The organism is Leifsonia sp. EB41 (genome assembly GCF_041262565.1).
In the GTDB taxonomy this organism is placed as follows: Bacteria; Actinomycetota; Actinomycetes; order Actinomycetales; family Microbacteriaceae; genus Leifsonia.
On sequence record NZ_JBGCCJ010000001.1, the window covers coordinates 734,629 to 789,739 of the forward strand.

Genomic DNA, 55,111 nt, shown 5'->3' on the forward strand with positions numbered 1-55,111 from the left:
CCGGCTGGTGTTCTCCAAGCTGCGCGCCGCGATGGGCGGCCGCGTGAAGTACGCGGTCTCCGGCTCCGCCCCGCTCGGCTCCCACCTCGGCCACTTCTTCCACAGCCTCGGCATCAAGATCCTGGAGGGCTACGGCCTCACCGAGACCACGGCGCCCGCGACCGTGAACCGGCCCGACATGTTCAAGATCGGCACCGTCGGCCCCGCCCTCCCCGGCGTCGACCTCCGGCTGGTCGAGGACGGCGAGATCGAGGTCCGCGGCATCAACGTCTTCAAGGAGTACTGGAAGAACCCGGAGGCGACGGCCGCGGCGTTCGACGACGGCTGGTTCCGCACCGGCGACCTCGGCTCCTTCGACGCGGACGGCTACCTGACCATCACCGGCCGCAAGAAGGAGATCATCGTCACCGCCGGCGGCAAGAACGTTTCCCCCGCCGTGCTGGAGGATCCGATCCGCGCCAACCCGCTGGTCGGCCAGGTGATCGTCGTCGGCGACCAGAAGCCGTTCATCGCGGCGCTGGTGACGCTCGACACCGAGATGCTGCCGACCTGGCTGGCGAACAACGGCGAGGACAAGGACATGACCCTCGCCGAGGCGTCCGTGAACCCGGCGGTGAACGCCGAGATCCAGCGGGCGATCGACGCGGCCAACGAGGGCGTCTCCCGCGCGGAGAGCATCCGCAAGTTCGTCATCCTCGCCACGGAGCTGACGGAGGCCAGCGGCCACCTCACGCCCAAGCTGAGCATCAAGCGCAACGTCATCCTCGCCGACTTCGCCGACGTGATCGACGGCGTCTACAGCGGCAACCCCAGCACGCAAGGAATCTCGCTCGCCCACTAGGCACGCAATTCGTGCCGAATGTCGCCTTTGGTGGCGCCAAAGGCGACATTCGGCACGAATCTGTTGAGTCGTTCCGCGAAAGCGTCGCGATCTCCGAAGAGGTCGTGCGCAGTCACGCGGACGACGCGCCAGTCGTGCGCCTCGAGAAGGTCCCGCCGTGCGATGTCGGCATGCCACTGCCGCCGTTCCACGCGGTGTCCGTCACCTTCGTACTCGAACGCGAGTCGGCGCTCCGGGATGCTGAGATCCGGATGCAGCACGAGACGACGCCCGACGGAAACCGGACGGTTGACCTGGAGACCTCTGTAGCCCTGATCCTCCAGGAAGAGACGCATCAGTGTCTCGGGACGCGAATCCGCGCCCGGACGAATTCGAGGGAGCGCCCAGGCACGCGCCCGTGCACCCTTGGTGCGGTTCAGCGCTGCCGATGCTGCGGCGAGCTCGTCGAGAGTTGCGAGCGCGGGGCGTTTGCGGGCGCCGACGAGATGGTCGCCCACGGCGACCAGGTCCTCGCGGGTGAGCACTCCGGAGAGCTGGCACCACAGGTGGGCCGGAGAGCTCACCGGTAGGCCATCGACTACGGTGCCGCTCACCGCGCCCAGACTGTGACCCACCACTCCGCGAGCCCGCGGGGGCGACCGCGGGAACTCCACGGCCACGTGCAGCGGCCCGTCCTGAGCCGATTCCGGAAGCGGGACCCCGAGAAGCACTGCGGCGGTCTCGTGGCTGAAGTAGACACCTTCGGTCAACAGCGGGAGGTAGGCGAGGCATCGTTCTCGGACCGTGATCGCCGGAATCGTCAGGTGAACGCCGTGGAAGGGATTGTGGAGGTCTCGCGCACGCAGGCGGGAGGCACTCACTCCGGCGCGACGCGCCTCCGACGGCGTGAAGGCGACACCGGCCAAGAGACCGGAAGCGGTTGTGGCGTTCGCATGCACCCATCGTGGCCGCCGCGCTCCGCGCCCCGTCGCCTGCATCCAAACCCGTGGACAACTCACATTCTCCACAGCCGCACGCGCGCACTCCCAGCACATTCGGCACGAATGTTGCGAATAGCGCTCGCTTACGCACCATTCGGCACGAATGCGCCGCGACGCATTCGGCACGAATGTCGCGAAAGGCGCGGGCATTCGCGACATTCGGCACGAATGTCGTTACACCTCGTCGCGCCAGGAGTGTTGCGGGGCGTAGCCCAGCACGCGGCGGGCCTTGTCGATCGAGAGGAGGGTGTCGTTGTTGTCGAGGTCGTCGCGCTTCAGGGGGACGCCGGGGAAGACCTCCGCGACGAGCTCCGCGTTCGAGCGGGTCATCACGGTGTCGGCGGCGGCGATGATGAAGCGGTCGAAGCCGGTGGTGTCCCACTCCAGGGCCTTCTGGATGGCGTGGGCGCCGTCGCGGGCGTCGATGTAGCCCCACAGGTTCCACTTCCGGCCGCGGGCGTTCTCGTCGTACGACGGGAAGGCTGCGTAGTCGGCCGGCTCCATCACGTTCGAGAAGCGCAGCGCCACGATCTTCAGGGACGGGTCCCAGCGCACCAGCTCGATCGCCATCTGCTCTTCGAGGTGCTTGACCAGGGAGTAGGTGGACTCCGGGCGGGCAGGGTAGTCCTCGTCCACCGGGATGTAGGGCGGCGGCACGTCGAACGGGAGGCCGAGCACGGTCTCGCTGGACGCGTAGACGATGTTCTTGATGCCGGCCCGGCGGGCGGCCTGGAAGACGTTGTAGGTGACCCGGATGTTGTTGTGGAAGGTGGCGACGTCGCTCAGGATGGCCGGCGCCGGGATCGCGGCCAGGTGCACGATGGCGTCGAAGCCGCCGTGCGCGTCGTCGACCCCGAGGATCGCGTCGATCGTCTGGCCGTAGTCGGTCAGGTCGACGCCGACGAAGCCGGGGCCGCGGTCCCCCGACGCGTCCAGGTTGACGACGGTGTGACCCGCCGCGCGTAGTTCGCGGACGACTGTGCGCCCGAGCTTGCCCGATCCTCCGGTGACTGCGATGTCCATGCAGTCGAGTCTACGGACTCAGAACCAGTCGCTCTCCCGGACCTGGCGCATGGCCTCGCGGCGGGTGTCCTTGTCGAGGCGGTCGAGGTAGAGCTTGCCGTCGAGGTGGTCGGTCTCGTGCTGCAGTGCCTGCGCCATGACGCCGGTGCCGCTGAGCTCGATCTCTTCGCCGTCGAGGTCGACGCCGCGGACCCGCGCGAACGGGTAGCGGGCGGTCTTGAACCACAGGCCCGGCACCGAAAGGCAGCCCTCGTCCACCAGTTCGGGCTCGCCGGAGACCTCCACGAGCTCCGGGTTGATGATGTAGCCGACCTCGCCGTCCACGTTGTAGCTGAACGCCCGGAGGCCGACGCCGATCTGCGGGGCGGCGACACCCGCGCGGCCCGGCGCGATGACGCTGTCGATCAGGTCCTCGACCAGGCCGCGGACGCCTTCGTCGATGGCGCCGACAGGCGCGGACGGGGTCTTCAGGACGGGGTCGCCGAACAGGCGGATCTGACGTTCGGTCACGGGGATCTCCTCGGGCGCGGGATGCGCGGGGTGGGACGGGAGCGGATCAGGCCCGCTCGGCGGGCAGGCCCTCCACCACGAGCGCGGCGAGCGCCCGGGCGGACAGCTTGGTCAGGGGCTTGAGGTCCTTCCAGTTGACCACGGAGCCGGCGGCGAGCTGCGGGTCGTACGGGATGCGGACGATCTCGCGCACGCGCGAGCGGAAGTGCGACTCGATCTCCTCGAGCTTCACCAGGTTGGTCGCGTGCGTCGCGGTGTTGAGGGCGACGACGGCGTTGCGGACCAGGTCCGTGTAGCCGTTCGCCTCCAGCCAGGTGAGCGTCTCGGACGCCAGCCGCGCCTCGTCCACGCTGCCGCCGGAGACGATCACGATCTCGTCCGCGCGCTGCAGGGTGGCCCGCATCACCGAGTGGACGATGCCGGTGCCGCAGTCGGTCAGCACGATCGAGTAGAACCGGGCGGCCAGGTCGGCGACGACGTTGTAGTCGTTCTCGTCGAACGCCTCGGACAGCATCGGGTCGGTGTCGGAGGCGAGGATGTCGAGCCGGGTCTCGTCGCGCGAGACGAGCGCGGAGAAGTCGGTGAACCCGCCGATGCTCGCCGCCTTGTGCACGACGTCGCGCACGGTCGCGCGGGTCTGCTTGGGGACGCGCTCGGAGAGCGTGCCGCGGTCGGGGTTGGCGTCGACCGCGATGATGCGGTCCTCGCGCGCGTCGGCCAGCGCCATCCCGAGCAGCGTCGTGACGGTGGTCTTGCCGACGCCGCCCTTGCGGGTGAGCACCGGCACGAAGCGCGTGCCGCCCTCGAACGCCTTCTGGATGCGGTGGTCGAGCTCCTTGCGGGCGCGCACCTTGGCGGAGTCGCCCAGGTTCACCGTGCGGAACGTCGTGTTGTAGACGAAGCGCTGCCACGGCCCCTCCGGGCCCGGCCGCGTCTTGCGGTTGACCTCGAGCAGGCGGTCGGCGGTCAGCATCGCAGCCGGCTCGGGCTGCGGCGAGTGCTCTCCGCGCAGGCGGTCGCGGCGCGACTGGGCGTAGGCGTCCTGGCCGGGCAGCGGCGCGACACCGTCGCCCTGCGCGGAGTCCTGCGTCGGCGTCGGGCCGGTCGCCAGCCGGGAGGCGACGATGGCGACGGACATCGTGGTCGGCTCGGTCGGCGACGCGACGAAACCGGGGTCGACCGGGACGTCGTCGATCGCGACGGCGGCCTCGTCCTCCGGCACCTCCTGGGGCGGGGCGGGAGGCAGGTCGACGGCGATGCTCAGCTTCGTGTCGATCTCGAGCGGGGACGGCCTGAACGCCGGCTCGACGTCCCGGGACGCGAGGTCGCCGTGTTCCGGCTCCTCCGGCTTGTCTGCCACGCGTGCACTCCTCCTGCCGCTCGACGGCGGCGACTGCGACAGTTTACCGGGCGGCCGCCCGCGTCGACAGCGAGCGATGCCCGCCGGACGTGCCGCAGCGCTCCCCGCACGGGCGGAGAGCGCTGCGGACGGGGCCGGTCAGGCCGGGGTGATGACGACCAGGAGGTCGCCCGCGTCCACCTGCTGGGTCTTCGGGATGGCGAGGCGCTCGATCGTGCCTGCGACGGGGGCGGTGATCCCCGCCTCCATCTTCATGGCCTCGATCGACGCGACGGCCTGGCCCGCGGCGACGACGTCGCCGGGGACCACGTGCAGCGTCACGACGCCGGAGAACGGCGCGGCGACATGACCGGGCTTGGCGGAGTCGGCCTTCTCGGCCGCCTTCGTCTCGACCGTGATGCTGCGGTCGCGCACGAACACCGGCCGGAGCTGGCCGTTGAGCGTGGTCATGACCGTGCGCATGCCCTTCTCGTCCGCCTCGCCGATGGCCTCCAAGCCGATGTAGAGCCGCACGCCCTTGCTGAACTCGATGACGTGCTCCTCGCCGGCGCCGAGGCCGTAGAGGTAGTCGATCGAGTCGACCACCGAGAGGTCCCCGAAGAGCTCCCGGATCTGCTCCTGGATGCGGGTCGGCGCCGGGAAGAGCAGCCGGTTGAGCGTCGCCCGGCGCTCGGCGCTGGAGCCCTCCAGCGCCTGCGCGTCGGCGGCGGAGACGTCCTCCACGCCGATCTTGATGTTCTTGCCCGCGAGCACCTTGGTGCGGAACGGCTCCGGCCAGCCGCCGGGCAGCTCCCCCAGCTCGCCGGCCATAAAGCCGACCACCGAGTCGGGGATGTCGTAGTTCTGCGGGTTCTCGGCGAAGTCGTCCGGGTCCGCCCGCACGGCCGCCAGGTGCAGGGCGAGGTCGCCGACCACCTTCGACGACGGCGTGACCTTGGGGATGCGGCCCAGGATCCGGTTCGCCGCGGCGTACATGTCCTCGACCAGCTCGAAGTCCTCCGCGAGACCCAGCGCCTTGGCCTGCTGGCGCAGGTTGGACAGCTGGCCGCCGGGGATCTCGTGCTTGTACACGCGACCGGTGGGGCCGGGCAGGCCCGACTCGAACGGGCGGTACACCTGGCGCACGGCCTCCCAGTACGGCTCGAGGTCCTCGACCGCGGTCAGCGAGATGCCGGTGTCGCGCTCGGTGTGGGCCAGGGCCGCGACGAGAGCGGAGGCGCTCGGCTGGCTCGTGGTGCCCGACATCGGCGCGCTCGCGACGTCGACCGCGTCGGCTCCGGCGCGCGACGCCGCGAGCAGGGTCGCGAGCTGGCCGCCGGGGGTGTCGTGCGTGTGGACGTGGACCGGGAGGTCGAACCGCTCGCGGAACGCGCTCACCAGCTTCTCGGCGGCGGACGGGCGCAGCAGGCCCGCCATGTCCTTGATCGCGAGGATGTGCGCGCCGGACTCCACGATCTGCTCCGCGAGGCGCAGGTAGTAGTCGAGCGTGTAGAGGTCCTCGGCCGGGTCGAGCAGGTCGGCGGTGTAGCAGACCGCGACCTCGGCGATCGAGGTGCCGGTGGCGAGCACCGACTCGATCGCCGGGCGCATCTGCGACACGTCGTTGAGCGCGTCGAAGATGCGGAAGATGTCGACTCCGGTCGACGCGGCCTCCCGCACGAACGCGTCGGTCACCTGGGTCGGGTACGGGGTGTAGCCGACGGTGTTGCGGCCGCGCAGCAGCATCTGGATGTTGATGTTCGGCAGCGCCTCGCGCAGCGACGCGAGCCGCTCCCACGGGTCCTCGCCGAGGAACCGGAGGGCGACGTCGTAGGTCGCGCCGCCCCAGGCCTCCACCGAGAGCAGCTCCGGGGTGAGCCGGGCGACGTACGGCGCCACGGCCAGGAGGTCCTTGGTGCGCACGCGGGTCGCGAGCAGCGACTGGTGCGCGTCGCGGAAGGTGGTCTCGGTGACCGCGAGCGCCGTCTGCGCACGCAGCGCCTCGGCGAAGCCCTTCGGGCCCAGCTCCAGCAGCTTCTGCCGCGAGCCGGACGGCGCGGGCACGCTGAGGTCGAGGTGCGGGAGCTTCTGTGCCGGGTCGGCGACCTCCGGCCGCGGGCCGTTGGGCTGGTTGACGGTGACGTCGGCCAGCCAGTTGAGCACCTTGGTGCCGCGGTCCTTGGACTCCCGGCCCTTGAAGAGCTGGGGGCGCTCCTCGATGAATGAGGTGGAGACGTTGCCCGCGATGAAGTCCGGGTCCTCCATGACGGCCTGCAGGAACGGGATGTTCGTGGCGACGCCGCGGACGCGGAACTCGGCCAGCGCACGCCGCGCGCGCAGCACGGCGGCCGGGAAGTCCCGGCCCCGGGTGATGAGCTTCGCCAGCATGGAGTCGAAGTGCGGGCTGATCTGCGCGCCGGGGTTGATCGTGCCGCCGTCCAGGCGGATGCCCGCGCCGCCCGGCGACCGGTACGTGGTGATCTTGCCGGTGTCGGGACGGAACCCGGCGGTCGGGTCCTCGGTCGTGATTCGGCACTGGAGGGCCGCGCCTCGCATCTGCACCGTGTCCTGGCTGAGGCCGAGGTCGGCGAGGGTGTCCCCCGCCGCGATGCGGATCTGCGACTGCACCAGGTCGACGTCGGTGATCTCCTCGGTGACCGTGTGCTCCACCTGGATGCGCGGGTTCATCTCGATGAAGACGTGCTCACCCGCACGGTCACCCGCGGTGTCGAGCAGGAACTCCACGGTGCCGGCGTTCTCGTAGCCGATCGACTTCGCGAAGGCGATGGCGTCGCGGTACAGCGACTGGCGGATGTCGTCGGACAGGTTCGGCGCCGGCGCGATCTCGACCACCTTCTGGTGGCGGCGCTGCACCGAGCAGTCGCGCTCGAACAGGTGGATGGTGTCGCCCTGAGAGTCGGCGAGGATCTGCACCTCGATGTGGCGCGGGCGCAGCACGGCCTGCTCCAGGAACATGGTGGGGTCGCCGAACGCGCTGTCGGCCTCGCGCATGGCCTCCTCGAGCGAGCCGCGCAGCTCCTCCTTGGTCGCGACCCGGCGCATGCCTCGGCCGCCACCGCCGGCGACCGCCTTGGCGAAGATCGGGAACCCGATCGCGTCGGCTCCCGCGAGCAGCTCCTCGATGTCGCGCGACGGCGGGGTGGACTTCAGGACGGGGACGCCCGCCGCGATGGCGTGCTCCTTGGCGGTCACCTTGTTGCCGGCCATCTCGAGCACCTCAGCGCGCGGGCCGATGAACGCGATGCCCGCCGCGCGGGCGGCCTCGGCCAGCTCGGGGTTCTCGGAGAGGAAACCGTAACCGGGGTAGATCGCGTCCGCGCCGGACTCCTTGGCGACCCTGATGATCTCCTGCACATCCAGGTAGGCGCGCACCGGGTGGCCCGGCTCGCCGATCTGGTAGGCCTCATCCGCCTTCAGCCGGTGCATCGAGTTGCGGTCTTCGTACGGGAAGACGGCGACCGTGGCGGCGCCCAGTTCGTAGGCGGCGCGGAAGGCCCTGATGGCGATTTCACCGCGATTGGCAACGAGGATCTTACGGAACATGGGGACCTTTCGAGCAGGGGTCGGCACCACACAGCAAACGGTTAGGTAGTCCAAGACTAGTGAAGGTAACGTGGCTGTCGTGCACGTACTCAGCGTTAGTTCCCTCAAGGGCGGTGTCGGAAAGACCACGGTGACACTTGGTCTGGCCTCGGCGGCGTTCGCGAAAGGGCTCCGTACGCTGGTCGTCGACCTCGACCCGCAGTCCGACGTCTCGACCGGCATGGACATCCAGGTCGCCGGTCACCTCAACGTGGCCGACGTGCTCGCGTCGCCCAAGGAGAAGATCGTCCGCGCGGCGATCGCGCCCTCCGGCTGGACCAGGGGCCGCGCCGGCAAGGTCGATGTGATGATCGGCAGCCCGTCCGCGATCAACTTCGACGGCCCGCACCCGAGCATCCGCGACATCTGGAAGCTCGAGGAGGCGCTGGCCAACGTCGAGCACGACTACGAGCTGGTGCTGATCGACTGCGCCCCGTCGCTGAACGCGCTCACCCGCACGGCCTGGGCGGCCAGCGACCGCGTGGCGGTCGTGACCGAGCCCGGCCTGTTCTCGGTGGCCGCCGCCGACCGCGCCCTGCGCGCGATCGAGGAGATCCGCCGCGGCCTCTCGCCGCGCCTCCAGCCGCTCGGGATCATCGTCAACCGCGCCCGCGTGCAGTCGCTGGAGCACCAGTTCCGCATCAAGGAGCTGCGCGACATGTTCGGCCCCCTAGTGCTCGCGCCCCAGCTCCCCGAGCGCACGTCCCTGCAGCAGGCGCAGGGCGCGGCGAAGCCGCTGCACGTCTGGCCGGGTGAAAGTGCGCAGGAGATGGCGCACAACTTCGACCTGCTCCTGGAGCGCGTCCTCCGCACCGCCAAAATCGGCGAATACGCCGTAGCCGGCAACTGACCCCGACTCCCTCACCGTCGAGTACGTAATAAATCGACGAAAAACCGCCGAGTACGCGGATCATCGACGTACTCGACGGTCAGGTCAGGTGGGTCAGGAGGCCTTGGACTTGGAGGCGCGGCGGGCGGCGAGCTCGTCGAGGTCCTCGCCCTGGGTGTCCAGCTCGACGAGGGAGGACTCCACCTCGCGGAGCACCTTGCCGACGGCGATGCCGAACACGCCCTGGCCGCGGCTGACGAGGTCGATGACCTCGTCGTTCGACGTGCACAGGTAGACGCTCGCGCCGTCGCTCATCAGCGTGGTCTGGGCCAGGTCGTTGACCCCCGACTCGCGGAGCTGGTTGACGGCGGTGCGGATCTGCTGGAGCGAGATGCCGGTGTCGAGCAGCCGCTTGACCAGCTTGAGCACGAGGATGTCGCGGAAGCCGTAGAGGCGCTGCGAGCCGGAGCCGGCCGCGCCGCGGACCGTGGGCTCCACGAGGCCGGTGCGCGCCCAGTAGTCGAGCTGGCGGTAGGAGATGCCGGCCGCGCGGGCCGCGACGGCGCCGCGGTAGCCGTTGGCGTCGTCCATCTCGGGGAGGCCGTCGGTGAACAACAGCCCCAGGTCGTACCGGGCGGCGTCGTTGTCACGACTCAGTTCGCTCATGATGACTGCCCCTCGGTTGACGGATCGTGCGCTTCATGATGAGGCGCTTCAACCACGGTACCCATCCCCCGGTCGCCGGGCAACGACATCCGGAAAACGTCCTCGGCGTGTCGAGTCGGTCAGGGCTGGAGGCGCGTCAGGGCGGCGCGGATGATGCTGCCCCGGACGACGTCGAGCTGCCCCGCGATCTCGCGGGCGAGCTCGGCGGTCTGCGGTCCCGCCGTCACGTCCTTGCGGCGCGCCAGCGGAACGAGAGCGGTCTCGATCAGCCCGATCTCCCGCTCGGCGGCGGCGCGGAACCCGCGGAGGTGGCGCGGCCCGATCCCGGTGCTGGACAGTTCGGCGAGCGCTCGGAGCATGGTCAGCGTGTCCTCGCCGTAGACCTCTGCCGGCACGACGAGCGAGGCGCTGATGGCCTCCTGCAGCAGTTCGGGGGTGGCGCCGGCCTCGCGGAGCAGCTCGTCGCGGTGGAACCGGCGGCCGGCCGGAAGCATCGACGCCGAGTCGCGGGCTCCCCCGGGAAGCGGCGGGTTCTCGCCCGCGTCGAGAGCGGCGAGGTACTTCTTGATGACCTTGAGCGGAAGGTAGTTGTCCCGCTGCATCGCCAGCACGGTGTGCAGCCGCTCCACATCGGCGGGCGAGAACTTGCGGTAGCCCGACGCCGTGCGCGACGGCGCGATGAGCCCGCGCTCCTCGAGGAAGCGCAGCTTGGACGACGACAGGTCCGGGAACTCGGGGGTCAGGCGCGCCAGCACCTGGCCGATCGAGAGCAGTGCGGGCGAGGCCGTGTGCGCCCTCGCTGCTTGCCGGGCCACTGGTTCGTTAGTTCTTCGCCGCAGCGGCGAGGTCTTGCCGTGAGGCGTAGAACGTGAGCCGGAACTTGCCGATCTGGACCTCGGACGAGTCGCTGAGCAGGGCGCTCTCGATGCGCACGCCGTCGTAGTACGTGCCGTTGAGCGAGCCCAGGTCGCGGACCTCGAAGGCCGTGCCGCGGCGCGTGAACTCCGCGTGGCGGCGCGAGACGGTCACGTCGTCGAGGAAGATGTCGGCGTTCGGGTGGCGACCCGCGCTGGTGACATCGGCGTCGAGGAGGAAGCGGGCTCCCGTATTGGGACCGCGCCGCACGATGAGCAGGGCGGAGCCCGACGGCAGCGCCGCGATCGCCTCCTGCTCCTCCGGGCTGATCTCACCGTCCATCGGGAACATCTTGGAGATGAACTCCTCGCCGAAGCGCGCGGTCGTGTCCTCGTTCCCCGTCGCGGCGTCGCGCAGGGGGTTCTCGGCGTCGCGGCCGTCGTCGGCAGCAGAAGCCCATTCAGGGTAGTTCTCGTCAGGCACCGTCAACCTCCTCGTGGTCAAGCCTATCGGAATGTGGCCCGCTGTCATCGGCCGGGAGGCGGATGACCCGTGCGGTCTCGCGAATGTAGACGATGCCGGCCCACCAGTAGAGGAAGGCGCCCCACAGTGCGAAGGCCCAGCCGAGCGGCAGAGAGAAGGGCGCGAGCGGGTCGAACGCCTCCCCTAGCATGAGCAGCGGGAGGGCGCAGAACAGGCAGAACGTGGCGATCTTGCCGAGGCGGTGGACCGGAAGCGGACCGAAGCCGTGGTTCGCCAGGATCACCCCGAGGACCGCCAGCATGACGTCGCGCGCGAGGATCACCGCCACCAGCCACCAGGGGATGACCTCCCGCCAGGCCAGGCCGACGAGGGCGGCGAAGATGTAGAGGCGGTCGGCGGCGGGGTCGAGGAGCTGCCCGAGCCGGGACACCTGGTTCAGCTTCCTGGCGAGCCAGCCGTCGAGGAAGTCGGTGATGCTGGAGACGACGAGGACGAGGAGGGCGAGAGCGTCCTCCCCCGTGATCACGAACGCCAGGAACACCGGCACCAGAGCGAGCCGGAAGAAGCTGAGGACGTTCGGGATCGTCCACACGCGCGAGCTCACCGCGCCGACACCATCCACGATTCCACTCTACTGACCGTGGTCCTCCCGTCGAGGGAGGTCTACGACCCTAGGATGTGGGGCGTGGAGCCCTTCTTCGTGTGCCTCTGGATCCTCGCGGGCGTGTGCGCGGCGACCTGGGTGCTGTCGCTGGTCACCGGCGAGCACTCCTGGGTGGACCGGATCTGGTCCATCGTGCCCGTCGTCTACGTCTGGGTGTTCGCCATCGCGGCCGGCCTGCACGACGCCCGGCTCGACCTGATGGCCGGGCTCGTGACGCTGTGGGGCGCGCGGCTGACCGTCAACTTCGCGCGCAAGGGCGGCTACGCGCCGGGCGGCGAGGACTACCGCTGGGAGGTGCTGCGCGGCCGGATGGGCCCCGGCGCCTTCGCTGTCTTCAACCTGTTCTTCATCGTGATCTACCAGAACGTGCTGCTCCTGCTGATCGCGCTGCCCGCCTGGACCGCGTTCCAGCACCCGACGCCGCTGAACGGCTTCGACCTCGTGTGCGCCGTGCTGTTCCTCGTGCTGCTCGCCGGCGAGACGGTCGCCGACCAGCAGCAGTGGGTCTTCCAGAACAGGAAGAGGGCGGAGGTCGCCGCGGGCCGCGAGCCGAGCCCGCGCTTCCTGCAGACCGGGCTGTTCCGCTATTCCCGGCACCCCAACTTCTTCTGCGAGCAGGCCCAGTGGTGGGTGGTGTTCCTGTTCGGCTGCGTGGCGGCCGGCTCGCTGCTGCAGTGGACCGTGATCGGGCCGCTGCTGCTCACCGGGCTCTTCATCGGCTCCACGGTCTTCACCGAGAGCATCTCGCGCTCGCGCTACCCCGAGTACGCGGAGTACCAGCGCCGCACGTCGCCGATCGTGCCGTGGTTCCCGCGCCGGGGCGGGGAGGCCGTCACGGCGCGGTCGTGACGGCGCGCGCCGGACGCGGGAAGGCCTCCCGCATATGGTCGGAGTCGAGGTAGTCGGCCACGCCGATGAGGATGAGGCTGAACACGATCTGTTCCGTCACCATCCAGAACGGGTAGAGCCCGGGGATCGCGGCGATGACGAGCGTGATGACCGGGAAGATCTTCGAGAACAGCCGCAGCCGCGAGTAGGCCCAGTAGTAGCCCTTCTGCGCGCGCCAGGCGAAGTAGAACAGCGTGACAGTCATGCCGAGCACGACGACCGAGCGCATCCAGACCGCGAACGGGACGGGCGCGCCGTCGAGCGTGAGCACGAGCGCGATGACGACGGCGGTGGTGCCGACGACGAGTTCGGCGACCAGCAGCCAGGCGATGACGACGAACGCGCGGCGCGTCCGCGGGTGGTCGCGCCCTTCCTCCGGGACGGTGTAACCGGCGTGGCGTCCGCCCGCGATCCGGTCGAGCCGTCGGAGCAGTGAATCCATGTATTCACGGTAACGTGACGCGGCTGGGAGATGCTTCCACCTTTCGATGGATCCAGCGCGTACGGTTGGATCCATGTCCTGCATCCGCTTCAACACCCCCGCTCAGCGCCAGGCCATGCGCGACCACAGCCCCGCGATGCTGACCGCGGAGGAGGCCGCTGCGCTGCACCCGGCGCCGGAGTTCACGGAGAGCAAGCTGCGGCGGCTGCGGCTGCTGGCGACGGACCCGAATCCGAAGATCCGGGAGGCCGTCGCGTCCAGCTACAACACGCCGCTCGACCTGTTCGAGACGCTCGCGAAGGACCCCGACGAGGGCGTGCGCGGCTGCGTCGCGAAGAACGAGGCGACGCCGTGCGACATCCTGCGCTCGCTCGCAAGCGACCGGTCGGAGACGGTGCGCGGCTGGGTCGCGGTCAACTATTACGTGCCGGCGGATGTGATGGACAAGCTGGCGAAGGATCGCAGCCGGACCGTGCGCAGCCTCGTGAAGTGGAAGGCGCAGCTCGCCGAAGAGGAAGGCACGGCGGAGGAGGGCGCGCCCGTGCGGGCCGAGGAGCCCGCCCTCCAGCCATGACCGGCCCGGCCATGACGAGCGTCCGCGTCGACGCCTGGGCGTGGGCGGTGCGGCTCTACAAGACGCGGTCGGCGGCCTCCGACGCCTGCAAGGCCGGGCATCTGAAGGTGAACGGCGACCGGGCGAAGCCGTCGCAGCAGGTGAAGGTCGGCGACGAGGTGCGCGCCTTCGTCGGCGGCTCGGAGAAGATCTATATCGCCCGCAGACTGATCGTGAAGCGCGTCGGGGCGGCGATCGCGGCCGAGTGTTTCGAGGATCTGACGCCTCCCCCGCCGCCGAAGGCCGAGACGCCGTCGGACATCACCCGCGAGCGCGGCTCCGGCCGCCCGACCAAGCGCGACCGGCGCCTGCTGGACCAGCTGCGGGGCCATTGATGGCGGTGGCGCGGGTGGGGATCTCCGGGTGGACGTACGCGCCCTGGCGCGGGGTGTTCTACCCGAAGGGCCTGCCGCATCGTGCGGAGCTCGAGTACGCGTCGCAACGGCTCAACTCGATCGAGCTCAACGGCAGCTTCTACGCGCTGCAGAAGCCGTCCAGCTTCCGCACCTGGGCGGCGAGCACGCCGGACGACTTCGTGTTCTCGGTGAAGGGCGGCCGCTACATCACGCACATCCTGCGCCTGAAGAACGCGCGGGCGGCCGCGGCCAACCTGTTCGCCTCCGGGGTGCTGACCCTCGGCCCCAAGCTCGGCCCCCTGCTCTGGCAGCTCCCGCCGAACCTGCAGTTTGACCCGGAGGCGCTGGACGCGTTCCTGGCGATGCTGCCGAAGACGACCGCGGAGGCGCGGGCGCTGGCCGCGGACACGACCCTGGAGCAGGACAGGACGGACTACTCCGGCGGGGACGACCGCCCGCTCCGGCACGCTGTGGAGGCACGGCACGCGAGCTTCGCCGACCCCGCGTTCCCGCGCCTCTGCCGCGCGCACGGCGTCGCGGTGGTGCTCGCGGACACCGCAGGGCGCTATCCGGTGCTGCGCGAGACGACCGCGGACTTCGTGTACGTGCGCCTGCACGGCGACGAGGAGCTGTACGCGAGCGGGTACACCGACGAGGCCCTCGACCGCTGGGCCGGCGAACTGCACGAGCGGCTCGCGGAGGGGCTGGACGTCTACGCCTACTTCGACAACGACCTGAAGGTGCGGGCGCCGTACGACGCGATGGGGCTGCTGGGGAGGCTGCGCTAGCCCGCCAGCACCGACATCACGTTGCCCGCCGGGTCGCGGAACCAGGCGATGTCCGGTCCGCGATTGACGGCCCGGCCGCGCGCGATGCCCTTCTCGTCGGTGTGGAGGTCGTCGTCGTCGTAGATCTTGGTGACGACGCCTTTCGCGTTGAGGTCGTCGACGGCGACGTCGATGTCGTCCACGGCGAGGTTCAGGATCGTGTAGCTCGCCGGGGTGTGGTCGGGCTTCGGGTAGACGAAGACGTGGCCGCCGCTCGGGAGGGCGATGTCGAGGTTGCCCCCGGGACCCTCCGTCACCTCCAGGCCGAGGGCGTCGCGGTAGAAGTCGCGGGCGGCGTCGATGTCGTTCACGCTGAAACCGCTGAAGATGTCGATTGCGTTGACCATGGCGCCCACTCTGCCCCAGCGCGGCGACGGAGTCTAGACGAAGCGCACGGCCTCCTGCAGCCGCGGCCGCAGCTCGAAGGCGCGGTCGACGCTGGCGCGGCCGGCGGCGTCGGCTCCATCACGGAGGATCTTCGGCAGCAGCGAGCGCCGCACCACCGTCGCACCGGCCAGCCTCCCGCGCTGCACGACGTCGAGCGGGACGGCGAGGGCGTCGTCCGGGACGACCACGATCAGGCCGGTGAAGCGAACGCCCGCCTGGCGCGCGAAGCTCTTCGCGGAGTTGTGCAGCTCGTGGAAGGGCTCCTCCTCGCGGCCGATCCCCTCGCCCACCAGCTCGCCCTTGGCGAGCTTGACCTGGCTCCCCCAGTCGGCGGAGCGGATTGCGAACAGGCCGGCGGGGCCGAGGACGATGTGGTCGAGCTTGGCGTCGGTGGCAGGGTGCACGGCCACGTCGTTCCAGATCGTGAAGCCGATGCCGAGGCCCGAGACGGCGCGCGCGGTCGCCTCCTCGGCGAGCGCCTCCGCCAGCAGTAGACGGATCTCGCGCGGCGCGGAGCGCACCAGCCCCGGGTCGTACGGGTCGGCGAGATCCGTGCCGCGGCCCATCCACTCGCGCATCAGGGTGAGGAAGCGCTCGCGCGCACGGCCGCCGGGATGCCCGTAGCTGCGCGCGCGCACAGTCGGCCCGCGGCCCGCCGAGCGGGTGGGGTGCACAGTGGCGCTGAAGCCGCCGCCGCCCGACTCGCCGGAGACGGCGTCGACCACCAGGGACTCGCCGCGGTCGTAGCGCGCCCGGTCCTCCGGGTCGCCGACCTGCTCCCAGGCGAACTGGACGGCCTGGAACGCCTCAGCGGTGCCGCCGGTGTCGGGGTGCGTGAGCCGGGCGAGCCGGCGGTAGGCGCGGCGCAGTTCCTCCTGGCTGACGGTCGCGCTGACGCCGAGCACCTCGTAGGCGCTCGGCGCGGCGGGACTGTCACTCATGGTTCACGAGAGTAGCGGGCGGATCCGCGAATTCGCTCGATTTCGATTGAGGACGGTATGTGACCGCATGCCGCAATAGCCTGGTCTCACACCAACCGGAAGGGCAGGAATCATGACCATCAGCGACTGGCGCATCGAGCTCATCATCATCCCCGTGACCGACGTGGACCGGGCCAAGGCGTTCTACGTGGACGCGCTCGGCTGGCACGCCGACTTCGACCAGCGCGTCTCCGACACGCTCCGGTTCGTGCAGGTGACGCCTCCCGGCTCGGCCTGCTCGATCGCGTTCGGCGAGGGGCTGACCGACATGGCGCCCGGCACGATGAAGGGGCTGCAGATCGTGATCCCGGACGCCGACGAGGCGCTGGAGCACCTGCGCAGCAACGGCGTCGAGGCGCAGGGCGTCGACGAGCAGGCGTGGGGCCGCTTCGTCTTCTACACCGACCCGGACGGCAACGGCTGGAGCCTCCAGCAGCTCGTGCCGCAGAACCGCTAGCGGGTCGATCCCAGCGCGTAAGCGATCAGCAGCAGGGTCACCACGAACCCGCACGCGTAGTTGATCCAGAGGAAGCGCCGCCAGCCCCGGTTGGCGGCGCTCGCGCGTGCGTCGGGGACCGACCAGTACGGCGCGGCGGTGAGGATGTACGGCACGGCGAGCACGGCGGCGAGCGGCCCTGGCCACGCGGTGCCGAGCATCGCGACGCCGGCGGCGGCCCAGGCGAGGATGGCGAGCCGGGTGGTGCGGGCGGCGCCGAGCGCGGTCGCGATGGAGGCGATGCCGGCCTCCCGGTCGGGGACGACGTCCTGCACGGCGCCGAAGGCGTGGCTGCCGACGCCCCACAGGAAGAACGCGAGCAGCAGCAGCCAGAGCTCCGGCGTGAAGACGGCGCCGGCGAGAACGAGCCCGTAGAGCGCCGGGCTGACGAAGTGGAAACTCGACGTCGCCGAGTCGAGGAACGGGACCTCCTTGAACCGCAGCCCTTTCACCGAGTACGCCAGCACGGCGAAGACGCTCGCGGAGAGCACCAGCCACGACAGCGGCGAGCCGACCACCACGAGGAAGACCAGGAACGGCACGTTCGTCACGGCGGCGGCCACGAGCGTGCGGCGATGCATCCCCCGGTCGAGGAGGGCGCCCTCCGCGCCGCCCTTGCGCGGGTTGCGCAGGTCGGACTCGTAGTCGAACACGTCATTCACCCCGTACATCGCCAGGTTGTACGGGATGAGGAAGTAGAGCGTGCCCACGACGAGCACGATGTCCACCCGGCCGGTGGTGACCAGGTACGCCGCGGCGAACGGGAAGGCGGTGTTGATCCAGCTCAGCGGGCGGGAGGCGAGGAGGAGCTGGCGGCCGGCGGACGGCACGACGGCGGTGGTCATCGGCCGCTCCGATCGTGCGTGCGAGCGGCCTCCGTCGATTCTCGGGTGCCGGTGGGCTCCTGGGGTCTGGATCGCAGCAGCAGCCAGAGGCCCGGGAGCAGCATCAGTCCGGCGATCGGATATGCGAGGTCCTCGACCGGGACGAGGCCGACGTGCACGCCGGAGATCGCGGAGGCGGCGTAGGTCATCAGGCCGGCCGCGATCATCAGGTTGTCGAAGACGGCCGTGAGCACCACGAGTACCACGCCCGTGACGACGGCGGGGAGGGTCCAGCGCGCGACGAGCCGGGCGCGGTCCGGCGCGCGCACGAGACCGGCGACCAGCACGGCCGCGGCGAGCGCGAGGAACACGACGCTGAGCAGCGGGTAGGTGCTGAGGACTGGATAAGTCATGGGCGCTCCCTCCGGTCGAGCAGCGCGCGCGTCCCGAACAGCAGCACGAGCGTCAGGTAGCAGAGGAACGCCAGGAAGACCGGCTCCTCCAGCGGGAGCTGGGGCGCGAGTTCGATCCCGGTCATGAAGGGCGACCGGCCGCGGGCGAAGACGCCGAGCGCGATGCCGAGAACGTCCCAGGCCAGGAAGAAGACCACTCCGGCCGCGAGCACCAGGCCGGCCCTCCGTGCGGCGCCGCCGCGCCAGAAGACCAGCCGGAACCGGCGGTCGAGCAGCACCAGCGCACCGAGGGCGACCAGCAGGCAGGCGAGGTAGGCGACGCTCACGGGACGCGCTCCCCGGCACCCACTGGACCCGCGGCGGTCGCCGGCCGCAGCGGCTCCGGGAGCGGCGCAGCGGTGTCGTCGCCGCGCAGGCGCTTGAGGACGAGCTCGGCGCTGATCAGGCACATGGGCAGGCCGATCCCGGGGATCGTCGACGACCCGGCGTAGAGGAGGCCGTCGACCCGCTTCGAGGCGTTCCCCGGACGGAAGAAGGCGCTCTGCCGGAGGGTGTGCGCGAGTCCGAGCGCTCCGCCCATCCAGGCGTTGTAGTCCTGCGCGAAGTCGTCGGGCCCGACCGTCCGGCGCACGACGATCCGGTCGGCGAGGTCCGGGATGCCCGCCCAGGCGCCCACCTGTGCGATCGCCGCGTCGACCGTCTTCTCCACGAGCCGGTCACCTGCTCGGTCGACGCCGCCGCGGCCGATCGAGACATCGGCGGCGACGGGGACCAGCATGAAGAGGTTCTCCGAGCCCTCCGGCGCGACGCCGGGGTCGGTCGCGCTCGGCTTGCAGACGTAGAGCGACGCGGGATCGGGGATGACCGTCCCCCGGCCCCAGCCGCGCCGGGCGCCGTAGATGCGCGCGAAGCCGGCCTCCCAGTCGGTCGTGAAGAACAGGTTGTGATGGGTGAGCTCGGGGAGCGCGCCACGGACGCCGAGCATCGCGAGCACGGCGCCGGGTCCGGGATCGCGGCGGTCCCAGCTGCGCTCGGGATGGGTGCGCAGCTCCGGCGGCAGCAGCTCGGTCTCGGTGTGGTGGAGGTCGGCGGCCGAGACCACGACGTCCGCCTCGGCGACACGCGGGCGGCCCGCAGCGTCGACGTACTCGACTCCCGTCACGCGCGCACGCCGTGCGCCCGGCTCCGTCCGGATCGCCGTCACCCGCGCCCCGGTCACCAGCTCGGCGCCCGCGGCTTCGGCGAGCGCGGCGATCCGCCGGATCAGCTCGGTGAAGCCGCCCAGCGGATAGCGCACGCCGTCGTCGAGGTCGAGGTGGCTCATCAGGTGGTACATGCTGGGCGCCCGGCCGGGCGAGGTGCCGAGGAAGACCGCGGGGTAGCCGAGGAGCTGGCGCAGCCGGGTGTCGCGCACGAAGCCGGCGGCGTACCGGTCGAGCGGTTCGAGCAGGAGCCGCGCCAGCCTCCCCGCGCGGCGCAGGACGGCGGGGTCCAGCAGCGGGCCGGGGGTGGCGAACGTCGCGTAGAGGAAGCGGTCGACCGCCAGGCGGTACGTCTCGGCCGCGCTCGCCAGGTAGCGGTCGAGGGCGGCGGCGGCGCCGGGCTCCACGCTCTCGAACAGCGCGCGGTTGCCCCGCCCGTCGGCCCGGATGTCGAGCGGAGCCTCGCCGGACTCCGCGAACAGGCGGTAGCCGGGGTCGAGGGTGACGAGGTCGAGCTGCTCGGCCGCGCTCGTGCCGAGCAGCCGGAAGAAGTGGTCGAACACCTCCGGCATCAGGTACCAGGACGGCCCGGTGTCGAAGCGGAAGCCGTCCGCCTCCCACAGCCCGGCCCGGCCGCCCAGCGCGTCGTTCTGTTCGAGGAGGGTGACCCGGCGGCCGTCGCGCGCGAGCAGCGCCGCGGTGGCGAGCCCGGCGATCCCGCCCCCGACGATGACGACGCGATCGGCGGCCATCTGCCGCTCCGTCACCGCAGGGACCCGGTGGAGGCGCGCAGCAGGATCGCGAGCTTGACGCCGTTCGGCACCCGCACCCGGCGGACCAGCAGCTCGGAGGCCGGGGTCCGCCGGATCCGGTCGCTCAGCTCGGAGAACAGCCCGTGGGCGGCGGCGATCGCGCGCCGGCAGTTCTCGGGCAGCTCCGGGATGGCGTCGGCGGCGGCGCCCAGGTCGCAGTCGATGTCCACGACGAGCGCGAGCTTCTGCCGCTCGGTGAGCCGCGCCGGGTCGATGCCGGGGAAGTAGCTGCGGCCGAGCTCGGCGTAGTCGACGGCGAGGTCGCGCAGGAAGTTGATCTTCTGGAACGCCGCACCGAGCCGTCGCGCTCCCGCCTCCAGCCGGCGCCGGGTCGGGTCCGGCACAGGCGAGTCGGCGAGGAAGACGGCGAGGCACATCAGCCCGACGACCTCCGCGGAGCCGTAGACGTAGGCGCTGAGCTCGTCCGCGGTGAAGTCCACCGGGTCGAGGTCGCGGCGCATGGAGGCGAAGAACGGCCGGGTCAGCTCGGCGCCGAAGCCGGCCGACCGCGCCGTGCGGGCGAAGGCGTGCACGACGACGTTGGCGCTGTAGCCGGTGCGCAGCGCCTGCTCGGTGTCGTCCTCCAGCGCGCCGAGCACCTCCCTGATCTGGTCCCCGGTCAGGCCGGCCTCCGCCGCGGCCCCGTCCACGATCTCGTCGGCCACCCGGACGAGCGCGTAGACGTCCTCGACCCGGGGACGGACGGACGGCGACAGCAGCCGCGTCGCCATCCCGAACGAGGTGGAGTACTCGTGGATGATCGTGGCGGCGCTGCGGTGCGCTGCCCGGCCATACAGCGTCAGGTCGGTGTCGGAGACAGGGGCGGAGGACCCCTCTGGGGAGGTCTCCGACGCCGACGGCTCTGTACGCGTCATGCCGTCCTCCCGACGCAGCCGAGGGCGACGCGGGTCAGCGTCGCGGCGAGCGCGGACGGCAGCAGTGGAGTGTCCAGGGCGGCGACCGCCCCGGCCACGTGGTCGGCCAGCAGACGCTCGGCGAAGGCGCGCGCTCCGCAGCGCTCGAGGCCGGCGGCGAGCTCCGCCGTCTCGTCGGGGCCGAGGTCGTCCCGCCCGAAGAGCGGCTCCAGGTCGGGCCACTGCGCCGTGCCGCGGGCGAAGGCGATGAGCGTCGTCTCCTTGCCCTGCCGGAGGTCGCCGACCGCGGTCTTGCCCGTCACGCTCTCGTCGCCGTACACCCCGAGCAGGTCGTCGCCGAGCTGGAAGGCGACGCCGACGAGCCGGCCGTAGCCGGCGAGCAGCTCCACGACCTCGTCGTCCGCGCCCGCGAGGAGGGCGCCCGCGGCGAGCGGCCCGGACACCGAGTATTCCGCGCGTCTTGTACGCGGTCATCGCGAGGACATCGGGCAGCCCGCTCGCGGACATCCCGGTGGCCAGCCCGACATCGGCCAGCTCGCCGGCGGCGGTGACGAAGACGGACCGGTCGACGAGGTCGAGCAGCCGCGAGCGGGTGGCCTCCTCGACACTCAGCCGCGCGACGCGCTGGGCGGCGGCGTGCAGCAACAGGTCGCCGGCGAGGATGGCCGCCGACTCGCCCCAGAGCCGGGCGCGGGGAAACCCGGCTCCCCGGAAGAGGGCGTCGGCGCTGAACTCGCCGGCGACGTTCGGACGACCGCGACGAACCGTGTCGCCGTCGATCACGTCGTCGTGCAGCAGGAAGGCGGTGTGCAGGAGCTCGAACGCGAGCGCGGTCTGGACGGCGGAGGTGCGATCCTCCGCCTCGCGGCAGCCGAAGCCGGCCAGGCCGTGGAACGCCGACAGCACCAGCCGGGGCCGGAGCCTCTTGCCGCCGCCGGCGGACTCCCCCACGGCCTGCCACAGGCGGGTGTACTCCTCGCCGTAGGTCGCGGCGTCGCGCTCGCGGGCGTGGAAGAAAGCGGTCAGCTCGCTCTCGACGGACTGCAGGTCCTCGTCGACGGGGTCGGGGGCCGGGACCTCCGCGACACTGGGTTGCTCCGTGAGTTCCGGGCGAAGCTGGGTCATTTCGACCCTCCTTTACCTAGCCTGGTTAGCAAATAACTTAGCACGCTTCTTACGAGGGGCAATAGGATGTGCGCATGAGTTCCAAGGAGGACGCCCGGCGCATCTCCGGGTCCCTGATCGACCCGCGCGTCATCGACCCGCGGCAGGAGCTCGTGCGCCACGACGACCTGAGCGACGAGGAGCTGCAGGAGGTCATCGGCGTCCTCGACGCCGTCCGCGGCTGGCGGGAGGCCGAGCAGCGCCTCAGCTTCGAGTCCCGCACCGCCATGCAGCTCAACGAGACCGACATGAAGGCGCTTCGCTACATCATCGCGTCCATGAACGCCAACGTGGCGGTGACCGCGGGCGCCCTCGCCGAGCACCTGCACATCTCGACCGCCTCCGTCACCAAGCTGCTCGACCGGCTCGAGCGCGCCGGTCACATCGTCCGCAAGCCGCACCCCACCGACCGCCGCGCCGTCACGGTCGAGATCACCCTGGAGACCCACCGCCAGGTGCGCCGCACGATGGGACTGCAGCACGCCCGGCGATTCGAGGTCGCCCGGGCGCTCAGCCCCGAGGAGCGCGCGGTCGTGACGCGGTTCCTCCACGACCTGAGCGCCACGACGCTGGTCACGGCTCCGCCGGAGTGACACCTTCCGCAGGCCCGGAACGCGACGCCCGCTCGGCCTCCACGACGATCCGCTCGGCCATCCCGGCGAAGATGATCCCGTGGAACGGCAGGATCGCCAGCCAGTACAGGCGGCCGGCGAGCCCCTGCGGGAAGAACACGGCGCGCTGGCGGTAGCGGGACCCCGCCCCGTCCGGCGTGACGCCCAGCTCCAGCCAGGCGCGGCCGGGCACCCGCATCTCGGCGCGCAACCGCAGCGCCGAGCCGCGCTCGATGGCCTCCACGCGCCACCAGTCGAGGGCGTCGCCGGTCTGCAAACGGTCGGCGTCGCGCCGGCCGCGGCGGAGGCCGACGCCGCCGGCCAGCTTGTCCAGCCAGCCGCGCAGCGCCCAGGCGAGGGGGAAGGAGTACCAGCCGCGGTCGCCGCCGATCCCCTCGATCACTCGCCAGACCTCCGCGGGCGGCGCCGTGCTGGTCCGTTCGCGCACGTCGGTGTAGACGGTGTGGCCCGTCCAGTCCGGGTCGGTCGGCAGCGGGTCGCTGGGCGCGCCGGACACCGAGGCGTCCTGCCAGCTCGTCTCGACGGTCCCGGCGCGCAGCCGCGCCAGTGCCAGGCGCACGGACGCGCGGTAGCCGGTGAGGCCGCCCTCCGGCGGCGGGATGACGGCGTCGATGTCGTGCTCCCGCATCACGCAGTCGTACTGCAGCGACTCGATGATCGGCACGGCGAGCGCCCGCGGGATCGGCGTGACCAGGTTCACCCACTGCGACGCCAGCCACGGGGTGAACACCGGTAGCGACGCGATCGGCCGCTGCCGCAGCCCGGCCTCCAGCGCGTAGCCGTTCATCATCTGCCCGTAGCGGAGGATGTCGGGGCCGCCGATGTCGAAGGCGCGGGACACCTCCGGCGGGAGCTCGGCGGCCGCCAGCAGGTAGTGCAGCACGTCGCGCACCGCGATCGGCTGGATGCGGTTGCGCACCCACCGCGGCGCGGGCATGTACGGGAGGACGTCGGTGAGCTGCCGGATCATCTCGAACGACGCCGAGCCGGAGCCGATGACGACCCCGGCCTGCAGCACGACCGTCGGCACACCGGAGTCCAGGAGGATGCGGCCGACGGCGACGCGTGAGCGCAGGTGCCGCGAGAGCGGGCCGTCCGGGTGCAGCGCGCCGAGGTAGACGATCCGGCTCACGCCCGCCGCCGTCGACGCCTCGGCGACGGAGCGCGCAGCGTCCGCCTCCTCCTCGTCGAAATCGCCGGTCGCGCGCATGGAGTGCACGAGGTAGTAGACGGTGTCGACCCCGCGCACGGCCTCCTCGACCGACGCACGGTCGTGCAGGTCGCCCTTCGCCACCTCCACGTCGTGCGCCCAGGGCACGTCGGTGAGCTTGAGCGGCGACCGCACCAGCACCCGAACGCGGAAGCCGCGCTCCAGGAGGCGGGGCACCAGCCGGCCGCCGATGTAGCCGGTGGCGCCGGTGACGAGGACGCGTCGAGGTTCCACCGTGCGACCATACCCCCGGCGCACGGAAAAGCCGCGGGACAGTTTCCTCGCGCCGAATGCGTGCATTCACCGGGATTCAGGTACGGTTTTCGCATGGGCAAGCTCGTTTACGGCGGTTCGACAGAGATCGGATTCGAGGACAGGGTCCTCGCACACCTGCAGATCGTGGTCGGGCTGAAGCTGCGGCGGAAAGAGGGCTTCTTCTTCTCCTGGCGCGACGAGCAGGGCGTCGGCGACGGCCGCAGCGCCATCTGGGTCGACCCGGCCATCCCGCTTCTCTTCCGCTACAGCGGCGGACGGCCGCCGACGATCAACAAGAAGTGGCTGGAGGCGCTCACCCTGTCCTCCAACAGCGCCCAGGGCCTCCAGCTCACCGAGGAGATCGGCGCGCTCGGCGCCGACGAAGTCAACGCCGACTCGCCTCCCGGACGCTGATCCGGCAAGGCTTGATCGTCTCCCAGCCCACGCCTAGTGTTGGGCGTGAACATGGCAGATGGGAGGCGCGCCATGGCATCGGAATCAGAAGACCCGCTCGTCGCTGCCGCTCCGGCGGAGGCGCCCGTGGCGGAGACCGTCGCCGCCCCCGCGGACGCGGAGGCCGGTGCGGATGAGGCCGCTCCCGGGGATCGCCCCGGGGACATCCCGTTCGACGAGGCGGTCGCAATCAACGAGAACCCCGAGCTCGGCTGAGCCCGGGGTTCCCCTGGTCTTCGTGCTGCGCCGACGGCTCAGCGCAGGTATTCGAGCAGCTCCGGGCTGCGCAGGCGCTTGAGGCTGCGGGTCTCGAGCTGGCGCACGCGCTCGCGGGTGATGCCGTAGACCGCGCCGACCTCGTCGAGGGTCATCGGCTTCTGGCCGTCGAGCCCGAAGCGCATCCGGACGACCTTGGCGTCGCGCGGCGGCAGCTCGCGCAGGCGGTCCTCGAGGTCGCGGTGGCGGAACTCGACCTCCACCGACTCCGACGGGCCGGGGGCGTCGCCGTCCTCGATCAGGTCGCCGAGCTCAGCGCCTTCGTTCTCGCCGACCGGGACAGCCAGCGACACGGTCTCGGAGTCGCTCATCCGCAGCTTGTGCACCTCGGCCGGGGTCAGGTTGGCGGCCTCCGCCATCTCCTCCAGCGTGGGCGTGCGGCCCAGCTCGCCGCCGAGGTCGCGGCGGATGCGGTCCAGCTTGTCGATCTTCTCCACCGTGTGCACCGGGATGCGGATCAGGCGGGCGGTGTCGGCGATGCCGCGCAGGATCGACTGGCGGATCCACCAGGTGGCGTAGGTGGAGAACTTGTTGCCGGTGCGGTAGTCGAACTTCTCGACCGCGCGCACCAGGCCGAGGTTGCCCTCCTGGATCAGGTCCATCACCGCGAGGCCACGGCCGGCGTAGCGCTTGGCGATGCTGACGACGAGGCGGAGGTTCGCCTCGATGAAGCGCTCGAAGGCGCGCTTGCCGTCGTCGGCCAGATACTGCAGCTCGCGCTTGTCGCGCGGGGTCAGTCCGGGGCGCGTGGCGAGACGTTCGCCGGCGAGGACGCCGATCTCGATCCGCTTGGCCAGAGAGACTTCCTCGTCCGCCGTCAGCAGGCGGGTCCTTCCGATGGAATTGAGGTAGTCCCGGACTGGATCATTGGTCACTTCGAGCGTCGTCATCGTGTCATCCCATTCCCTCGTGCGCAGGTGTTTCTGCCTCGATTCGTGGGTACAGGCAATCAGAATGCTCACGCCCCCAACAAGGGGTTGACAACGGTGGTAGGGGTCGCTAGGCGTGTCGCTTGCTAAGGCGCAATATCTAGCTTGTCAAGGGCCTTTCGCTGAAAAGCGCCGCTCGTACTGTCCTGCACATGAGCGTGCATTCATCGGACTCACAGGCGGGAACCGGCCTCACAACCATCCGCACCCGCATCCCTGCCCGGTTGGACCGCCTCCCCTGGTCGCACTTCCACTGGCTCGTCGTCGTCGGGCTCGGGACCGTGTGGATCCTGGACGGGCTCGAGGTCACCATCGTCGGCGCGATCGCGAGCCGCCTGACCGAGCCGGCCTCCGGGCTCGGACTGACCACCGCTCAGGTCGGCCTCGCCGCGGCGATCTACGTCGCGGGCGCGTGCACCGGGGCCCTGGTCTTCGGCTACCTGACCGACCGGTTCGGCCGCAAGAAGCTCTTCATCGTCACGCTCGGCCTCTATCTGCTCGCGACCGTGCTCACGGCGTTCTCGGTCGCGCCGTGGATGTTCTTCGTGTTCCGGTTCTTCACCGGCGCCGGCATCGGCGGCGAGTACGCCGCGATCAACTCCGCGATCGACGAGCTCATCCCCGCCCGCCGCCGCGGCGTCGTGGACCTCGCCATCAACGGGTCGTACTGGCTCGGGACCGCCTTCGGCGCCGTCCTCACGGTGTTCCTGCTGAACACGGCGATCTTCCCGGCGAACGTGGGCTGGCGCATCGCCTTCGGCCTCGGCGCGGTGCTGGGGCTGGTCATCCTGCTGGTCCGCAGGAACGTGCCGGAGTCGCCGCGCTGGATGTTCATCCACGGCCGCGACGAGGCGGCGGAGAAGCAGGTCGCCGAGATCGAGCGCGGCGTCGAGAAGGAGACCGGCTCCGAGCTCGAGGCCGTGCCGGACGACAAGGAGATCGAGATCCGCCAGCGCCGCTCCACCGGGTTCGGCGAGATCATCCGGGTGGGCATCCACCAGTACCCCAAGCGGTCGATCCTCGGGCTGTCGCTATTCGTCGGCCAGGCGTTCCTCTACAACGCGGTGTTCTTCACGTACGCGCTGGTGCTGACGAACCTGCTGAAGGTGCCGGCCGACGTCGCGCCGTGGTCCCTGCTGCCGATCGCGGTCGGCAACTTCCTCGGCCCGCTGCTGCTGGGCCGCCTGTTCGACTCGGTGGGCCGCCGGTTCATGATCACGCTGTCCTACGTCGGCTCCGGCGTGCTGCTCGTCGGTACCGCCCTGCTGTTCTCCGCCGGCGCGCTCAACGCCGTCGGGCTGACGGCCTGCTGGGTGGTCGTGTTCTTCTTCGCCTCGGCGGGCGCGAGCGCGGCCTACCTGACGGTGAGCGAGATCTTCCCGATGGAGACTCGCGCGATGGCGATCGCGTTCTTCTACGCGGTCGGCACGGCGGCGGGCGGCATCGTCGGACCGATCCTGTTCGGCCAGCTCATCGGCGGCGGCGTCCAGGCGGTCTCGCTCGGGTACTACATCGGCGCCGGGCTGATGATCGCGGCGGGGCTGGTCGAGCTGTTCCTCGGCGTGGACGCGGAAGGGAAGTCGCTGGAGGACGTGGCGGCCCCGCTGTCGGCGTCGACGCCGGCCCAGTCGGCAGCGAAGCGGTAGACCCCGAAGCAGTCGGGCGTCAGGCCAGGAGCTGCAGCAGCGCCGGCTCGGGAGCGCGGCCGCCGCGGGTGTCGATGACCTCCCCGGCCCGGTACCGGTCGAACACGCGCGGGTCGATGTAGCTGTTGCGCGCGATCGTCGGCGTGTTGCCGAGGGCGTCAGCGGCCTCGGCGACGGCGGCCGTCACCCGCTTGGCGCGCTGCGCCTCCCTGTCCGCGACACCCAGCCCGGCGAGCGCCTCCGCCGCGACGATCGTGCCGTGCAGCGTCCGGAAGTCCTTGGCCGTGAACTCGCCGCCGGTCTGCCGCTGGATGTACTCGTTCAGCGATGCCGGGCGGATCGTGTGCCAGGTGCCGTCCTTCCACGACAGCAGCCGGGAGCGCTGGCCGCGCACGGCCACGATCTCCGCGAGCAGCGTGGCCAGGTCGGCATCCTCGATCGTGCTCGCCCACTTCTGCGCCGACTTGGCCGGGAAGGTCAGGGTCACCTCGTCGCCGTCGACCGCCGCGTGCCGGCAGAGCAGCGTGGTCAGCCCGCGGCTGCCATTGGCGTGCAGGTACTCCTCGCTGCCGATCCGCAGGGAGCCGAGGTCGATGACGCGGAACGCCGCCGCGAGGATGCGGTCGCGTCCGAACCCCTCCTGCCGCAGGTCCAGCGTGACCTTGCGGCGAGCGCCGGGCAGCGTCTCAGCGAGCTGAGCGGCCCGCTCGAACTTGATCCGGTCCTGATTCAGCCGCCACGACTCGTGGTACAGGTACTGCCGCCTCCCGGCCGCGTCCGTCCCCACCGCCTGGATGTGGCCGCGGGCGTCCGGGGAGATCCAGACGTCCTGCCAGGCGGGCGGGATGACCAGCGAGCGGATGCGCTCCAGCTCGCGCTCGTCGACGATCCGATTGCCCGCCTCGTCCTGGTACACCGGACCCTTCGCGGTGCTGCGGCGGGCGTAGCCGGGCCCTGTGGGGTCGCTGCGGCGCAGGCGCGTCACGCGGGCTTCTTGGCCTTCTTGGCGGGGGCCTTCTTGTCCTTCGCTGCGGACTTCTTCCCGTCCGCGGCCGCCGGAGAGCCACCGCCCCTGCTCCGCTCGACACTGCGCTGCAACGCCTCCATCAGGTCGATGACCTCGCCGCCGCCCTTCTTCGCCTCCTCCGGCTCCTCGCCGAAGGTGACCGCGGTGTCGATGCTCTCGCCCTGCTCCAGCTTCGCGTCGATCAGCTTGCGCAGCTCCTCCTGGTACTCGTCGCTGAACTTCTCCGGCTCGAAGTCGCCCGCGAAGCTCTCCATCAGGGCGGAGGACAGCGACAGCTCCCGCTCGGTGATCCGCGGCGTCGTCTCCAGCGAGGGGAACTCGGCCGCGCGGATCTCGTCGTGCCACAGCAGCGTCTGCAGCACCAGGACGTTGCCGCGCACCCGCAGCGCGCCCAGGCGGGTCTTCTGCCGCAGCGCGAAGTTGACGATCGCGGTGCGGTCCTCGTCCTCCAGCGTCTTGCGCAGCAGCGCGTACGCCTTCAGCGACTTGGAGTCCGGCTCCAGGTAGTAGCTGCGGTCGAACATGAGCGGGTCGAGCTGGTCGTTCGGCACGAACTCGACGACGTCGATCTCCCGGCTGCGCTCGGCGGGCAGCGACTCCAGGTCCTCGGCCGTGAGGATCACCGTCCGCTCGCCGTCGTCGTACGCCTTCGCGATGTGCTCGTACGGGATCGTCTTGCCGTCGATCTCGCACACGCGCTTGTACCGGATGCGCCCGCCGTCGGCGTCGTGCACCTGGTGCAGCGCCACGTCGTGGTCTTCGGTCGCGCTGTAGACCTTCACCGGCACATTGACCAGTCCGAAGGTGATGGCTCCCGTCCATATGGCCCTCATGGGACCATCGTGTCCGCGCTCCCGCGGAAAAACAACAGGGGAAACGGTATCTGCCGCGGAACGGCGCGGGCGCGTACGGTGATCGCATGGTTGCGGAGGACACCGAGACGGTCTCGATCGACGGCCACCGGCTGCGGCTGACGAACCTCGACAAGGTCATGTACCCGAAGACCGGGACCACCAAGGCCGACGTCATCGGCTACTACAGCGCCATCGCCGAGGTGATGATCCCGCACACGCGCGACCGCATCGCCACCCGCAAGCGCTGGGTGCACGGCGTCGGGACGCCGGAGCATCCCGGGCAGGTGTTCTTCCAGAAGAACCTCGACCCGGCCTCCACCCCCGGCTGGGTGAAGCAGCGCACGATCACCCACAAGACCAGCGCGAACACCTACCCGCTGGTGAACGACCGGGCGACGCTGGTCTGGCTCGCGCAGATCGCCTCGCTGGAGCTGCACGTGCCACAGTGGCGCGTGGGCCGCGGCGAGGCCCGCCACAACCCCGACCGTCTGGTGCTCGACCTCGACCCGGGCGAGGGCGCGACCCTCCAGGACTGCGCGGAGGTCGCCCGGCTGGCCCGCGCCATCCTCGCCGACATGGGACTCGACCCGCTGCCGGTCACGAGCGGGTCGAAGGGCATCCACCTGTACGCGCCGCTCGACGGCTCGCAGACCAGCGACCAGGTCTCCGCGGTGGCGCACGAGCTGGCGCGCGCACTGGAGGCCGACCACCCCGACCTCGTCGTCAGCGACATGAAGAAGGCGCTGCGCACGGGCAAGGTGCTGGTCGACTGGAGCCAGAACAACGGCGCCAAGACGACGATCGCGCCGTACTCGCTGCGCGGGCGGTTCCGGCCGACCGTCGCGGCGCCCCGGACCTGGCGGGAACTGGCGTCGAAGGAGCTGGGGCAGCTGGAGTACCCCGAGGTGTTGGAGCGCGTGAAGCGGCGGGGCGATCCCCTGGCCGACGTGTCGGCGGGGCGTGCGGCCGCCGAAGAGACCGACCGGCTGACCACGTACCGTTCCAAGCGCGACGCCGACAAGACCCCGGAGCCGGTGCCCTCGGTCAGCCCGGACGCCGCTGAGGGCCGCTCGTTCGTCATCCAGGAGCACCACGCTCGGCGGCTGCACTGGGACTTCCGTCTCCAGCACGACGGCGTGCTGGTGAGCTGGGCGCTGCCGAAGGGGCCGCCGACCGACCCGAAGCAGAACCACCTTGCCGTGCACGTGGAGGATCACCCGCTGGAGTACGGCACGTTCGCCGGCGACATCCCGCACGGCGAGTACGGCGCGGGCCACGTCGACATCTGGGACCACGGCGAGTACGAGCTGGAGAAGTGGCGCGACGACGAGGTGATCGCGACCCTGCGCGGGCAGCCGGACGGCGGCCTCGGCGGCGAGCCGCGGAAGTTCGCGCTGATCGCGACCAAGCAGGGCGGGGACGAGAAGAACTGGCTCATCCACCTGATGAAGGACGCGGGTGCGGAGAAGGCCATGGGGAAGCCGGCTGCGAAGACCGCCGCGGGACCCGGGAAAAAAGGCGCCGCGAAGCCCATCACGGACGCCCCTATCTCCCCCATGCTCGCCACCCTCGGCTCGCGCGCCGACATCCACGACGAGTCCGAGTGGGCGTTCGAGATGAAGTGGGACGGCATCCGCGCCGTCGCCGTCGTGCGTGACGGCGCGCTGCGCCTGACCACCCGCAACGGCAACGACGTCACCGTCACCTACCCCGACCTCGCCGGCCTGGTCGGCCTCGCGGGCGACCACGACCTGGTCCTCGACGGCGAGATCGTCACGCTGACCCCGAAGGGCCGCCCCGACTTCGGCCTCCTGCAGACCCGGATGGGCCTCACCCGTCCCGCGGAGGTGCGCGCGGCGGCCGAGCGCGCGCCCGCGCACTACTTCGTCTTCGACCTCCTGGAACTCGACGGCACGGACCTCCGGAAGAAGACCTACGACGAGCGCCGCGCCGTCCTGCAGGACACCCTCCGCCCGCCCAAGGACGACCCGGTCCAGGTGCCCCCGGCGTTCGCCGGAGACGTGGACCACGCCATCTCCTCCTCGCGGGAGCTGGGTCTGGAGGGCGTCATGGCCAAGCAGCGCGACGGCAGGTACGCGACCGGCCGCCGCTCGCGCACCTGGATCAAGATCAAGCACCACCTCGCGCAGGAGGTCGTCATCGGCGGCTGGACCCCCGGCAACGGCCGCCGCGCGAACGGCATCGGCGCGCTGCTGCTCGGCATCCCGGACGGCGACGGCCTCCGCTACGTGGGCAAGGTGGGCACCGGCTTCACCGACGCGATGCTCGACGACCTGGCGAAGAAGCTGGCGGCGCACCCGCGCACGACTCCCCCGCTGGAGGGCGTCCCCTCGCTCGACGCCCGCGGCGCCCACTGGGTACGGCCGGAGTACGTGGGGGAAGTCGAGTTCGCCGAGTGGACGGGCACCGACCGGCTGCGGCAGCCGTCCTGGCGGGGGCTGCGGCCCGACAAGCGCGTCGACCAGGTGGTCAGGGAGAGCTGACCGCGCGCTCGGGGAGGTGTGCTGACCGACGCGGCGGCGGGCGGTAGGATCGTCGTCGTGACCACGCACATCATCGCTGAGCCCCGCACCGAGAACGAGATCGACGACGAGCACGGCGGGCTCGTCCGCAGCCTGAGCGCCACCGTGCCGCCCATGCTCGGCAACCTCCTCGCGACCCTCGTCGTGCTGGTCACCCTCGTGCTCGGCGTCATCAGCCTGGTCGCGACCTGGTCGGGCAACGCGGAGGCGTTCCTCCCGCTCTTCCAGATGACCGTCGCCGGCACCGTCGTGTCCCTCAACGCCCTCTACGCGCGCCGCACCTTCAGCTACGTCATCACGCTGATCGGCGCCATCCTCTGGCTCTGGGTGTCCGTCACCCCGTTCATGCCGTTCTTCCAGGTCGTCCTCCAGGCCGTCACGGTCACGCTGATGCTGTTCGGCGTCGTCTTCTCGCTCGCAGCGGTGACGCTCAGCAAGAAGCCGCGCTTCTGAGCGCCGGGCAGGCTCCGGGCACCAAGGAGCCCGACGATACGAGCGAGCCGCGGCTCGCGCACGCCCGGCACTTCGTCGACCTCAGCCCGCTGAGGGAGTCGCCGGCGTTCGCCCGGCTCTGGATCGGCGGCGCCGTCTCCGGCATCGGCAGTCAGATGACGATCGTCGCCGTCGGCCTCAACATCTACGACCTCACGCACTCGACGCTCGCCGTCTCGCTCGTCGCGCTGTTCGCGCTCGTGCCGATGATCGTCTTCGGGCTGTACGGCGGCGTGCTCGCCGACGCGTTCGACCGGAGGAAGGTCGCCCTCGTGACCGCGATCGTCGCGTGGGCCTCCACGGCCGGGATCGCCGTGCTCGCGTGGCTGCACGTCGAGGTGGTGTGGCCGCTCTACCTCCTCACGACGCTCAACGCGGTCGCCGCAGTCATGATCGGCGCCACCCGGCAGGCGATCACGCCCCGCCTCCTGCCCGCACGGCTTCTGCCCGCGGCGAGCGCGCTCGGCGGGATGAGCATGGGCGTGATGGTCACCGTCGGCCCTGCGCTCGCCGGCCTCCTGGTCGCGAGCGTCGGCATCCCGTGGACGTACACGGTCGATGTCATCCTGTTCACGGCGGCGTTCCTCGGCATCTTCACGCTGCCGTCCATCGTGCCGGAGGGCGAGCGGCAGAGCGCCGGGCTGTCCTCCGTGCTGCAGGGGCTGCGGTTCCTGAAGTCGGCGCCGAACCTGTCGATGACCTTCGTGCTCGACCTGATCGCGATGACGTTCGGCCAGCCGCGGGCGCTGTTCCCGGCGGTCGGCGCGCTGCTCATCGGCGGCGGACCGGTGACGGTGGGCATCCTGACCGCCGCCGGCGCGGTCGGCACGCTGGTGTCCAGCGTCTTCTCCGGTCGGCTCGGCGGGGTCAGGTGGCAGGGGCGCGCGGTGGAACGGGCGATCATCGTCTACGGCGCCGCGATCCTCGGCTTCGGTATCGTGCTCGCGGTCGTCGCGTTCAGCGGGACGGCGGGCGGCAGCGCGTCCATCGCCGACGCGAACCTCCCGGCGCTGATCGCGGCCACGATGCTGCTCGCGACCTCCGGAGCGGCCGACAACGTCAGCTCCATCTTCCGGATGACCATCCTGCAGGCGTCGGCGCCCGACGTGATGCGCGGGAGGCTGCAGGGCGTGTTCACCGTGGTGGTGACCGGCGGCCCGCGACTCGGCGACCTCTACATCGGCGTGCTCGCGCTCACCGGCGCCCTCTGGTTCCCTCCGCTGCTCGGTGGCCTCCTGATCGTGGTGCTCGTCGCGACCATCGTGCGCATCCGCCGCGGCTTCCGCGACTACGACGCCCTCGCCCCCACCCCCTGACCCGCATCGCTCCATCGCCGAGGGGCACGTTGTTGTCACTTTTCGGGCGCGAAAGTGACAACGACGTGCCCCTCGGCGGGTGGTAGCGGGGGTCAGCGGGTGCGGATGCGGCGGGCCAGGCGGGGGTAGTCGATGACGAGGCCGTCCTCGTCCACGCCGAGGTCGGCGGTGAAGCCGCTGCCGACGCTGCGGTAGCGGACGACGGAGCGCCCGGCCCCGGCGTCGAACGGTTCGGCCGCGCTGTACGACTGCCGGCTCGCGACCACCGCGAGCGACGGGAGGTCCACCCACGCCATCGTGAGCTCGGTCTCCTCCAGCCCCGCCAGCGCGCCGAGGCGGAGGATCGGCATCGTGTTGGTGACCGGGCAGAGCGCCAGATCGCAGTCGAGCGCGCCGTCCAGGCTCCCGGGATCCGCGATCCCCGGAGCCGCCATCGGCTCGTCGTGGTAGCGGTCGTCGCCGTGCGTGTACGACTCGGCGGCCCAGCGGCCGTGGCCGTCGCGGGTGAGGACGAGCCAGCGGGTGAAACCGCGGCCGTCGACCGCGACCGACAGCCGGGAGGTCACCCAGCCGGGCCCGGTCTCCAGTGCCCAGCTCGTGACGTAGTCCGTCGTGCGGGAGGTGCCGAGCGCGTCCAGCCGGTCCGGCGCGAAGGTGACGACCGCCGCCTCCAGTCGCTCCGGGTCCTCGTCGCCGACCCACTCCACGTGCCGCACCGCTCCGCGCATCGCGTCCTCCGTCGCTCGTGCGGCCGCTGAGGAGGCCGCTCGAGCAGCACGATACGCCCGCGGACCCGCCCGCGGTCAGGCGGCGATCGGCCTCGCCGGCAGCGGCTCCGGCGCGGGCGGCCCGACGTAGCGCGACGACGGCCGCAGGATCTTGCCGTCCTCCGCCTGCTCCAGGATGTGCGCGGTCCAGCCGACGACGCGCGCCACAGCGAACGTCGGCGTGAACAGCTCGCGCGGGATGCCGCACAGCTCCATCACGACGCCCGCGTAGAACTCGACGTTCGTGTGCAGTCCGCGCCCCGGCTTGAGCTCTTCGAGGAGCTGCTGGACGCGCTCCTCGACCCGGACCGCGAAGTCCACCCGCTCGCCGCCGAAGCCCTGCGCGACCTCCCGCAGCAGCACCGACCGCGGGTCCTCCGTGCGGTAGACCGCGTGGCCGAAGCCCATCACCCTGCCGCCGGAGCGGACGGTCTCGCCGATCCAACTGTCGATCCGGTCGGGCGTCCCGATCGCGTCGAGGGTGTCGAGCGCGCGGCTCGGCGCGCCGCCGTGGAGCGGGCCGGACAGCGCGCCGAGCGCGCCGTCCACCGCCGCCGCGACGTCCGCGCCCGTGGACGCGATCACCCGGGCGGTGAAGGTGGAGGCGTTGAAGCCGTGGTCGATCGCGGCCGTCAGGTAGGCGCTGAGCGCATGCTCGTGCGCGGCGTCCGGCACGCGGCCGGTGATCAGGCGCAGGTACTCGGCGACGTGGCCGAGGTCGTCGCGCGGCTCCGGCGGCGTCCGGCCCTCCGCGTGGGCGTGCAACGTCGCGAGCAGGACGGGAGTGACCGCGGCGACCCGGATCGCGTCGCGCAGCCGGGCATCCTCGTCCTCGTCGAAGACGGGGCGCATGCCGTCGGCGGCGGCGACCGCGGCGAGCGCCATCCGGAGTCCCGCCAGCGCGTCGCTGTGCGCCGTCAGCCGCGCGATCGCGGGCAGCAGCTCGGCGACCGGCTCCGGGAGGCGGCGCGCCGCGGCGATCCGCGCCCGGAAGGCCGCCAGCTCCTGCGCGGACGGCAGCTCGCCGAACAGCAGCAAGTACCAGGCGTCCTCGAACGTGCGCTCGCGCGCCAGGTCGATGGCCGAGTACTGGCGGTAGTGGTAGAACCCCTCGTGCCCGCGGACGTCGCCGAGCGCGGTGCTGGCGGCGACGACGTTGGTCAGTCCGCGCGGGACGTCGATGAGGGTGTCGTTCATGCGGTCCATGCCAGTAGTGTGAACGTGGATTCTACGCACGTCAACGTTGATCGGATCAATATGAGCGACCTCCCGCGGCTCAGCGCCGAACAGACCGCCGAGCGCCTCGGCGTCAAACTCGAGACGCTCTACGCGTACGTCGCGCGCGGTCTCCTCACCCGCGAGCGCACGTCGGCCGGTTCGAGCTTCGACCCGCTGGAGGTGGAGGCGTTCGCCTCCACGCGCCGCCGCCGGGCCGCCCCCGAGCCGGCGCGCTCGGAGGGCCGGCCGCTGATGGTGATCGAGACGGACTTCGCGCTGATCGACGACGGCGAGCTGTACTACCGCGGCCGCCCCGCCGCGGAGCTGGCGCGGGAGCCGTTCGAGGTCGTCGCGCACTGGGCGCTCACCGGGCGGTGGGATCCGTCGGTGCGGTTCGCGCCCGGCCCCGGGCTGGATGCGGCCCGCCGGGTCGCGGACGCCCTCCCGCCCGGCGCGGGAGACCGCGACCGGCAGCTCGTCGCTGTCACCGCCCTGGCCGCGGCCGACCCGCTCCGGACCTCCCTCGATCCGGAGGCCGTGGCGGGCGCGGCAGAACGGCTGATCGCGGGCATGGTCGCGGTGCTGCCGGTGAAGTCCGCGCCCGCGGGCCGGACCCTCGCCGCCGAGCTCTGGTCGCGCCTCTCCCCGCAGACCCCGTCGCCCGAGGCGCTCCGCACCCTCGACGCCGCCCTCGTCCTCCTCCTCGACCACGACCTCGCCGTCTCCACGCTCGCGGCCCGCGCCGCCGCCTCCGCGCGCGCGACCCCGTACGCCGTGGTCGTGGCCGGCCTCGGCGCCCTCGACTCCCCGCTGCACGGCAACGCCAGCCGCGCCGCCCACCGGATGCTCGCCCGGGTCGCCGCCGGCGAGGAGCCCGCCCGGGTCGTCGCCGACGCCGTGGTGGACGGGCGCGGTCCCGTCCCCGGTTTCGGGCAGCCGCTCTATCCTGCGGGAGACCCACGCGCGCGGATCCTGCTCGGGATGCTCGCCGCCGTCCCCGCCGCCGAACCGGTCGTGGCCGCCGTCGACGCCCTGGCCGCGCTGCTCCGGGACCGCACCGGCGCCGCCCCGAACGTGGACCTCGCCCTCGCCGCCCTCTCCCTCGCCGCCGGCATGCCCGACGACGCCGGCGAGGTGATCTTCGCGACCGCCCGCACCGCCGGCTGGACCGTCCACGCCCTCGCCGAATACCGCGAGCCCCCGCTCCGTCTCCGCCCCCTCGGCCGCTACACCCCGCCGAGACGTGACTAATCGCGGGAATCCAGCCCAGGATTTCCGCGATTAGTCACGCTTCGGCGGCGGTGGACGGGGTCAGCGGCGGAGGGCCTTGCGGGCCAGGCGGTTGCCCAGGAACTGGGCGAGCTGGACCAGGACGACGATGGTCAGGACGGCGACCCAGGTGACGACCCAGTCGTAGCGCTGGTAGCCGTACGAGATCGCGAAGTCGCCCAGGCCTCCGCCGCCGAGGCTGCCGGCGACGGCGGACAGGTCCACGATCGCGACGAACACGAACGTGTAGCCCAGGATGAGCGGGCCGAGCGCCTCCGGGATGAGCAGGGTGGAGATGATCCGCCACGGGCTCGACCCCATCGCGCGCGCCGCCTCGATCACACCGGGGTCGATCGTGACCAGGTTCTGCTCCACGATCCGGGAGATCGCGAACGTCGCGGCGATCGTCATCGGGAAGATCGCCGCTGGCGTGCCGAGGAACGTCCCCAGCACCGCCTGGGTCAGCGGCGCCACCGCCGTCATGAAGATGATGAACGGGATCGGCCGGACGAAGTTCACCAGCACGTTCAGCACCGCGGACAGCACCCGGTTCTTCAGCAGCCCGCCGGGCCGCGTCGCGTACAGCAGCACGCCGAGCGCCAGCCCGAGCACGCCGCCGAGCACGAGCGTGGCCACGACCATCCAGAGCGTCTGCCCGATGGAGGTCAGGTACACCGGCCAGAGCGTCGACCAGTCCGTCATGCCGCCACCTCCTCGACCTCGGTCACCGTGCGCAGCTCCGCGACCAGCGCGTCCACCGCCTCCGGCTCGCCGAGCAGTTCGAGGGTGAGACTCCCGAACGACCGGCCCTGCAGCGCCGAGATGCCGCCGTAGACGATCTCGAATCGCACGCCGTGCCGCCCGACCGCGTCGGAGAGCACCGCGCCGAGGCGGCCGTCGTCGTGGATGCGCGCCGAGACGATCCGACCGGCGTGCTTGCCTCGCAGCCGCTCGATGTCGGCCTCCCCCGGCTGGTTGCGCAGCACGGTGCCGACGAAGCGCTGCGAGGTCGCGGTCTGCGGGTTCGAGAACACGTCGAACACGGTCCCGAGCTCGATGATCCGGCCGGAGTCGAGCACGGCGACGCGGTCGGCGATCGAGCGGACGACCTCCATCTCGTGCGTGATGACGACGATGGTGACGCCGAGCTCGGCGTTGACCCGCTTGAGCAGGGCCAGCACGTCGGCGGTGGTCTCCGGGTCGAGCGCGCTGGTCGCCTCGTCGGCGAGCAGGATGGCCGGGTTGGTCGCCAGCGCCCGGGCGATCCCGACGCGCTGCTTCTGGCCTCCCGAGAGCTGGTCGGGGTACGCCCACGCCTTCTCGGTCAGGCCGACGAAGGCGAGCAGTTCGGTGACGCGCGCCTTCCGCTTGTCCGCCGGCCAGCCCGCGACCTTGAGCGGGTAGGCGATATTCGCGAACACGGTGCGCGAGCGGAACAGGTTGAACTGCTGGAAGATCATCCCGATCCCCGCCCGCACGCTCCGCAGGTCGCGCTCGCGCAGGGTAGTCAGGTCGCGGCCGTCCACCACCACCGAGCCGGAGGTCGCGTGCTCCAGCGCGTTGATCAGCCGCACCAGCGTGCTCTTGCCCGCACCTGAATAGCCGATGATGCCGAAGATCTCGCCGCGCTCGATGGTCAGGTCGATGTCCTCGACGGCGGAGACCGCGGCGTCGCCCGAGCGGAAGCTCTTGGTGACGCCGCGGAACTCGATGAGGGCGCTCACGCCTACTTCGCCGCCTTGATGGACGTCTCCAGCGAGCGAAGGATCGCGATCAGGTCGGCCTGCGGCTTCTGCACGATCACGGCGGTGTTCTTCGAGTCGGCGAGCACCGCGTCCTGCACGGCCTTCGAGTGGTACAGGTCGGCGATCTTCAGGAAGGTCGCGTTGTCCTTGTCCTTCGCGCGGGCCACGAACGCGTTGATGTACGGCTCGGCCGCGGAGCTCCTCGGGTCGTCCTGGAACAGGGCGGACTTCGGGTCGATGCCGGCCGGGCCGACGAACGTGTTGTTGATCACCGCGGCGTCCGCGGAGTCGAGCGCCGGCGCCGTCTGCGCCGCGTCGACCGGGAGCACCGTGACCTTCGACGCCGCCGCGTCGATGTCGGCGGGCGTGGAGAGCGTGCTGCCGCCGTTCTTCAGCTTGAGGAGGCCGGCCTTCTGCAGCACCAGCAGGGCTCGCGCCTGGTTGGTCGGATCGTTCGGGATGGCGACCTTCGCGCCGGCCGGGAGCTTCTCCAGCGACGTGAACTTCTTCGAGTAGAGCGACAGCGGCACGACGTACGTCGAGGCGATCGGCACGAGGTTCTGACCGGACTCCACGTTGTAGTTCGCCAGGAACTGCAGGTGCTGGAATAGGTTGAGGTCGAGCTGGCCGTTCGCGAGCGCCGGGTTGGCCTGCGTGTAGTCGCGGAAGCCGACGACCTGGATGTCGATGCCCTCCTTGGCGGCCTCGCTCTTGAGGATCGGCCAGTACGGCGCGGACTGCTCGGTCGTCCCGATCTTCACCGCGACGGTCGTGTCTGCGGCGTCGGCCGAGCCGCTGTTGCCGGCGTTGACGACGGCGACGACGCCGCCCACGATCGCGAGGACCGCGACGACGGCGATGCCGACGATCCACGGGGTCTTAGAGCGCTTCGGCTTCTCGGGGAGCGCGGGGACGGTTCCGGGCGGGGTGGCGTCGGGCATGGCTGTGCCTCTCTTGTGAAGGGGTGGGATGTGCCGGCGAACGGTTGGCGGCACATCGAGCCTTCCAAGCGAGGAGCGGGAGGGCAAAACGCATTCCGAAATATGACGACGCCAGTCCGCGCCGTCAGATTTCGGATTTTAGGTGCGAACGCTCTGGCTGGTTGCAGCGACCTTCGGAAGAATCGGGAGCAGGTGTGCGCCGGAGGCCATTGGGGGACCTCCGGCGCACACCGTGTCACCGCTCCTTACGCGGGCTGCGCCGCCGACGCCAGGATGCGCACCATGTTGCCCGACGGGTCGCGGAAGGCGCAGTCGCGCGGGCCCCACGGCTGGTCCTTCGGCTCCTGGAGCACCTCGGCGCCGCTGGCGCGCACGCGCTCGAACACGCCGTCGAGGTCGTCCTCGGTGCGGAAGACGACGTTGGTCAGCACGCCCTTGGCGACGAGCTCCTGGATGGCGTCGCCGTCGGACTGCGACCGGCCGGCGTACGGGTCGGAGAGCACGATCTCGGTGCCCGGTTGACCGGCGACGCCGAGGGTGATCCAGTGGTGGCCGCCCGACTCGACGTCGTTGAGGACGTCCAGGCCCAGCGCGTCACGATAGAACGCGAGGGACTCCTCGGGGTTCGTGACGGTGATGTGCGAGTACTGCAGCGAAATGGTCATACGGCCACTTTAGGAACGCGGCGCCGGCGGCGCTTCTCCATTCCTGCTCGACCTCGTGCGATCATCCAGGGATCGGCTTCGAGCGCACCGGCCGCGTGCGCTGCTTCGCGATGCAGTTGGGCATCGCGAGCACGGCGCGGTGCTCGCGGGTGCGGTAGCTGGTCGGCGACTCCCCCACCACCTCGGCGAACTTCGAGCTGAACGAGCCGAGCGACGTACAGCCGACCGCCATGCACGCCTCGGTCACGGTCATCCCCTCGCGCAGCAGCGCCATCGCGCGCTCGATCCGCCGGGTCATCAGGTAGCTATAGGGGGTCTCGCCGTAGACGGCGCGGAACCGGCGCGAGAAATGCGACGGCGACATGAAGGCAGACGCGGCCATCGTCGGGACGTCGAGCGGCTCGGCGTACTCGCGATCGATCTTGTCGCGCGCTCGTCGCAGGATGACGAGCTCCTCCAGTTCCTCCGGGGACACGCCTCCACCGTAGCTCTCAGGCCCGCGCCTCACCAGCGCCTTCACCCGCGGCGACGGTGCGGACCTGCTGCGGGCGCGACTCGACGAGCCGGATGAACGCGCTGAGCTCGCCCACGCCGGCCGGGGTCGTCGGCAGGAACTCGGTCAGCTCGGGCGAGTGCACCAGGTACGCCGCCCACTTCGCCCGCGAGATCGCGACGTTGAGCCGGTTCTTCATCAGCAGGAACGACATCCCGCGCGGCACGTCGGCCGCCGACGACGCAGCCAGGCTGACGATCGCGACGGCGGCCTCCTGGCCCTGGAACTTGTCGACCGTGCCGACCCGCACCTGCGGGAAGCCGGCCGCGTCGAGCAGCTCGCGCACCTCGGCGAGCTGGGCGTTGTACGGCGTCACGACGATGACGTCGTCCTGACCGAGAGGCGCGTCCTCCACCCCCGCGGCAGGGTCGCTCCAGGAGCGGCCGATCAGGTCGTCCACGATGCGGACGACGGCCGCGGCCTCCTGCGGCGAGGCCGTCGCGTTGCCGACGTGCTCCACCGGCACCGGGTGGAGGCCGGGCTCGACACCGCCGAGCTCCCGGTCGCGGGTGCTCGGGTACGCGTGCAGCCGGCCCTCGTAGGACAGCCGGGACACCGACTCCGCCAGGGCAGGGTGCATCCGGCGGCTCTCGGCCAGGAAGTAGCCGAGCTCGGCCGGGAGCACGTCGTGGCCGGCGCTCACCCAGCCGAGGGCAGAGCCGTCGACCGGCTCGGGATGGCTGCCCTGGCTCACCTGCGGGAGCTGCTGCGGGTCGCCGAGCAGCAGCAGGTTGCGTGCCGCGACGCCCACCGCGATGGTCGACGCGAGCGAGAACTGGCCGGCCTCGTCGACCACGAGCAGGTCCAGGCTCCCCCGCGGGATGCGCGCGGCGTTGGCGAAGTCCCAGGCCGTGCCGCCGAGGACATAGCCACGCCCCTCGCGCTCGGCAGCGAACTCGAGGTGACCGTTCCGGCGCAACGGCGTGAACCGGGGCTCCTCGGCCGCTCCGCTGGACCCATTGCCTCCGCTGGGCACCTTGCCGACGAGCGCGGCGTCGAGCCCGGTGTCCACGACGCGGTCGAGGAGGTTCTCGACCACCGCGTGCGACTGGGCGACCACTCCGACGCGCCAGCCGTGCTCGGCCACGAGCCGGGCGATCACGTGGGCTCCCAGGTAGGACTTGCCGGTCCCGGGAGGTCCCTGCACCGCCAGGTACGAGGCGTCGAGGTCGAGCAGGCTCGCGGTGACGGCCGCGATGCGCCCGCTGCCGTCCTCCGGCCCCTCGGGCGCCAGCGCGCCGGACCGGGTGCGCGGCGGGGTGCGCCGCAGCAAGTCGACGGTGGCGTTCACCGGCCACCGGTCCTGTTGGCGCGCCGCGAGCAGGTCGGTGCCCCACTCGCGGACCGCTTCGGCGAGCGGGCGCGTGTTGGGCGGCGGCGCCGGGGTGAGCGCCATCGGGAGGTGCGGGTAGGCCTCCACGTCCTCCGGCAGCGTCTCGCGCACCAGCACGGAGCCGTCGTCGGCGACCGCGATGACGGCGGCGCTGCGCACCGTGCGCGCGCCGGGCTGCGCGCGCAGCAGCCGGAACGGGCCGGGGTACTCGTAGAGCAGGAACGGTCCGGAGTTCTCGCTCACCCGCACCGCGCTGCCCGCGCCCCACTGGCCCGAGAGCTGCAGCTCGCGCCGCTCCACCCGCTGGCCCTCGTCCAGATACCAGTCGCGCACCACGCGCACGGACTCCAGCACGAGCACGTCGCGGGTGTCGGCCCACTCTTCGACCGGCTGGATCAGCCGGGCGAAATGGCTCTGCCAGAAGCTCTTCTGCTCGCGCCGGTGGAAGTCGATCGCCGCGGCGGCGAGCGCCACCGCCTCCCGGTCGGGCGTGCGATGCGGGTCCAGCGGGTCGCCGGCGAACCCGAGCAGTCCCGCCCGCAGGGGGGACTCCTCCGGCGCCGGCTCGAGCTCCTCCAGCGGCGCGGCGCCGATCGGGACACCGGCTTCGGCGGCGCGGGCCAGCAGCCAGTCGCGGAGGCGGAGCGTCGACACGCAGTCGTAGCGGTTGTAGTCGCCGAGCGCGTCGAGCAGCGGCTGGGCCTCGTCGAAGCGGCCGAGCGCGATCAGGTCGCGCGCGTTCGCGTACTCGGTGATGGAGTCCGCGCCGTTCGTGACCTCGCTCTGCCGCAGCTCGGTGCCCATGTAGAGCGGCTCCAGTTTCTTGATGGAGTACGACCGCGATCCGACGCGCACCGACTTGCGCACGAGCGGGTAGAGGTCGACCATCACGTTGTCGCGCAGCAGGCCGTCCACCTCCGCCTCGCCGACGCCGTGCCGGGCGGAGATGGACAGCAGGTGGGTCTGCTCGTAGGCCGCGTAATGGTAGATGTGCATGCCGGGATGAGCGGCGCGGCGCTCGCGGACGAACGCCAGGAAGCGCTCCAGCGCCACGCGCTCCTCGGCGAAGTCGTGCGCCCAGAACGCCGTGAACCTGGCCTCCTGGTCGACCAGCCCGAACAGGTAGTCGAGGTTCCAGCGCTCGCCAGCGCCCTCCGTGTAGAGCGGGTCACCCTCGAAGTCGAAGAAGATGTCGCCCGCGTCGGGCTCCGGGAGGATGGCGAGCACGGGCGCATTGAAGACGCGCACCGGCGGAGGCGCGCCCTCCACCGCCTCCAGTTGCAACCTCGCCTGCTCGCGCAGCCCCGAGAGCGTGCCGTCCGGGATGCCCTCGACCGGCCCGGTGGAGGCCGCGAGCGCGTCGATGGTCGTGATGCCCGCCGCGGCGAGGCGCTCGCGCTGAGTGACGCGCATCCCCGCGACCAGCAGGACGTCGTGGGCGGCGATGATCTCCGCGTCGCAGGTGTCGCACCGGCCGCAGACCGTGAACCGCGGGTCGCCCCACTGCACAGGACCGGGGTCGGCGACATGCGCGGCGATGATGTCGAGCAGCCGCGCGCGACGCTTGCGGTAGACCGGCTCGATGTCGGACAGCCGGTGCTCGCTGACCGAGCCGTCGCCCAGCAGCAGCTCGACGGTGCCGTCGACCTCGACGCCCGTGCGCCTGAGCTGCTCGGCATAGGCCGCGAGCTGCAGCAGCGCGGTGACGCGGGCGCTGCGGGCGAGCTTGGAGTCCTGGACGCGGTAGCGGCCGTCCGGCAGCCGGACGATGAAGTCGGCGAAGCCCACGAACGACCCGTCGAAGAACGTGGCCTGGAAGACGACCTCGCTGCCGCGGGCGAACGCGTCCGCGGTGAGCCGCACCGCCTCCGCGAGGCTCTCGGCGGTCAGCGACTCGGGCCGCTCGATCTCCGCGACGCCGTCGCCGAACCGCTCGCGGTAACGCTCCAGGATGTGGTGCTCCTGCTCGTCGCCCAGCCGCGACGAGCGCACGTACATCGGGTCCTCGACCTCTTCGGTCTTCTCCAGCCTGCCCAGCTTGACGTCGAGCGTCCGCAGGAAGGCGAACTCGCACTTGGACGCCTCGGTCAGATCGCTGGCACTGGTGACGATCACACCGTCGAGTAGGAACACACCGCTACGCTATCGGCGGCCGCCGACATCCCGCCTGTGTCCGCGCGCCTCAGCCCTTGGCCGCGGCCTTCATCGCGCGCTTGTGCTCGCGCACCTTGGTGAGCGACTCCGGGGAGACGATGTCGGCGACGGAGCGGTAGCCCTCCGTGCCGTAGTCGCCCGCGGCCTCCCGCCAGCCCGGCGCCTGGAGGCCCTTCTGCTTGCCGAGCAGCGCCAGGAAGATCCGCGCCTTCTGGTCGCCGAACCCGGGCAGCGCCTTCAGCCGGCGAAGCACCTCCGCGCCGCTGGGGTCGCCCTGCGTCCAGATCGCGGCGGTGTCGCCGCCCCAGTCCTCGACGATCGCCGCGGACAGCGACTGCAGCCGGCCGGCCATCGATCCGGGGAAGCGGTGCACGGACGGCGTCTGCTTCATCACCGCGACCAGCTCGTCCGGGTCGAGGGCGGCGATCCCCGCCGGGTCGAGCGAGCCGAGACGGTCGCGCAGCTTGGCGGGGCCGGTGAACGCGGTCTCCATCGCGATCTGCTGGTCGAGCATCATCCCGACGAGCAGGGCGAACGGGGACTGGTCGAGGAGGGCGTCGGCTTCCGCGTCGCCGGTGATCGTGATGGGCATGGACTCATGCTCCCATCCGGCTCAGGCGACGAGCAACAGCACGCCCGCGACGGCCGACAGCAGCGCGAGCAGGAGCGCGACGCCGAGCAGGGCCGCGTGCACCCGGAGGAAGGCCGTCGCGCGGCCCGCGGCGTCCCTGGCGCGCTGGTCGGACCGGACCCGCGCGAAGAAGCGCGGCCAGGCGATCACGTTGAAGACGGCGTTGAGGAACAGGACGAGAGCGGCGAAGACGGTCATGGTCCCTCCAGCGTAGGCGGAACCGGCCGGCCGAACCGCTCGGCGATCAGCTCCAGCAGGGCGCGGGCGGCCGCTCCGGGGCGGGGATGCGCGATCACACTCAGCCGCCAGTCGACGCCGGGCGTCAACGGGCGCAACACCACGCCCGCCACCCGGTTGACCGTGAGCTCGGGGAGGGCGCCGACGCCGAGCCCCGCGGCCACGAACCGCGGGATCTCGCCCAGGTCGGAGACCTCCGTCGCGACCTCGCGGGTGAGCCCCGCCGCGGCGAGCGCTCGGTCGAGCGCGACCCGGTTGCCGAAGCCTTCGCGCGCGTCCACCCAGCGCTCGGCGGCCAGCTCGGCGAGCGGGACGGCGGCGCGGGCCGCGAGCGGATGTCCCTCGGGGAAGACCGCCACGAACGGCACGTCGGCGAGCGGCAGCACGACGGCGCCGGGCACCGGGTCGGGGAGGCCGTAGAAGGCGATGTCCAGCCGCCCCTGCCGGACGTCGTCCGCCAGTCCGGTGGAACCGCTCGGCGACGGTCCGAGCCGGAGGTCGACGCCCGGGTGCCTGCGCCGGAACTCGCCCATGATCCCGGGGAGGTCGATGGAGGTCAGGTTGGTGAAGATCCCGACGCGCACCACCCCGCGCAGCGGTCCGTCGCCCGCGGCGAGATCGCGCAGCCGCTCGATCGCCTGGAGGCCGACGCGCGCTTCGGCGAGCGCGGCCTCCCCCGCGCCGGTGAGCGCGACCCCGTGTGCGTCGCGCTCGAACAGCCGCGCGCCGAGCTCGCGCTCCAGGGCGGCCACCCCGGCCGAGACGGTCGACTGGGCGGCGAAGACGCGCGCCGCCGCGCGGGTGAAGTTGAGCTCTTCGGCGACGGCGACGAAGTACTCGAGCTGACGGGTGTCCATGCCGACCCTCCTTGCAATCGTTGCTTTCGATCACAAGTATCGATTGCTTTCGTTGGACACGATTGTACGGCGGACGGAGGATATCGGCATGTCGATGAAAGCCCCTGCCTCCCTCCCGACCCCTGCGCTGACCCACCCCGATGAGCGATCGGGTGCGCGTCCGTGGCGCCTCCGCCACGGGGCGGGCTTCTGGATCGTCGCCGCCGCGTTCCTCGCCGTCATGGCGTTCTCGACCGTCCCGACGCCCCTGTACGCGCTGTACCAGCAGCGGGACGGCTTCCCGACCTGGGTCGTCACGGTGATCTTCGCCGCGTACGCGGTCGGGGTGATCGCGAGCCTGTTCCTGATCGGGCACCTGAGCGACTGGGCAGGCCGGCGCCGGATGGTGCTGGTCGCGATCGCGTTGGAGATCGCGGCGGCGGCGCTGTTCCTGGTCTGGAACGACGTGAGCGGCCTCATCGTCGCCCGCCTGATCTCGGGGGTCGGCGTCGGGGCGCTCACCGCGAGCGCGACGGCCCACCTCGGCGAGCTGCGCTCGGTCGCCCGGCCGGACGAGGGTCCGCGCTTGGCGAGCACCGTCTCCACGGTCGTCAACACCGGCGGCCTGGCGCTCGGACCGCTGATCGGCGGCGTGTTCGCGCAGTTCCTTCCTGCGCCGCTGCTGCTGCCGTACGCCGTGTTCCTGGTGATCCTCGCCCTCGCGGCGCTGGCGGTCGCGCTGGTGCCGGAGACCGTCGAGCGTGCGGAGGAGCGCCCAGCGTACCGGCCGCAGCGCATCTCGCTGCCGGCGGAGTCGCGCGGAACGTTCTCGGCCGCAGCCGTCGCGGCCTTCGCGGGCTTCGCGGTCTTCGGCCTGTTCACGTCGCTCGCGCCGAGCGTGCTCGCCGGCACCTTCCATGTCGCGTCGCACCTGGTGGCCGGGCTGGTGCCGTTCTCGGTGTTCGCGGCGTCCGCGGTCTCGCAGATCGTGTTCGCCCCGGTGCGGTCGCGCACGGCGCTGATCGTGGCCGTGGTGCTCGTCGCGATCGGGCTCGCGGGGTTGGCGGTCGGTGTGCTGGGCGACTCGCTAACGGTGTTCCTGATCGCGGGCGTGCTGGCCGGCGCCGGTGTCGGCCTGCTGTTCCGGGCGGCCATCCTCGTCGCCGGCTCGCTCGCGACGCCCGAACGTCGCGGTGAGGTGCTGTCGGCGATCTTCCTCGTCGCCTACATCGGACTGGCGCTGCCTGTGCTCCTGGTCGGCGTGGCCCTCATCCTGTGGCCGCTCGTCCCCGTGCTCGTCGCCTTCGTCGCGATCATCGCCGTCCTCGCGGTCGTCGCCGCCCTCCGCATGCTCCCCACCGCTCGCTGATCTCGCCTCCACCCCCTCGCCGAGAAGGCGCAAAATCGGGAGAAAACCGCCGAGGCGGCAGAGAATTCGCCTTCTCGGTTGCGGGTCAGGAGGCGGCGGTGAGCTGCACGCGGAGCGAGTCGACTCGCGTCGCGATCGCGTCGTCCGCGGCCCAGCGCTGGGCGAGCCGGGACAGGATGGCGTTCAACTCCTCGGCGGTCAGGCCAGCGGTGAGCATGAGCCGCACCACCAGCTCGTCGCCGGCGAGCCGGTAACCCGGGTCGCCCGCCACCAGCTCCACGTCGAGCACCCCGAGCTCTGACCCGATCGACGCCCGGAACGCCGCCAGCACGACGGGGTCGCGGTCGCTCGGCAGCCACGCGTGTCCTTGCGCGAGCGCCCAGACCGCCGGGCGCCGCAGCACGAACTCGGTCTCGGAGGTGGGGTCGAGCACCAGGAGCTCGGTCTCTTCCGAGGCAGCAGCGAGCGCGGCGCGCGGACCGGCCGCCGGGACCGGTCGCGCGGCCGGGTTCCACGCCTGCATCGCCGTCACAGACGAGAACACGGGGAGCGCGCGGCGACCGTCGGGCGCTGCGACGGTGACGATGGACAGCTCCTGCGTCTTGTCGATCGCGAGTCCGGCGTCGCTCACGCCCTCCTCCCCCAGCTCGGCGACGAGCGGGATGAGCACGCGCACCGCGCGCACGGCGTCCACGACGGCCTCGGCGCCGACCTCACCCGCACGGAACGCGGCGATGGCGCCGAGCAGCTCCGGAGGCGCCGACCCGTCGTCGTCGCCGAAGGGGTTCTCGTCGAACTCGCGGCCCTCCCACGCCTGGCCCGCGGAGTCTCCGGTCGAGGCGGTGAAGCCGGCGAGCGTCGCCGCGAACCCGGCCAGCCGATCGGCGCCGGTCGAGGAGGGACCGGGCGGCGTCGAGCCGGGCGCCGCCTCCCGGCGGTCGCCCCTCGGCCGCGTCCCCCGGCTCAGTCGCCGGCGACATCCAGCGCCTCGGGCAGGGTGAACGCCCCGGAGTAGAGAGCCTTGCCGACGATCGCGCCCTCCAGGCCCAGCGGCACCAGCGCGCGCAGCGCGGCGATGTCGTCGAGGCTGGAGATGCCGCCCGAGGCCACCACCGGGCGCTCGGTGCGCTCCATCACCTGGCGCAGCAGGTCGATGTTCGGGCCCTTGAGGGTGCCGTCCTTGGTCACGTCCGTCACGACGTACCGTGCGCACCCGGCGTCCTCCAGCCGCGCCAGCACGTCCCAGAGGTCGCCGCCGTCGCGCGTCCAGCCGCGCGCCGCCAGCGTCGTCCCGCGCACGTCCAGGCCGACTGCGATCGCCTCGCCGTACCGGCCGATCACGTTCGCCGCCCACTCGGGGTTCTCCAGCGCCGCCGTGCCGAGGTTGACCCGGGTCGCGCCGATCGACAGCGCGTGCTCCAGCGACGCGTCGTCGCGGATGCCGCCGGAGAGCTCGATGTTGACGCCCTTGGTCTGGTGGATGACCTTCTTGAGGAGGTCGCGGTTGTCTCCCCGGCCGAACGCTGCGTCCAAGTCCACCAGGTGGATCCATTCGGCGCCGGCGTCCACCCATTCGGCGGCCGCGTCGACCGGGTCGCCGTAGCTGGTCTCGCTGCCGGCCTCGCCCTGCGTCAGCCGCACCGCCTTGCCGTCGGCGACGTCGACGGCGGGCAGCAGGACCAGCTTGGGCGTGTTCGTGAGTTCGCTCATGTCGTGTGTTTCCTCTGTCGGGGTCGTTCGGGTCCGCATCGCGGACGTCGGGATCGTCGCTAGAGCGAGCCGATCCAGTTGCGCAGGAGGTGCAGCCCCGCCTCGCCGGACTTCTCCGGGTGGAACTGGGTCGCACTGAGCGGCCCGTTCTCCACCGCGGCGATGAACCGCGAGCCGTGCTCGGCCCAGGTCACCCTCGGCTGCGCGAACGGCCCGGTGGCCTCCAGGGTCCACTCCTGCGCGGCGTACGAGTGGACGAAGTAGAAGCGCTCGTCGCGGATGCCGTCGAACAGCACGGAGTCCTCCGGCGCCTCCACGGTGTTCCAGCCCATGTGCGGGACGACGTCGGCGCGGAGCAGGTCGACCGTTCCCGGCCACTCGCCGAGCCCTTCTGCCTCAGTGCCGTGCTCGACGCTGTGCTCGAACAGCACCTGCATGCCGACGCAGATGCCGATCACTGGCCGGCCGCCCGCGAGCCTGCGGTCGATGACCTCGTCGCCGTGCGAGCGGCGCAGCGCCTCCGCGACCGCGGCGAACGCCCCGACGCCGGGGACGAACAGGCCGTCGGCCTCCTGCGCGCGGCGGCGGTTGCCGGTGAGCTCGACGTTCGCCCCTGCGGCCTCCAGCGCCTTGACCGCGGAGTGGACGTTGCCCGTCCCGTAGTCGAAGACGACGACGTCGGGTGCGCTCACAGCGCGCCCTTGGTCGACGGGATGCCGGACACCAGCGGGTCGAGCGCCTTCGCCTGCCGGAACGCGCGCGCGAACGCCTTGAACTCGGCTTCCGCGATGTGGTGCGGGTCCCGTCCGCCGACCACCGTGACGTGCACGGTCAGCCCGGCGTTGAACGCGATCGCCTCGAACACGTGCCGCACCATCGACCCGGTGAAGTGCCCGCCGATCAGGTGGAACTCGAACCCCGCCGGCTCGCCGCCGTGCACCAGGTAGGGGCGTCCGGAGATGTCGACGACGGCCTGCACGAGCGCCTCGTCGAGCGGGACGAGGGCGTCGCCGTAACGGGAGATGCCCGCCTTGTCGCCGAGTGCCTTCTTGATGGCCTGGCCGAGGACGATGGCGACGTCCTCCACGGTGTGGTGCACGTCGATGTCGGTGTCGCCGCTCGCCCGCACCGTCAGGTCGGTGAGCGAGTGCTTGGCGAACGCGGTCAGCAGGTGGTCGTAGAACGGGACCGACGTGTGGATGTCGGACGCCCCGGTGCCGTCGAGGTCGAGGCTGAGCTCGATGCTCGACTCGCTGGTCGCGCGCTGAAGCTGGGCGGTCCGATTCGTCATGACTGCGAGCTTACCGACTGGGCGGAGGCCGCCACCGATCCGGACGGGCGGCCGAGGGAGCGCAGCGCCTCCAGGAACGCGGTCGTCTCGGTCTCGGTGCCCGCGGTGACCCGGAGGTGGTTCGGGATGCCGACGTCGCGGATGAGCACGCCGCGCTCCAGCAGCGCCTCAAATACCGCGTGCGGGTCGTCCACGCCGCCGAACAGCACGAAGTTGCTGCCGCTGCGGTGCGGGAGGTAGCCGAGCTCGGCCAACTCCGCCACGAGCCGGTCGCGCTGTCCGCGGATCTCGCCGACCATCGCGAGCATCTCGTCCGCGTGCGCGAGCGCCCCGAGGGCGGCGGCCTGCGTGAGCGCGGACAGGTGGTACGGCAGCCGCACCAGCCGCAGCGCGTCGACCACCGCGGGATCGGCGGCCAGGTAGCCGACCCGCGCCCCCGCGAACGCGAAGGCCTTGCTCATCGTGCGCGAGATGAGCAGCCGCTCCCGGCCCGGGAGCAGCGTGAGTGCCGACGGCTCGCCGTCCGGCATGAACTCGGCGTACGCCTCGTCCACGATCACGATGCCGCGCGCCGCGGTGTAGACGGCCTCGATCGTCTCGAGCGAGAGCGGTGTGCCCGTCGGGTTGTTCGGCGAGCAGAGGATGACGATGTCCGGATCGTGCTCCCGCACGGCGGCCGCCGCCGTCTCCGGCGACAGCTCGAAGTCGGCATCGCGCCCCGCCGCGATCCAGCTCGTCCCGGTCCCGGAGGCCAGCAGCGGATACATGGAGTACGTGGGGGCGAACCCGAGGAGGCTGCGCCCCGGCCCGCCGAACGCCTGAAGGATGTGCTGCAGCACCTCATTGGACCCGTTCGCGGCCCAGACCTGCTCGCCCGCGAGCCCGTGTCCGAGGTAGCGGGCGAACGCCTCCCGCAGCTCCGTGAACTCGCGGTCGGGGTAGCGGTTCACCCCCGTCACCGCGACGGCGACCCGCGCGACGATGTCGGCCGCGACGTCCTCCGGAACCGGATGCGTGTTCTCGTTCACGTTCAACGCGACGGGCACGACCTTCTGCGGCGCCCCGTACGGGGTGCGACCGCGCAGGTCATCACGGATCGGAAGATCGGAGAGGGAGGTCACCCCTCAATGGTAGCCAGCACCACTGAACGCTTCTGCCGTGTGACGCTCCGCTGCGCCCCGACTCGGCCGCAGCGCCACCGCCCCTACTTGGCGTCGTACTGCGTCGGGATGGCCAGCTGCTGTCCCGGGGTCACGACCGCCGACGACAGCCCGTTGAGGTTCACCAGGTCGGCGATCACATCACGCGGGTCCGCGTTCGGCGCGATCCGCGACGCCACCGACCACAGCGAGTCCCCCGACTGCACCGTCACGTAGTGGAAGGTCACGTGCGTCTGCTCCCCCATGGCCGCCGCACCTCCTCCGTTGAGCGCGAACACCATCGCCCCGATCACGATCGGCAGCGCGACGAGCATCGTCAGCACGACCCGTCCGCGCCGCGTGAGCCGCAGCCGAACACGTCCGGCAGCCTGCGCGCCGCTCGCGCCGACGTTGTTCATCCCAACGTTGTGCATAACCACTGCGCTCATGTCGTGACCTCCAAAGGCTTCGGTCGAAGCTCTGTTCCGAATATATCTTCGAATGTTCGAGACCGCAATCCTCGTCCGGCCGAAAAAACTGGCATGTATTTCGAGACACACTCGAACACATGTTTGTCGGGCAGCCGTACTGTGGATACAGTTTCGATTGTCTGGATGTAAGACAACCAGGCACCACCGACATTCGGTTCCCCCGGGTGACGGCGACGGTCACGAAGGGACGAGCGTGTCGAACGAGAACCAGGCTCCGCGCACGCGGCGCCGCAAGAACCTCAGCGAGAAGCAGCTCGCCATCCTCGACGTGATCCAGCGGTCCGTGAGCACGCGGGGCTACCCGCCGAGCATGCGCGAGATCGGCGACGCCGTCGGCCTGTCCAGCCTCTCGTCCGTCACCCACCAGCTCAATCAGCTCGAGCTGAGCGGCTACCTTCGCCGTGACCCGAACCGGCCGCGCGCGCTGGAGATCCTCATCGACGTCCCGTCGGCCGCCGCACCCGATTTCGAGAACCAGACCCCGGTCGGCGACGCCGCGATGGTCCCGCTGGTCGGCCGCATCGCCGCCGGCGTCCCGATCACCGCCGAGCAGCAGGTGGAGGAGGTCTTCCCGCTCCCGCGCCAGCTCGTGGGCAACGGCGAGCTCTTCATGCTCAAGGTGGTCGGCGAGTCCATGATCGACGCCGCCATCTGCGACGGCGACTGGGTGGTCGTCCGCACCCAGAACACGGCGGAGAACGGCGACATCGTCGCGGCCATGCTCGACGAGGAGGCCACCGTCAAGGTGTTCCGCCAGCGCGACGGCCACACCTGGCTGCTCCCCCGCAACTCGAACTTCGAGCCGATCCTGGGGGACTACTCGACCATCCTCGGCAAAGTCGTCGCCGTGCTCCGCGCCGTCTGACCCGATCTACCTGACACGACACGCCGTCTCGGCCCGCGCTGAGGCGGCGTGTCCTGTCAGTTGGATCACGCCCAGCCGAGCTCCTGGAGGCGGGCGTCGTCCAGGCCGAAGTAGTGGCCGATCTCGTGCACGAGCGTGATCCGCACGCGGGCGCGCAGTTGCTCGACGGTCTCGCAGCTCGCCTCGAGGTTGTTGCGGAACAGCGTGATCCGGTCCGGCAGCTCACCGAACCCGTAGACCCCGCGCCGCGTCAGCGGATGCCCGGTGTACAGCCCGTACAGCCGCGGCCGCGCACCGGGCGGCTGGTCCTGGATGATGATCGCCACGTTCTCCAGCGGCCGCACCATGTCATCCGGCAGGCTGTCGTACACATCGTCCACCAGCGCATCGAACTCGTCGTCGGCCATTTTCACCGTAAGCTCCGTCGGACCATGCGCTCATCATCCCCGAACGGGCGGAGGCCGCGCTCCCCCGTCCGCGCACAGCGGAACGGGACAGCGCGGCCTCGCCGGCAGGACGGATCAGGCCGTGACGCCGACCCGCTCCCGCACGTCGCGGGTCGCCGCGAGGATGTTGCGCAGCGACGCCACCGTCTCGTCGTACCCGCGGGTCTTGAGCCCGCAGTCCGGGTTCACCCAGAGCTGACGGCCCGGGATGGCGCTGAGCGCCGTCTCCAGCAGCTCGGTCACCTCGGCGACCGACGGCACGCGCGGCGAGTGGATGTCGTAGACGCCCGGGCCGATGCCGTGCTCGAAGCCGGAGCGCTGGATGTCGTGGACGACCTCCATGCGGCTGCGCGCCGCCTCGATGCTGGTCACGTCCGCGTCCAGGTTGCGGATCGCGTCGATTACCACGCCGAACTCCGAGTAGCAGAGGTGCGTGTGGATCTGCGTCGCGTCCGCCACCCCGGAGGTCGCGAGCCGGAACGAGCCCACCGACCAGTCCAGGTACGCGGCCTGGTCGGCGCGCTTGAGCGGCAGCAGCTCACGCAGCGCCGGCTCGTCCACCTGCACGACGCGGATGCCCGCGGCCTCCAGGTCGGCGATCTCGTCGCGGAGGGCAAGGGCGACCTGCCGCGCGGTCTCGCCGAGCGGCTGGTCGTCGCGCACGAACGACCAGGCGAGGATCGTGACCGGGCCGGTCAGCATGCCCTTGACCGGCTTCTCGGTCAGCGTCTGGGTGTACGTCGACCAGTCCACCGTGATCGGCTTCGGCCGGGACACGTCGCCCCAGAGGATCGACGGGCGCGTGCAGCGCGAACCGTACGACTGCACCCAGCCGTTGCGGGTCACCGCGAACCCGTCCAGGTTCTCGGCGAAGTACTGCACCATGTCGTTGCGCTCCGGCTCGCCGTGCACGATCACGTCGAGGCCGATCTCCTCCTGGAGGTCGACGACGCGCTTGATCTCCGCCTGCATGCGGCCGAGGTACTCCGCCTCGTCGATGACGCCGGCGACCAGCTGGGCGCGCGAGCGGCGGATGTCCGCGGTCTGCGGGAAGGACCCGATCGTGGTCGTCGGCAGGAACGGCAGGTGCAGCGCCTCGTCCTGCGCCGCCTGACGCGCGCCGTACTCGCCGCGGCGGAAGTCCGCCCGGGTCAGCGCGGCCTCCCGCGAGCGCACGGCATCGACCCGCACGCCCGGGGCGGAGGCACGGTCCGCGAGCGCCGCGGTCGCCGCGGTGAGCTCGTCCTGCACAGCCTCATGGCCGTCCACGATGCCGCGCGCCAGCACGGCGACCTGTCCGACCTTCTGGTCCGCGAACGCGAGCCAGGTCTTCAGGCGCGCGTCGAGGTCCGGCTCGTCGTCCACGTCGTGCGGGACGTGCTGCAGGGAGGTGGAGGTCGACACCGCGACGTCGGGGCTCAGCGAGAGCAGCTCGGTCAGCGTCCCGAAGGCCGCCTCCAGGTCGCCGCGCCAGATGTTGTGGCCGTCGATCACACCGCCGACGATGGTCTTGCCCGCGAGCGCGGTGCGGGTGGCGGCGTCGAGCCCGGCCGGGACGCTGCCCCTCACCAGGTCGAGGGAGATCGCCTCGACGGGCGAACCGGCGAGCACGGGGAGGGCGTCGTCCAGGCTGCCGTAGGGAGCCGCGACGAAGATCGCTGGGCGCTCGGCCGCGCCGCCCAGCTCGGCGTAGGCGACACGGACAGCGTCCAGCACCTCGGTGCGCGGCTCGTCGATGCTCTCGGA

The 55,111-nt window shown here is 71.3% G+C and carries 58 protein-coding genes and 1 pseudogene (2 of these 59 running past the window's edge); 17 read left to right on the forward strand and 42 right to left on the reverse strand.

All coding sequences use genetic code 11. From position 1 onward, the window contains the following. On the forward strand, positions 1-841 hold the 3' portion of the coding sequence (locus ABH923_RS03545; protein WP_370054005.1) for a long-chain fatty acid--CoA ligase. The gene continues 980 nt to the left of window position 1, outside the view; the window shows 841 of its 1,821 coding nt (coding positions 981-1,821); the start codon falls outside the window, past its left edge; the stop codon is at positions 839-841. On the opposite strand, the gene ABH923_RS03550 is transcribed toward ABH923_RS03545, so the two are convergent. From ABH923_RS03550 to ABH923_RS03570, 5 genes are all read right to left on the reverse strand, one after another. Next, entirely contained in the window at positions 838-1,434 is a 597-nt protein-coding gene (locus ABH923_RS03550) for an endonuclease domain-containing protein (protein ID WP_370054006.1), read from the reverse strand. The genes ABH923_RS03545 and ABH923_RS03550 overlap by 4 nt on opposite strands. Before the next feature lie 561 nt (positions 1,435-1,995). Further along, positions 1,996-2,844 (reverse strand): NAD-dependent epimerase/dehydratase family protein, encoded by an 849-nt coding sequence (locus tag ABH923_RS03555; RefSeq protein ID WP_370054007.1) that lies wholly within the window; start codon positions 2,842-2,844, stop codon positions 1,996-1,998. Between the two features lie 18 nt (positions 2,845-2,862). Beyond that, complete coding sequence (gene def / locus ABH923_RS03560) at positions 2,863-3,354, reverse strand: peptide deformylase (RefSeq protein WP_370054008.1); 492 nt, start codon at positions 3,352-3,354, stop codon at positions 2,863-2,865. A 46-nt stretch (positions 3,355-3,400) separates the two neighbouring features. Beyond that, a complete protein-coding gene (locus ABH923_RS03565) occupies positions 3,401-4,714 on the reverse strand; it encodes an AAA family ATPase (RefSeq protein ID WP_370054009.1) in 1,314 nt (437 codons plus the stop codon). A gap of 138 nt (positions 4,715-4,852) precedes the next feature. Continuing rightward, positions 4,853-8,257: a pyruvate carboxylase gene (locus tag ABH923_RS03570; RefSeq protein WP_370054010.1), complete on the reverse strand. Its 3,405-nt coding sequence runs from the start codon at positions 8,255-8,257 to the stop codon at positions 4,853-4,855. A gap of 79 nt (positions 8,258-8,336) precedes the next feature. Here ABH923_RS03570 and ABH923_RS03575 point away from each other — a divergent pair, with 79 nt between their 5' ends. Continuing rightward, on the forward strand, positions 8,337-9,146 hold the full coding sequence (locus ABH923_RS03575; protein ID WP_370057281.1) for a ParA family protein: 810 nt from the start codon (positions 8,337-8,339) through the stop codon (positions 9,144-9,146). A gap of 93 nt (positions 9,147-9,239) precedes the next feature. Here the strand turns inward: ABH923_RS03575 and ABH923_RS03580 are convergent, their stop codons facing one another. The 4 genes from ABH923_RS03580 to ABH923_RS03595 all read right to left on the reverse strand — a co-directional run bounded on the left by ABH923_RS03580 (position 9,240) and on the right by ABH923_RS03595 (position 11,751). Further along, positions 9,240-9,791, reverse strand: coding sequence for a MerR family transcriptional regulator (locus ABH923_RS03580; protein WP_370054011.1), 552 nt, complete (start codon positions 9,789-9,791; stop codon positions 9,240-9,242). Positions 9,792-9,910: 119 nt separating this feature from the next. Beyond that, the gene (locus ABH923_RS03585) at positions 9,911-10,606 is read right to left on the reverse strand and encodes a MerR family transcriptional regulator (protein WP_370054012.1); all 696 of its coding nucleotides are present in this window, start codon (positions 10,604-10,606) and stop codon (positions 9,911-9,913) included. 7 nt (positions 10,607-10,613) lie between these two features. Continuing rightward, a complete protein-coding gene (locus ABH923_RS03590; RefSeq protein ID WP_179609324.1) occupies positions 10,614-11,063 on the reverse strand; it encodes an FHA domain-containing protein in 450 nt (149 codons plus the stop codon). Between the two features lie 58 nt (positions 11,064-11,121). Then, the gene (locus ABH923_RS03595) at positions 11,122-11,751 is read right to left on the reverse strand and encodes a CDP-alcohol phosphatidyltransferase family protein (protein ID WP_370054013.1); all 630 of its coding nucleotides are present in this window, start codon (positions 11,749-11,751) and stop codon (positions 11,122-11,124) included. A gap of 63 nt (positions 11,752-11,814) precedes the next feature. Here ABH923_RS03595 and ABH923_RS03600 point away from each other — a divergent pair, with 63 nt between their 5' ends. Next, positions 11,815-12,642: a DUF1295 domain-containing protein gene (locus ABH923_RS03600; RefSeq protein WP_370054014.1), complete on the forward strand. Its 828-nt coding sequence runs from the start codon at positions 11,815-11,817 to the stop codon at positions 12,640-12,642. Here the strand turns inward: ABH923_RS03600 and ABH923_RS03605 are convergent. After that, on the reverse strand, positions 12,626-13,123 hold the full coding sequence (locus ABH923_RS03605) for a hypothetical protein (RefSeq protein WP_370054015.1): 498 nt from the start codon (positions 13,121-13,123) through the stop codon (positions 12,626-12,628). The two genes, ABH923_RS03600 and ABH923_RS03605, sit on opposite strands and share 17 nt — an antisense overlap. 73 nt (positions 13,124-13,196) lie before the next feature. Here ABH923_RS03605 and ABH923_RS03610 point away from each other — a divergent pair, with 73 nt between their 5' ends. From ABH923_RS03610 to ABH923_RS03620, 3 genes are read left to right on the forward strand one after another with little or no spacing between them, the layout of a single operon-like run. Continuing rightward, positions 13,197-13,697, forward strand: a complete 501-nt coding sequence (locus ABH923_RS03610) for a hypothetical protein (RefSeq protein ID WP_370054016.1) — start codon at positions 13,197-13,199, stop codon at positions 13,695-13,697. Next, positions 13,694-14,071, forward strand: a complete 378-nt coding sequence (locus ABH923_RS03615; protein WP_370054017.1) for an RNA-binding S4 domain-containing protein — start codon at positions 13,694-13,696, stop codon at positions 14,069-14,071. Before ABH923_RS03610 ends, ABH923_RS03615 begins: the two co-directional genes overlap by 4 nt. Beyond that, positions 14,071-14,880 carry a DUF72 domain-containing protein gene (locus tag ABH923_RS03620; RefSeq protein ID WP_370054018.1) on the forward strand — a complete coding sequence of 270 codons (810 nt, stop codon included), beginning with the start codon at positions 14,071-14,073 and terminating at the stop codon, positions 14,878-14,880. Before ABH923_RS03615 ends, ABH923_RS03620 begins: the two co-directional genes overlap by 1 nt. Here the strand turns inward: ABH923_RS03620 and ABH923_RS03625 are convergent. Together ABH923_RS03625 and ABH923_RS03630 are read right to left on the reverse strand one after the other, a co-directional pair. Then, a complete protein-coding gene (locus ABH923_RS03625) occupies positions 14,877-15,266 on the reverse strand; it encodes a VOC family protein (RefSeq protein ID WP_370054019.1) in 390 nt (129 codons plus the stop codon). The two genes, ABH923_RS03620 and ABH923_RS03625, sit on opposite strands and share 4 nt — an antisense overlap. Before the next feature lie 33 nt (positions 15,267-15,299). Continuing rightward, entirely contained in the window at positions 15,300-16,247 is a 948-nt protein-coding gene (locus tag ABH923_RS03630; protein ID WP_370054020.1) for a DnaJ domain-containing protein, read from the reverse strand. 112 nt (positions 16,248-16,359) lie between these two features. Between ABH923_RS03630 and ABH923_RS03635 the strand changes: the two genes are divergently transcribed. Continuing rightward, entirely contained in the window at positions 16,360-16,743 is a 384-nt protein-coding gene (locus ABH923_RS03635) for a glyoxalase superfamily protein (RefSeq protein WP_370054021.1), read from the forward strand. On the opposite strand, the gene ABH923_RS03640 is transcribed toward ABH923_RS03635, so the two are convergent. From ABH923_RS03640 to ABH923_RS03670, 7 genes and pseudogenes are all read right to left on the reverse strand, one after another. Then, positions 16,740-17,627 (reverse strand): prenyltransferase, encoded by an 888-nt coding sequence (locus ABH923_RS03640; RefSeq protein WP_370054022.1) that lies wholly within the window; start codon positions 17,625-17,627, stop codon positions 16,740-16,742. The genes ABH923_RS03635 and ABH923_RS03640 overlap by 4 nt on opposite strands. Then, positions 17,624-18,019, reverse strand: coding sequence for a lycopene cyclase domain-containing protein (locus tag ABH923_RS03645; RefSeq protein ID WP_370054023.1), 396 nt, complete (start codon positions 18,017-18,019; stop codon positions 17,624-17,626). Before ABH923_RS03645 ends, ABH923_RS03640 begins: the two co-directional genes overlap by 4 nt. Then, positions 18,016-18,345: a lycopene cyclase domain-containing protein gene (locus tag ABH923_RS03650; RefSeq protein WP_370054024.1), complete on the reverse strand. Its 330-nt coding sequence runs from the start codon at positions 18,343-18,345 to the stop codon at positions 18,016-18,018. Before ABH923_RS03650 ends, ABH923_RS03645 begins: the two co-directional genes overlap by 4 nt. Continuing rightward, a complete protein-coding gene (gene crtI, locus ABH923_RS03655) occupies positions 18,342-19,973 on the reverse strand; it encodes a phytoene desaturase family protein (protein ID WP_370054025.1) in 1,632 nt (543 codons plus the stop codon). Before crtI ends, ABH923_RS03650 begins: the two co-directional genes overlap by 4 nt. Before the next feature lie 11 nt (positions 19,974-19,984). Further along, complete coding sequence (locus tag ABH923_RS03660; RefSeq protein WP_370057282.1) at positions 19,985-20,908, reverse strand: phytoene/squalene synthase family protein; 924 nt, start codon at positions 20,906-20,908, stop codon at positions 19,985-19,987. Then, positions 20,905-21,351, reverse strand: coding sequence for a polyprenyl synthetase family protein (locus ABH923_RS03665; RefSeq protein ID WP_370057283.1), 447 nt, complete (start codon positions 21,349-21,351; stop codon positions 20,905-20,907). Before ABH923_RS03665 ends, ABH923_RS03660 begins: the two co-directional genes overlap by 4 nt. 67 nt (positions 21,352-21,418) lie before the next feature. Further along, positions 21,419-22,033: pseudogene (locus tag ABH923_RS03670) on the reverse strand (polyprenyl synthetase family protein); the annotation flags it as partial. 74 nt (positions 22,034-22,107) lie between these two features. Between ABH923_RS03670 and ABH923_RS03675 the strand changes: the two are divergent. After that, a complete protein-coding gene (locus ABH923_RS03675; protein ID WP_370054026.1) occupies positions 22,108-22,665 on the forward strand; it encodes a MarR family winged helix-turn-helix transcriptional regulator in 558 nt (185 codons plus the stop codon). Here the strand turns inward: ABH923_RS03675 and ABH923_RS03680 are convergent. After that, complete coding sequence (locus ABH923_RS03680; RefSeq protein ID WP_370054027.1) at positions 22,646-24,148, reverse strand: SDR family oxidoreductase; 1,503 nt, start codon at positions 24,146-24,148, stop codon at positions 22,646-22,648. The two genes, ABH923_RS03675 and ABH923_RS03680, sit on opposite strands and share 20 nt — an antisense overlap. Positions 24,149-24,241: 93 nt before the next feature. On the opposite strand from ABH923_RS03680, the gene ABH923_RS03685 reads away from it, so the two are divergent. Together ABH923_RS03685 and ABH923_RS03690 are read left to right on the forward strand one after the other, a co-directional pair. Beyond that, on the forward strand, positions 24,242-24,583 hold the full coding sequence (locus tag ABH923_RS03685) for an ATP-dependent DNA ligase (protein ID WP_370054028.1): 342 nt from the start codon (positions 24,242-24,244) through the stop codon (positions 24,581-24,583). Positions 24,584-24,655: 72 nt separating this feature from the next. Then, on the forward strand, positions 24,656-24,838 hold the full coding sequence (locus tag ABH923_RS03690; RefSeq protein ID WP_370054029.1) for a hypothetical protein: 183 nt from the start codon (positions 24,656-24,658) through the stop codon (positions 24,836-24,838). Positions 24,839-24,876: 38 nt separating this feature from the next. On the opposite strand, the gene ABH923_RS03695 is transcribed toward ABH923_RS03690, so the two are convergent. After that, positions 24,877-25,788, reverse strand: a complete 912-nt coding sequence (locus ABH923_RS03695; protein ID WP_370054030.1) for a sigma-70 family RNA polymerase sigma factor — start codon at positions 25,786-25,788, stop codon at positions 24,877-24,879. 263 nt (positions 25,789-26,051) lie between these two features. Between ABH923_RS03695 and ABH923_RS03700 the strand changes: the two genes are divergently transcribed. Beyond that, entirely contained in the window at positions 26,052-27,473 is a 1,422-nt protein-coding gene (locus ABH923_RS03700) for an MFS transporter (protein WP_370057285.1), read from the forward strand. 19 nt (positions 27,474-27,492) lie between these two features. Here ABH923_RS03700 and ABH923_RS03705 read toward each other — a convergent pair whose 3' ends face one another. Together ABH923_RS03705 and ABH923_RS03710 are read right to left on the reverse strand one after the other, a co-directional pair. Beyond that, positions 27,493-28,458 (reverse strand): DNA topoisomerase IB, encoded by a 966-nt coding sequence (locus tag ABH923_RS03705; protein ID WP_370054031.1) that lies wholly within the window; start codon positions 28,456-28,458, stop codon positions 27,493-27,495. Continuing rightward, positions 28,455-29,333 carry a Ku protein gene (locus ABH923_RS03710; protein WP_370054032.1) on the reverse strand — a complete coding sequence of 293 codons (879 nt, stop codon included), beginning with the start codon at positions 29,331-29,333 and terminating at the stop codon, positions 28,455-28,457. Before ABH923_RS03710 ends, ABH923_RS03705 begins: the two co-directional genes overlap by 4 nt. A gap of 86 nt (positions 29,334-29,419) precedes the next feature. Here ABH923_RS03710 and ABH923_RS03715 point away from each other — a divergent pair, with 86 nt between their 5' ends. The 3 genes from ABH923_RS03715 to ABH923_RS03725 all read left to right on the forward strand — a co-directional run bounded on the left by ABH923_RS03715 (position 29,420) and on the right by ABH923_RS03725 (position 33,705). Beyond that, entirely contained in the window at positions 29,420-31,858 is a 2,439-nt protein-coding gene (locus tag ABH923_RS03715; RefSeq protein ID WP_370054033.1) for an ATP-dependent DNA ligase, read from the forward strand. A 57-nt stretch (positions 31,859-31,915) separates the two neighbouring features. Next, a complete protein-coding gene (locus ABH923_RS03720) occupies positions 31,916-32,350 on the forward strand; it encodes a hypothetical protein (protein ID WP_370054034.1) in 435 nt (144 codons plus the stop codon). Positions 32,351-32,439: 89 nt separating this feature from the next. After that, positions 32,440-33,705: an MFS transporter gene (locus ABH923_RS03725; protein ID WP_370057286.1), complete on the forward strand. Its 1,266-nt coding sequence runs from the start codon at positions 32,440-32,442 to the stop codon at positions 33,703-33,705. A gap of 92 nt (positions 33,706-33,797) precedes the next feature. Here the strand turns inward: ABH923_RS03725 and ABH923_RS03730 are convergent, their stop codons facing one another. Further along, the gene (locus tag ABH923_RS03730; protein WP_370054035.1) at positions 33,798-34,433 is read right to left on the reverse strand and encodes a putative glycolipid-binding domain-containing protein; all 636 of its coding nucleotides are present in this window, start codon (positions 34,431-34,433) and stop codon (positions 33,798-33,800) included. A 75-nt stretch (positions 34,434-34,508) separates the two neighbouring features. Then, complete coding sequence (locus ABH923_RS03735; protein WP_370054036.1) at positions 34,509-35,678, reverse strand: citrate synthase; 1,170 nt, start codon at positions 35,676-35,678, stop codon at positions 34,509-34,511. A 51-nt stretch (positions 35,679-35,729) separates the two neighbouring features. Here ABH923_RS03735 and ABH923_RS03740 point away from each other — a divergent pair, with 51 nt between their 5' ends. Next, positions 35,730-36,941 (forward strand): citrate/2-methylcitrate synthase, encoded by a 1,212-nt coding sequence (locus ABH923_RS03740; RefSeq protein ID WP_370054037.1) that lies wholly within the window; start codon positions 35,730-35,732, stop codon positions 36,939-36,941. Positions 36,942-37,001: 60 nt separating this feature from the next. Here ABH923_RS03740 and ABH923_RS03745 read toward each other — a convergent pair whose 3' ends face one another. From ABH923_RS03745 to ABH923_RS03785, 9 genes are all read right to left on the reverse strand, one after another. Beyond that, entirely contained in the window at positions 37,002-37,661 is a 660-nt protein-coding gene (locus ABH923_RS03745; protein ID WP_370054038.1) for a methionine ABC transporter permease, read from the reverse strand. After that, positions 37,658-38,683: a methionine ABC transporter ATP-binding protein gene (locus ABH923_RS03750; protein ID WP_370054039.1), complete on the reverse strand. Its 1,026-nt coding sequence runs from the start codon at positions 38,681-38,683 to the stop codon at positions 37,658-37,660. The genes ABH923_RS03745 and ABH923_RS03750 overlap by 4 nt, the downstream gene beginning before the upstream one ends. Positions 38,684-38,685: 2 nt before the next feature. Next, positions 38,686-39,645 carry a MetQ/NlpA family ABC transporter substrate-binding protein gene (locus tag ABH923_RS03755; protein WP_370054040.1) on the reverse strand — a complete coding sequence of 320 codons (960 nt, stop codon included), beginning with the start codon at positions 39,643-39,645 and terminating at the stop codon, positions 38,686-38,688. Between the two features lie 245 nt (positions 39,646-39,890). Continuing rightward, positions 39,891-40,310 (reverse strand): VOC family protein, encoded by a 420-nt coding sequence (locus tag ABH923_RS03760; RefSeq protein ID WP_345834641.1) that lies wholly within the window; start codon positions 40,308-40,310, stop codon positions 39,891-39,893. A 61-nt stretch (positions 40,311-40,371) separates the two neighbouring features. Beyond that, positions 40,372-40,785: a helix-turn-helix transcriptional regulator gene (locus ABH923_RS03765; RefSeq protein WP_370054041.1), complete on the reverse strand. Its 414-nt coding sequence runs from the start codon at positions 40,783-40,785 to the stop codon at positions 40,372-40,374. A gap of 16 nt (positions 40,786-40,801) precedes the next feature. After that, a complete protein-coding gene (locus tag ABH923_RS03770) occupies positions 40,802-44,329 on the reverse strand; it encodes a TM0106 family RecB-like putative nuclease (protein WP_370054042.1) in 3,528 nt (1,175 codons plus the stop codon). 49 nt (positions 44,330-44,378) lie between these two features. After that, a complete protein-coding gene (locus ABH923_RS03775; RefSeq protein ID WP_370054043.1) occupies positions 44,379-44,942 on the reverse strand; it encodes an HhH-GPD-type base excision DNA repair protein in 564 nt (187 codons plus the stop codon). A 21-nt stretch (positions 44,943-44,963) separates the two neighbouring features. Then, positions 44,964-45,179 carry an SCO4848 family membrane protein gene (locus ABH923_RS03780; protein ID WP_370054044.1) on the reverse strand — a complete coding sequence of 72 codons (216 nt, stop codon included), beginning with the start codon at positions 45,177-45,179 and terminating at the stop codon, positions 44,964-44,966. Beyond that, positions 45,176-46,075, reverse strand: a complete 900-nt coding sequence (locus ABH923_RS03785) for a LysR family transcriptional regulator (protein WP_370054045.1) — start codon at positions 46,073-46,075, stop codon at positions 45,176-45,178. Before ABH923_RS03785 ends, ABH923_RS03780 begins: the two co-directional genes overlap by 4 nt. Positions 46,076-46,163: 88 nt before the next feature. On the opposite strand from ABH923_RS03785, the gene ABH923_RS03790 reads away from it, so the two are divergent. Continuing rightward, the gene (locus ABH923_RS03790) at positions 46,164-47,423 is read left to right on the forward strand and encodes an MFS transporter (RefSeq protein WP_370054046.1); all 1,260 of its coding nucleotides are present in this window, start codon (positions 46,164-46,166) and stop codon (positions 47,421-47,423) included. An 85-nt stretch (positions 47,424-47,508) separates the two neighbouring features. On the opposite strand, the gene ABH923_RS03795 is transcribed toward ABH923_RS03790, so the two are convergent. The 6 genes from ABH923_RS03795 to ABH923_RS03820 form a co-directional block, all read right to left on the reverse strand. Beyond that, the gene (locus ABH923_RS03795; RefSeq protein WP_370057288.1) at positions 47,509-48,300 is read right to left on the reverse strand and encodes an SseB family protein; all 792 of its coding nucleotides are present in this window, start codon (positions 48,298-48,300) and stop codon (positions 47,509-47,511) included. Between the two features lie 86 nt (positions 48,301-48,386). Then, positions 48,387-49,133, reverse strand: a complete 747-nt coding sequence (priA, locus tag ABH923_RS03800; RefSeq protein ID WP_370054047.1) for a bifunctional 1-(5-phosphoribosyl)-5-((5-phosphoribosylamino)methylideneamino)imidazole-4-carboxamide isomerase/phosphoribosylanthranilate isomerase PriA — start codon at positions 49,131-49,133, stop codon at positions 48,387-48,389. Between the two features lie 59 nt (positions 49,134-49,192). Then, positions 49,193-49,825, reverse strand: a complete 633-nt coding sequence (gene hisH, locus ABH923_RS03805; protein ID WP_370054048.1) for an imidazole glycerol phosphate synthase subunit HisH — start codon at positions 49,823-49,825, stop codon at positions 49,193-49,195. After that, positions 49,822-50,424: an imidazoleglycerol-phosphate dehydratase HisB gene (gene hisB / locus ABH923_RS03810; protein WP_370054049.1), complete on the reverse strand. Its 603-nt coding sequence runs from the start codon at positions 50,422-50,424 to the stop codon at positions 49,822-49,824. The genes hisH and hisB overlap by 4 nt, the downstream gene beginning before the upstream one ends. Then, positions 50,421-51,545 (reverse strand): histidinol-phosphate transaminase, encoded by a 1,125-nt coding sequence (locus tag ABH923_RS03815; protein ID WP_370054050.1) that lies wholly within the window; start codon positions 51,543-51,545, stop codon positions 50,421-50,423. The genes hisB and ABH923_RS03815 overlap by 4 nt, the downstream gene beginning before the upstream one ends. A gap of 83 nt (positions 51,546-51,628) precedes the next feature. After that, positions 51,629-52,012 carry a LysM peptidoglycan-binding domain-containing protein gene (locus ABH923_RS03820; protein WP_370054051.1) on the reverse strand — a complete coding sequence of 128 codons (384 nt, stop codon included), beginning with the start codon at positions 52,010-52,012 and terminating at the stop codon, positions 51,629-51,631. Positions 52,013-52,247: 235 nt separating this feature from the next. Here ABH923_RS03820 and lexA point away from each other — a divergent pair, with 235 nt between their 5' ends. Continuing rightward, positions 52,248-52,919 (forward strand): transcriptional repressor LexA, encoded by a 672-nt coding sequence (gene lexA / locus ABH923_RS03825; protein WP_370054052.1) that lies wholly within the window; start codon positions 52,248-52,250, stop codon positions 52,917-52,919. Positions 52,920-52,984: 65 nt separating this feature from the next. Here the strand turns inward: lexA and ABH923_RS03830 are convergent, their stop codons facing one another. Next, entirely contained in the window at positions 52,985-53,326 is a 342-nt protein-coding gene (locus tag ABH923_RS03830; protein WP_370054053.1) for a metallopeptidase family protein, read from the reverse strand. 114 nt (positions 53,327-53,440) lie between these two features. Beyond that, positions 53,441-55,111: the 3' portion of a 5-methyltetrahydropteroyltriglutamate--homocysteine S-methyltransferase gene (metE, locus tag ABH923_RS03835; protein WP_370054054.1), read on the reverse strand. It continues 681 nt past the right edge of the window; only the last 1,671 of its 2,352 coding nucleotides appear in the window; the start codon falls outside the window, past its right edge; it ends in the stop codon at positions 53,441-53,443.

What these genes read in the sequence shown, in the direction of transcription:
- ABH923_RS03555 (WP_370054007.1), bottom strand. Translation starts at nt 2,844, where the DNA reads ATGGACATCGCAGTCACCGGAGGATCGGGCAAGCTCGGGCGCACAGTC.
- ABH923_RS03570 (WP_370054010.1), bottom strand. Translation starts at nt 8,257, where the DNA reads ATGTTCCGTAAGATCCTCGTTGCCAATCGCGGTGAAATCGCCATCAGG.
- ABH923_RS03580 (WP_370054011.1), bottom strand. Translation starts at nt 9,791, where the DNA reads ATGAGCGAACTGAGTCGTGACAACGACGCCGCCCGGTACGACCTGGGG.
- ABH923_RS03605 (WP_370054015.1), bottom strand. Translation starts at nt 13,123, where the DNA reads ATGGATTCACTGCTCCGACGGCTCGACCGGATCGCGGGCGGACGCCAC.
- ABH923_RS03610 (WP_370054016.1), top strand. Translation starts at nt 13,197, where the DNA reads ATGTCCTGCATCCGCTTCAACACCCCCGCTCAGCGCCAGGCCATGCGC.
- ABH923_RS03615 (WP_370054017.1), top strand. Translation starts at nt 13,694, where the DNA reads ATGACCGGCCCGGCCATGACGAGCGTCCGCGTCGACGCCTGGGCGTGG.
- ABH923_RS03620 (WP_370054018.1), top strand. Translation starts at nt 14,071, where the DNA reads ATGGCGGTGGCGCGGGTGGGGATCTCCGGGTGGACGTACGCGCCCTGG.
- ABH923_RS03625 (WP_370054019.1), bottom strand. Translation starts at nt 15,266, where the DNA reads ATGGTCAACGCAATCGACATCTTCAGCGGTTTCAGCGTGAACGACATC.
- ABH923_RS03630 (WP_370054020.1), bottom strand. Translation starts at nt 16,247, where the DNA reads ATGAGTGACAGTCCCGCCGCGCCGAGCGCCTACGAGGTGCTCGGCGTC.
- ABH923_RS03635 (WP_370054021.1), top strand. Translation starts at nt 16,360, where the DNA reads ATGACCATCAGCGACTGGCGCATCGAGCTCATCATCATCCCCGTGACC.
- ABH923_RS03640 (WP_370054022.1), bottom strand. Translation starts at nt 17,627, where the DNA reads ATGACCACCGCCGTCGTGCCGTCCGCCGGCCGCCAGCTCCTCCTCGCC.
- ABH923_RS03645 (WP_370054023.1), bottom strand. Translation starts at nt 18,019, where the DNA reads ATGACTTATCCAGTCCTCAGCACCTACCCGCTGCTCAGCGTCGTGTTC.
- crtI (WP_370054025.1), bottom strand. Translation starts at nt 19,973, where the DNA reads ATGGCCGCCGATCGCGTCGTCATCGTCGGGGGCGGGATCGCCGGGCTC.
- ABH923_RS03660 (WP_370057282.1), bottom strand. Translation starts at nt 20,908, where the DNA reads ATGACGCGTACAGAGCCGTCGGCGTCGGAGACCTCCCCAGAGGGGTCC.
- ABH923_RS03675 (WP_370054026.1), top strand. Translation starts at nt 22,108, where the DNA reads ATGAGTTCCAAGGAGGACGCCCGGCGCATCTCCGGGTCCCTGATCGAC.
- ABH923_RS03685 (WP_370054028.1), top strand. Translation starts at nt 24,242, where the DNA reads ATGGGCAAGCTCGTTTACGGCGGTTCGACAGAGATCGGATTCGAGGAC.
- ABH923_RS03690 (WP_370054029.1), top strand. Translation starts at nt 24,656, where the DNA reads ATGGCATCGGAATCAGAAGACCCGCTCGTCGCTGCCGCTCCGGCGGAG.
- ABH923_RS03695 (WP_370054030.1), bottom strand. Translation starts at nt 25,788, where the DNA reads ATGACGACGCTCGAAGTGACCAATGATCCAGTCCGGGACTACCTCAAT.
- ABH923_RS03710 (WP_370054032.1), bottom strand. Translation starts at nt 29,333, where the DNA reads ATGAGGGCCATATGGACGGGAGCCATCACCTTCGGACTGGTCAATGTG.
- ABH923_RS03715 (WP_370054033.1), top strand. Translation starts at nt 29,420, where the DNA reads ATGGTTGCGGAGGACACCGAGACGGTCTCGATCGACGGCCACCGGCTG.
- ABH923_RS03730 (WP_370054035.1), bottom strand. Translation starts at nt 34,433, where the DNA reads ATGCGCGGAGCGGTGCGGCACGTGGAGTGGGTCGGCGACGAGGACCCG.
- ABH923_RS03735 (WP_370054036.1), bottom strand. Translation starts at nt 35,678, where the DNA reads ATGGACCGCATGAACGACACCCTCATCGACGTCCCGCGCGGACTGACC.
- ABH923_RS03740 (WP_370054037.1), top strand. Translation starts at nt 35,730, where the DNA reads ATGAGCGACCTCCCGCGGCTCAGCGCCGAACAGACCGCCGAGCGCCTC.
- ABH923_RS03745 (WP_370054038.1), bottom strand. Translation starts at nt 37,661, where the DNA reads ATGACGGACTGGTCGACGCTCTGGCCGGTGTACCTGACCTCCATCGGG.
- ABH923_RS03755 (WP_370054040.1), bottom strand. Translation starts at nt 39,645, where the DNA reads ATGCCCGACGCCACCCCGCCCGGAACCGTCCCCGCGCTCCCCGAGAAG.
- ABH923_RS03760 (WP_345834641.1), bottom strand. Translation starts at nt 40,310, where the DNA reads ATGACCATTTCGCTGCAGTACTCGCACATCACCGTCACGAACCCCGAG.
- ABH923_RS03775 (WP_370054043.1), bottom strand. Translation starts at nt 44,942, where the DNA reads ATGCCCATCACGATCACCGGCGACGCGGAAGCCGACGCCCTCCTCGAC.
- ABH923_RS03780 (WP_370054044.1), bottom strand. Translation starts at nt 45,179, where the DNA reads ATGACCGTCTTCGCCGCTCTCGTCCTGTTCCTCAACGCCGTCTTCAAC.
- ABH923_RS03785 (WP_370054045.1), bottom strand. Translation starts at nt 46,075, where the DNA reads ATGGACACCCGTCAGCTCGAGTACTTCGTCGCCGTCGCCGAAGAGCTC.
- ABH923_RS03790 (WP_370054046.1), top strand. Translation starts at nt 46,164, where the DNA reads ATGTCGATGAAAGCCCCTGCCTCCCTCCCGACCCCTGCGCTGACCCAC.
- priA (WP_370054047.1), bottom strand. Translation starts at nt 49,133, where the DNA reads ATGAGCGAACTCACGAACACGCCCAAGCTGGTCCTGCTGCCCGCCGTC.
- hisB (WP_370054049.1), bottom strand. Translation starts at nt 50,424, where the DNA reads ATGACGAATCGGACCGCCCAGCTTCAGCGCGCGACCAGCGAGTCGAGC.
- ABH923_RS03820 (WP_370054051.1), bottom strand. Translation starts at nt 52,012, where the DNA reads ATGAGCGCAGTGGTTATGCACAACGTTGGGATGAACAACGTCGGCGCG.
- ABH923_RS03830 (WP_370054053.1), bottom strand. Translation starts at nt 53,326, where the DNA reads ATGGCCGACGACGAGTTCGATGCGCTGGTGGACGATGTGTACGACAGC.